57 protein-coding genes, 2 pseudogenes and 1 riboswitch (2 of these 60 running past the window's edge) are annotated in these 57,051 nt (G+C 69.7%); of the genes and pseudogenes, 50 read left to right on the plus strand and 9 right to left on the minus strand.

From position 1 onward, the window contains the following. The 8 genes from ADL12_RS33505 to mutM all read left to right on the plus strand — a co-directional run. Positions 1-2,362 carry the 3' portion of a helicase-related protein gene (locus tag ADL12_RS33505; RefSeq protein WP_062709110.1) on the plus strand. Its footprint begins 860 nt before the window's first position, so 2,362 of the gene's 3,222 nt are visible here — the last part of the coding sequence; its start codon lies beyond the left edge, outside the window; it ends in the stop codon at positions 2,360-2,362. A gap of 106 nt (positions 2,363-2,468) precedes the next feature. After that, positions 2,469-3,056, plus strand: a complete 588-nt coding sequence (gene rsmD / locus ADL12_RS33510) for a 16S rRNA (guanine(966)-N(2))-methyltransferase RsmD (RefSeq protein ID WP_062709113.1) — start codon at positions 2,469-2,471, stop codon at positions 3,054-3,056. A gap of 26 nt (positions 3,057-3,082) precedes the next feature. Continuing rightward, on the plus strand, positions 3,083-3,562 hold the full coding sequence (gene coaD, locus ADL12_RS33515) for a pantetheine-phosphate adenylyltransferase (RefSeq protein WP_062709116.1): 480 nt from the start codon (positions 3,083-3,085) through the stop codon (positions 3,560-3,562). 58 nt (positions 3,563-3,620) lie between these two features. Further along, a complete protein-coding gene (locus ADL12_RS33520) occupies positions 3,621-4,700 on the plus strand; it encodes an ATP synthase F0 subunit B (protein ID WP_062709117.1) in 1,080 nt (359 codons plus the stop codon). A gap of 138 nt (positions 4,701-4,838) precedes the next feature. Further along, positions 4,839-5,483 carry a YceD family protein gene (locus ADL12_RS33525; RefSeq protein WP_062709120.1) on the plus strand — a complete coding sequence of 215 codons (645 nt, stop codon included), beginning with the start codon at positions 4,839-4,841 and terminating at the stop codon, positions 5,481-5,483. Between the two features lie 2 nt (positions 5,484-5,485). Continuing rightward, positions 5,486-5,659, plus strand: a complete 174-nt coding sequence (gene rpmF / locus ADL12_RS33530; protein ID WP_003951102.1) for a 50S ribosomal protein L32 — start codon at positions 5,486-5,488, stop codon at positions 5,657-5,659. 19 nt (positions 5,660-5,678) lie between these two features. Beyond that, on the plus strand, positions 5,679-6,485 hold the full coding sequence (rnc, locus tag ADL12_RS33535) for a ribonuclease III (protein WP_062709122.1): 807 nt from the start codon (positions 5,679-5,681) through the stop codon (positions 6,483-6,485). A gap of 94 nt (positions 6,486-6,579) precedes the next feature. Next, positions 6,580-7,440, plus strand: coding sequence for a bifunctional DNA-formamidopyrimidine glycosylase/DNA-(apurinic or apyrimidinic site) lyase (gene mutM, locus ADL12_RS33540; RefSeq protein ID WP_062709125.1), 861 nt, complete (start codon positions 6,580-6,582; stop codon positions 7,438-7,440). Here mutM and ADL12_RS33545 read toward each other — a convergent pair. Next, positions 7,413-7,814: a winged helix-turn-helix transcriptional regulator gene (locus ADL12_RS33545; RefSeq protein ID WP_062709128.1), complete on the minus strand. Its 402-nt coding sequence runs from the start codon at positions 7,812-7,814 to the stop codon at positions 7,413-7,415. The two genes, mutM and ADL12_RS33545, sit on opposite strands and share 28 nt — an antisense overlap. A 107-nt stretch (positions 7,815-7,921) precedes the next feature. Between ADL12_RS33545 and ADL12_RS33550 the strand changes: the two genes are divergently transcribed. Then, the gene (locus ADL12_RS33550; RefSeq protein WP_062709131.1) at positions 7,922-8,509 is read left to right on the plus strand and encodes a flavodoxin family protein; all 588 of its coding nucleotides are present in this window, start codon (positions 7,922-7,924) and stop codon (positions 8,507-8,509) included. Between the two features lie 11 nt (positions 8,510-8,520). Next, positions 8,521-8,850 carry a hypothetical protein gene (locus ADL12_RS33555; protein ID WP_062709134.1) on the plus strand — a complete coding sequence of 110 codons (330 nt, stop codon included), beginning with the start codon at positions 8,521-8,523 and terminating at the stop codon, positions 8,848-8,850. A 7-nt stretch (positions 8,851-8,857) separates the two neighbouring features. On the opposite strand, the gene ADL12_RS33560 is transcribed toward ADL12_RS33555, so the two are convergent. Next, positions 8,858-10,018, minus strand: coding sequence for a CAP domain-containing protein (locus ADL12_RS33560; protein ID WP_062709139.1), 1,161 nt, complete (start codon positions 10,016-10,018; stop codon positions 8,858-8,860). A gap of 152 nt (positions 10,019-10,170) precedes the next feature. Here ADL12_RS33560 and ADL12_RS33565 point away from each other — a divergent pair, with 152 nt between their 5' ends. From ADL12_RS33565 to ADL12_RS33580, 4 genes are all read left to right on the plus strand, one after another. Then, positions 10,171-10,452, plus strand: a complete 282-nt coding sequence (locus tag ADL12_RS33565; RefSeq protein ID WP_062709142.1) for an acylphosphatase — start codon at positions 10,171-10,173, stop codon at positions 10,450-10,452. A 382-nt stretch (positions 10,453-10,834) separates the two neighbouring features. Then, positions 10,835-11,038: a hypothetical protein gene (locus ADL12_RS33570; protein ID WP_007493378.1), complete on the plus strand. Its 204-nt coding sequence runs from the start codon at positions 10,835-10,837 to the stop codon at positions 11,036-11,038. A gap of 253 nt (positions 11,039-11,291) precedes the next feature. Further along, positions 11,292-14,915, plus strand: a complete 3,624-nt coding sequence (smc, locus tag ADL12_RS33575) for a chromosome segregation protein SMC (RefSeq protein ID WP_062709145.1) — start codon at positions 11,292-11,294, stop codon at positions 14,913-14,915. Positions 14,916-15,075: 160 nt separating this feature from the next. Continuing rightward, positions 15,076-16,491: a sugar porter family MFS transporter gene (locus tag ADL12_RS33580; RefSeq protein WP_062709148.1), complete on the plus strand. Its 1,416-nt coding sequence runs from the start codon at positions 15,076-15,078 to the stop codon at positions 16,489-16,491. Positions 16,492-16,601: 110 nt separating this feature from the next. Here ADL12_RS33580 and ADL12_RS33585 read toward each other — a convergent pair whose 3' ends face one another. Continuing rightward, positions 16,602-16,835 carry a hypothetical protein gene (locus ADL12_RS33585; RefSeq protein WP_244188143.1) on the minus strand — a complete coding sequence of 78 codons (234 nt, stop codon included), beginning with the start codon at positions 16,833-16,835 and terminating at the stop codon, positions 16,602-16,604. Between the two features lie 53 nt (positions 16,836-16,888). Next, positions 16,889-17,860: an LLM class flavin-dependent oxidoreductase gene (locus ADL12_RS33590; protein ID WP_062709151.1), complete on the minus strand. Its 972-nt coding sequence runs from the start codon at positions 17,858-17,860 to the stop codon at positions 16,889-16,891. Between the two features lie 140 nt (positions 17,861-18,000). Here ADL12_RS33590 and ftsY point away from each other — a divergent pair, with 140 nt between their 5' ends. Further along, positions 18,001-19,212, plus strand: a complete 1,212-nt coding sequence (gene ftsY, locus ADL12_RS33595; RefSeq protein WP_062709154.1) for a signal recognition particle-docking protein FtsY — start codon at positions 18,001-18,003, stop codon at positions 19,210-19,212. A gap of 117 nt (positions 19,213-19,329) precedes the next feature. On the opposite strand, the gene ADL12_RS33600 is transcribed toward ftsY, so the two are convergent. Then, positions 19,330-19,986, minus strand: coding sequence for a bifunctional DNA primase/polymerase (locus tag ADL12_RS33600; RefSeq protein WP_062709156.1), 657 nt, complete (start codon positions 19,984-19,986; stop codon positions 19,330-19,332). A gap of 458 nt (positions 19,987-20,444) precedes the next feature. On the opposite strand from ADL12_RS33600, the gene nsdA reads away from it, so the two are divergent. From nsdA to ftsH, 6 genes are all read left to right on the plus strand, one after another. Beyond that, on the plus strand, positions 20,445-21,938 hold the full coding sequence (gene nsdA / locus ADL12_RS33605) for a transcriptional repressor NsdA (RefSeq protein WP_062709159.1): 1,494 nt from the start codon (positions 20,445-20,447) through the stop codon (positions 21,936-21,938). Between the two features lie 335 nt (positions 21,939-22,273). Continuing rightward, positions 22,274-23,617, plus strand: coding sequence for an ammonium transporter (locus tag ADL12_RS33610; RefSeq protein WP_062709162.1), 1,344 nt, complete (start codon positions 22,274-22,276; stop codon positions 23,615-23,617). Continuing rightward, on the plus strand, positions 23,614-23,952 hold the full coding sequence (locus ADL12_RS33615) for a P-II family nitrogen regulator (protein WP_003997576.1): 339 nt from the start codon (positions 23,614-23,616) through the stop codon (positions 23,950-23,952). Before ADL12_RS33610 ends, ADL12_RS33615 begins: the two co-directional genes overlap by 4 nt. Positions 23,953-24,021: 69 nt before the next feature. Beyond that, positions 24,022-26,469: a [protein-PII] uridylyltransferase gene (locus ADL12_RS33620; protein WP_062709165.1), complete on the plus strand. Its 2,448-nt coding sequence runs from the start codon at positions 24,022-24,024 to the stop codon at positions 26,467-26,469. 106 nt (positions 26,470-26,575) lie between these two features. Beyond that, positions 26,576-28,126, plus strand: coding sequence for a signal recognition particle protein (gene ffh, locus ADL12_RS33625; protein ID WP_062709168.1), 1,551 nt, complete (start codon positions 26,576-26,578; stop codon positions 28,124-28,126). 141 nt (positions 28,127-28,267) lie between these two features. Next, positions 28,268-30,205, plus strand: coding sequence for an ATP-dependent zinc metalloprotease FtsH (gene ftsH, locus ADL12_RS33630; RefSeq protein ID WP_079052416.1), 1,938 nt, complete (start codon positions 28,268-28,270; stop codon positions 30,203-30,205). Between the two features lie 9 nt (positions 30,206-30,214). Here the strand turns inward: ftsH and ADL12_RS33635 are convergent, their stop codons facing one another. After that, the gene (locus ADL12_RS33635) at positions 30,215-31,093 is read right to left on the minus strand and encodes a class I SAM-dependent methyltransferase (protein ID WP_062709174.1); all 879 of its coding nucleotides are present in this window, start codon (positions 31,091-31,093) and stop codon (positions 30,215-30,217) included. A gap of 198 nt (positions 31,094-31,291) precedes the next feature. Between ADL12_RS33635 and proS the strand changes: the two are divergent. From proS to ADL12_RS33735, 20 genes and pseudogenes are all read left to right on the plus strand, one after another. Next, a pseudogene (gene proS, locus ADL12_RS33640) lies at positions 31,292-32,708 on the plus strand (proline--tRNA ligase). Between the two features lie 261 nt (positions 32,709-32,969). Continuing rightward, the gene (locus tag ADL12_RS33645; RefSeq protein WP_062709177.1) at positions 32,970-33,566 is read left to right on the plus strand and encodes a hypothetical protein; all 597 of its coding nucleotides are present in this window, start codon (positions 32,970-32,972) and stop codon (positions 33,564-33,566) included. 459 nt (positions 33,567-34,025) lie between these two features. After that, positions 34,026-34,445, plus strand: coding sequence for a 30S ribosomal protein S16 (gene rpsP, locus ADL12_RS33650; RefSeq protein ID WP_062709179.1), 420 nt, complete (start codon positions 34,026-34,028; stop codon positions 34,443-34,445). A 2-nt stretch (positions 34,446-34,447) separates the two neighbouring features. Further along, a complete protein-coding gene (locus ADL12_RS33655) occupies positions 34,448-34,687 on the plus strand; it encodes an RNA-binding protein (protein WP_003973401.1) in 240 nt (79 codons plus the stop codon). An 85-nt stretch (positions 34,688-34,772) separates the two neighbouring features. Further along, positions 34,773-35,318 carry a ribosome maturation factor RimM gene (gene rimM, locus ADL12_RS33660; protein WP_062709182.1) on the plus strand — a complete coding sequence of 182 codons (546 nt, stop codon included), beginning with the start codon at positions 34,773-34,775 and terminating at the stop codon, positions 35,316-35,318. Further along, positions 35,315-36,148, plus strand: coding sequence for a tRNA (guanosine(37)-N1)-methyltransferase TrmD (gene trmD / locus ADL12_RS33665; protein WP_062709185.1), 834 nt, complete (start codon positions 35,315-35,317; stop codon positions 36,146-36,148). The genes rimM and trmD overlap by 4 nt, the downstream gene beginning before the upstream one ends. 132 nt (positions 36,149-36,280) lie before the next feature. Further along, positions 36,281-36,631, plus strand: coding sequence for a 50S ribosomal protein L19 (gene rplS / locus ADL12_RS33670; protein WP_062709187.1), 351 nt, complete (start codon positions 36,281-36,283; stop codon positions 36,629-36,631). Positions 36,632-36,691: 60 nt separating this feature from the next. Beyond that, positions 36,692-37,408, plus strand: coding sequence for a signal peptidase I (lepB, locus tag ADL12_RS33675; RefSeq protein ID WP_062709189.1), 717 nt, complete (start codon positions 36,692-36,694; stop codon positions 37,406-37,408). Beyond that, a complete protein-coding gene (gene lepB, locus ADL12_RS33680) occupies positions 37,401-38,492 on the plus strand; it encodes a signal peptidase I (RefSeq protein WP_062709263.1) in 1,092 nt (363 codons plus the stop codon). Before lepB (ADL12_RS33675) ends, lepB (ADL12_RS33680) begins: the two co-directional genes overlap by 8 nt. Then, the gene (lepB, locus tag ADL12_RS33685; RefSeq protein WP_062709191.1) at positions 38,380-39,375 is read left to right on the plus strand and encodes a signal peptidase I; all 996 of its coding nucleotides are present in this window, start codon (positions 38,380-38,382) and stop codon (positions 39,373-39,375) included. The genes lepB (ADL12_RS33680) and lepB (ADL12_RS33685) overlap by 113 nt, the downstream gene beginning before the upstream one ends. Before the next feature lie 208 nt (positions 39,376-39,583). Next, complete coding sequence (locus ADL12_RS33690) at positions 39,584-39,991, plus strand: hypothetical protein (RefSeq protein ID WP_062709193.1); 408 nt, start codon at positions 39,584-39,586, stop codon at positions 39,989-39,991. A 108-nt stretch (positions 39,992-40,099) separates the two neighbouring features. Then, positions 40,100-40,507, plus strand: coding sequence for a hypothetical protein (locus tag ADL12_RS33695; RefSeq protein WP_062709195.1), 408 nt, complete (start codon positions 40,100-40,102; stop codon positions 40,505-40,507). Between the two features lie 125 nt (positions 40,508-40,632). Further along, on the plus strand, positions 40,633-41,379 hold the full coding sequence (gene lepB / locus ADL12_RS33700; protein WP_244188144.1) for a signal peptidase I: 747 nt from the start codon (positions 40,633-40,635) through the stop codon (positions 41,377-41,379). Further along, positions 41,369-41,905, plus strand: a complete 537-nt coding sequence (locus ADL12_RS33705) for an NUDIX hydrolase (protein WP_062709201.1) — start codon at positions 41,369-41,371, stop codon at positions 41,903-41,905. The genes lepB (ADL12_RS33700) and ADL12_RS33705 overlap by 11 nt, the downstream gene beginning before the upstream one ends. A gap of 56 nt (positions 41,906-41,961) precedes the next feature. Further along, a complete protein-coding gene (locus tag ADL12_RS33710) occupies positions 41,962-42,270 on the plus strand; it encodes a DUF2469 domain-containing protein (protein ID WP_003965949.1) in 309 nt (102 codons plus the stop codon). A gap of 127 nt (positions 42,271-42,397) precedes the next feature. Continuing rightward, entirely contained in the window at positions 42,398-42,760 is a 363-nt protein-coding gene (locus ADL12_RS33715; protein WP_062709205.1) for a YraN family protein, read from the plus strand. A gap of 1 nt (position 42,761) precedes the next feature. Then, positions 42,762-44,387, plus strand: coding sequence for a YifB family Mg chelatase-like AAA ATPase (locus tag ADL12_RS33720; protein ID WP_062709207.1), 1,626 nt, complete (start codon positions 42,762-42,764; stop codon positions 44,385-44,387). Continuing rightward, positions 44,384-45,544: a DNA-processing protein DprA gene (dprA, locus tag ADL12_RS33725; protein WP_062709209.1), complete on the plus strand. Its 1,161-nt coding sequence runs from the start codon at positions 44,384-44,386 to the stop codon at positions 45,542-45,544. The genes ADL12_RS33720 and dprA overlap by 4 nt, the downstream gene beginning before the upstream one ends. Positions 45,545-45,851: 307 nt before the next feature. Next, entirely contained in the window at positions 45,852-46,694 is an 843-nt protein-coding gene (gene whiG / locus ADL12_RS33730) for an RNA polymerase sigma factor WhiG (RefSeq protein ID WP_062709211.1), read from the plus strand. A gap of 95 nt (positions 46,695-46,789) precedes the next feature. Beyond that, positions 46,790-47,347 (plus strand): TetR/AcrR family transcriptional regulator, encoded by a 558-nt coding sequence (locus tag ADL12_RS33735; protein ID WP_062709212.1) that lies wholly within the window; start codon positions 46,790-46,792, stop codon positions 47,345-47,347. A 411-nt stretch (positions 47,348-47,758) separates the two neighbouring features. On the opposite strand, the gene ADL12_RS33740 is transcribed toward ADL12_RS33735, so the two are convergent. Further along, positions 47,759-48,370 carry a murein hydrolase activator EnvC family protein gene (locus tag ADL12_RS33740; RefSeq protein WP_244188145.1) on the minus strand — a complete coding sequence of 204 codons (612 nt, stop codon included), beginning with the start codon at positions 48,368-48,370 and terminating at the stop codon, positions 47,759-47,761. Positions 48,371-48,641: 271 nt separating this feature from the next. Between ADL12_RS33740 and rpsB the strand changes: the two genes are divergently transcribed. The 6 genes from rpsB to ADL12_RS33770 all read left to right on the plus strand — a co-directional run bounded on the left by rpsB (position 48,642) and on the right by ADL12_RS33770 (position 54,002). After that, positions 48,642-49,550 carry a 30S ribosomal protein S2 gene (gene rpsB / locus ADL12_RS33745; protein ID WP_062709215.1) on the plus strand — a complete coding sequence of 303 codons (909 nt, stop codon included), beginning with the start codon at positions 48,642-48,644 and terminating at the stop codon, positions 49,548-49,550. A 177-nt stretch (positions 49,551-49,727) separates the two neighbouring features. Next, positions 49,728-50,564 carry a translation elongation factor Ts gene (gene tsf / locus ADL12_RS33750; protein ID WP_062709219.1) on the plus strand — a complete coding sequence of 279 codons (837 nt, stop codon included), beginning with the start codon at positions 49,728-49,730 and terminating at the stop codon, positions 50,562-50,564. A 195-nt stretch (positions 50,565-50,759) separates the two neighbouring features. Beyond that, positions 50,760-51,518: a UMP kinase gene (gene pyrH / locus ADL12_RS33755; protein WP_062709223.1), complete on the plus strand. Its 759-nt coding sequence runs from the start codon at positions 50,760-50,762 to the stop codon at positions 51,516-51,518. A gap of 167 nt (positions 51,519-51,685) precedes the next feature. Beyond that, positions 51,686-52,243 carry a ribosome recycling factor gene (gene frr / locus ADL12_RS33760; RefSeq protein WP_062709224.1) on the plus strand — a complete coding sequence of 186 codons (558 nt, stop codon included), beginning with the start codon at positions 51,686-51,688 and terminating at the stop codon, positions 52,241-52,243. Next, entirely contained in the window at positions 52,243-53,400 is a 1,158-nt protein-coding gene (locus ADL12_RS33765; protein WP_062709227.1) for a phosphatidate cytidylyltransferase, read from the plus strand. Before frr ends, ADL12_RS33765 begins: the two co-directional genes overlap by 1 nt. Positions 53,401-53,552: 152 nt before the next feature. Next, entirely contained in the window at positions 53,553-54,002 is a 450-nt protein-coding gene (locus ADL12_RS33770; RefSeq protein ID WP_062709230.1) for an SRPBCC family protein, read from the plus strand. Positions 54,003-54,029: 27 nt separating this feature from the next. Here ADL12_RS33770 and ADL12_RS33775 read toward each other — a convergent pair whose 3' ends face one another. Together ADL12_RS33775 and ADL12_RS54380 are read right to left on the minus strand one after the other, a co-directional pair. Next, the gene (locus ADL12_RS33775) at positions 54,030-54,230 is read right to left on the minus strand and encodes a hypothetical protein (RefSeq protein ID WP_062709233.1); all 201 of its coding nucleotides are present in this window, start codon (positions 54,228-54,230) and stop codon (positions 54,030-54,032) included. A gap of 127 nt (positions 54,231-54,357) precedes the next feature. Continuing rightward, the gene (locus tag ADL12_RS54380) at positions 54,358-54,504 is read right to left on the minus strand and encodes a hypothetical protein (protein ID WP_159053366.1); all 147 of its coding nucleotides are present in this window, start codon (positions 54,502-54,504) and stop codon (positions 54,358-54,360) included. Between the two features lie 55 nt (positions 54,505-54,559). Between ADL12_RS54380 and ADL12_RS33780 the strand changes: the two are divergent. The 3 genes and pseudogenes from ADL12_RS33780 to ADL12_RS33790 all read left to right on the plus strand — a co-directional run. Then, positions 54,560-54,874, plus strand: a pseudogene (locus tag ADL12_RS33780) (response regulator); the annotation flags it as partial. 273 nt (positions 54,875-55,147) lie between these two features. Then, a complete protein-coding gene (gene rlmN, locus ADL12_RS33785) occupies positions 55,148-56,254 on the plus strand; it encodes a dual-specificity RNA methyltransferase RlmN (RefSeq protein WP_062709236.1) in 1,107 nt (368 codons plus the stop codon). Between the two features lie 24 nt (positions 56,255-56,278). After that, positions 56,279-56,384: riboswitch (TPP riboswitch) on the plus strand. Positions 56,385-56,462: 78 nt separating this feature from the next. Next, on the plus strand, positions 56,463-57,051 hold the 5' portion of the coding sequence (locus ADL12_RS33790; protein WP_062709239.1) for a thiamine ABC transporter substrate-binding protein. 509 nt of this gene lie beyond the right edge of the window; 589 of the gene's 1,098 nt are visible here — the first part of the coding sequence; the start codon lies at positions 56,463-56,465; its stop codon lies beyond the right edge, outside the window.

Genomic DNA, 57,051 nt, shown 5'->3' on the forward strand with positions numbered 1-57,051 from the left:
CGACATCGCCACCGAACACCCGATGCACCGGCTGCTCCAGGGAGAGGTCGGATCGGGCAAGGCGCAACCCCTCGACTCACTCGTGCTCACACCCTCCGGTTTCCGTCGGATGGGCGACATGAGTGTGGGGGACGAAGTCGTCGTGCCGAATGGGGAGCTCGCGCTGATCGACGGCGTCTTCCCGCAAGGAGAACGCGATGTGTGGCGCTTGGTCCTCTCCGACGGAAGTTCCGTGGAATGCGACGACGAGCACCTCTGGATCGTCGGCACGAGTGGTGGGTGGGACCGGGGCCAGGCTCCAAAGATCATGACGACGCGGGAGATCCGTCTCGACACGTTGAAGGCAGACGGGTCCTCGAAGTGGCACATCCCATCGGCAGCACCGGTCGATCTCGGAGGCGACTCGGCGCTGCCACTGGACCCGTACCTGTTCGGCCTTCTCCTCGGGGACGGCTCATTCCCGCACGACCTCCGTCTGTCCACGATCGACGACGAGACTCGCGATGCCGTGGCGGCCGCCGTGGCGCCGGAATGCCGTCTGGTGCCTGTTGAGGGTTCCCGCTGCGACTACACGATCCAGCTTTCCCAGCGTTCCGACGGCGTCCGCACCCCAGTGATCCAGACCCTGCGGGATCTGAACCTCTGGGGCGAGACGTCGCATGGCACCTTCGTTCCCGACGCTTTCAAGAACACGTCGGTCAAGAACCGTCTCGCTCTGCTGCAAGGGCTCCTGGACACCGACGGCACGGTCCATGCGGACGGTATGGGCCTTTCGCTCCGCACGGCCTCGCGCAGGCTTGCGGACGATGTCGCCTGGCTCGTGCGCTCACTGGGCGGCCGTGCGCGCGTCCTGCCGAAACGAGCTGAATTCGACGTCTCGGTTGCCCTGCCCGACGACTACGCGCCGTTCCGACTGACCCGCAAGACCGAACGTGTCCGGCGCCGGCCGAAGAACCACACCTTCCTGCGGGGAATCCGCGCGGTCGAGTACGTGGGGCGAAAGCCGGCCCAGTGCATCAGCGTGGCTCACCCGAGCCACGCATACATCACCGACAACTTCACGGTCACCCACAACACGATGGTGGCCCTCCGCGCCATGCTCGCCGTCGTCGACGCGGGCGGCCAGGCCGCGATGCTCGCGCCCACCGAAGTGCTGGCCCAGCAGCACCACCGCTCGATCGTCGAGATGATGGGCGAGCTGGCCGAGGGCGGAATGCTGGGCGGCGCCGAGCAGGCCACCAAAGTGGTCCTGCTCACCGGCTCCATGGGCGCGGCCGCCCGCCGCCAGGCGCTGCTCGACCTGGTCACGGCAGAGGCCGGGATCGTGATCGGCACGCACGCGCTGATCGAGGACAAGGTGCAGTTCCATGACCTCGGCCTGGTCGTGGTCGACGAGCAGCACCGCTTCGGCGTCGAGCAGCGCGACGCCCTGCGCGGCAAGGGAAAGCAGCCACCGCACCTGCTCGTGATGACCGCCACACCCATCCCGCGCACGGTCGCGATGACGGTGTTCGGCGACCTGGAGACCTCGGTCCTCGACCAGCTCCCGGCCGGCCGCTCACCGATCGCCACCCATGTCGTCCCGGCCGCCGACAAGCCCCACTTCCTGGCCCGCGCCTGGGAGCGGGTGCGCGAAGAAGTGGCGAACGGCCATCAGGCGTATGTCGTCTGCCCGCGCATCGGCGACGAGGAGGACGACCCGAAGAAGAGCGGCAAGAAGAAGTCCCCGGAGGACGAGGCGGAGAAGCGCCCGCCCCTCGCCGTCCTGGAGGTGGCCGACCAACTCGCCAAGGGCCCCCTGCAGGGCCTCTCGGTCGAGATCCTGCACGGTCGGATGCACCCCGACGACAAGGACGCCGTGATGCGCCGCTTCGCCGCCGGCGACACGGACGTCCTGGTCGCCACGACGGTCATCGAGGTCGGCGTGAACGTCCCCAACGCCACGGCGATGGTGATCATGGACGCCGACCGATTCGGCGTCTCCCAGCTCCACCAGCTGCGCGGCCGTGTGGGCCGAGGCTCCGCCCCCGGCCTCTGCCTCCTGGTCACCGAGATGCCGGAGGCGAGCGCGGCTCGCCAGCGCCTCAACGCCGTCGCGTCCACCCTCGACGGCTTCGAACTCTCCCGCATCGACCTGGAACAGCGCCGCGAGGGCGACGTCCTGGGCCAGGCCCAGTCCGGAGCCCGTACCTCCCTGCGGGTCCTCGCCGTCATCGAGGACGAGGAGATCATCGCCGAGGCGCGGGACGAGGCGGCGGCGCTGGTGGCGGCGGACCCTGAGCTGACGCAGCTCCCCGGCCTACGGACGGCCCTGGACGCCCTCTTGGACGAGGAAAGGGAGCAGTACTTGGAAAAGGGGTGAGGGAGACTCCTCAGGGGCGCGGGGCTGTAATCCATATGCGGCTACCGCCGCGCGGGCGCGACCAGCCACACTGAGACCTAAAGCCGCCCACAACCAAGGACCAAAGATGACCCGCGTGATCGCCGGCGCAGCCGGCGGACGTCGCCTCGCCGTCCCCCCAGGCACCGGCACCCGCCCCACCTCCGACCGCGCACGCGAAGGTCTCTTCTCGACCTGGCAGTCCCTGCTCGGCGGCCCCCTGGAGGGGGAGAGGGTCCTCGACCTGTACGCCGGTTCAGGCGCAGTCGGCCTGGAAGCACTGTCGCGCGGCGCCGGCCACACCCTCCTCGTCGAGGCCGATGCCCGAGCCGCCCGCGTGATCCGCGAGAACGTAAAGAATCTCGGCCTCCCCGGCGCCGAGGTGAGGGCGGGCAAAGCCGAGCAGATCATCCAGACCCCGGCGCCGGCCGAGCCGTACGACATCGTCTTCCTGGACCCGCCGTACAGAGTCACAGATCACGATCTTCGCGAGATTCTCCTCACACTCCGCTCGGGGGGCTGGCTCGCGCCGGAGGCACTCGTCACCGTGGAGCGCAGCACCAGAGGCGGCGAATTCAGGTGGCCGGACGGCTTCGAAGCGCTCCGGGCCCGTCGCTACGGCGAGGGAACGTTTTGGTACGGTCGCGCCGCCTCTACGTGCGAAGACGCACGATGACCGGACCGGAGAGCGAGGGATCACAAGTGCGCCGCGCCGTCTGTCCCGGGTCGTTCGACCCGATCACCAACGGACATCTCGACATCATTTCCCGCGCCTCCAGGCTGTACGACGAGGTCTACGTCGCAGTCATGATCAACAAGTCCAAGAAGGGCCTGTTCGAGGTCGAGGAACGGCTCGACCTGATCCGCCAGGTCACGGCCGAGTACGGGAACGTGCGGGTCGAGGCCTTCCACGGCCTCCTCGTCGACTTCTGCAAGCAGCGCGACATTCCCGCCATCGTCAAGGGCCTGCGCGCGGTCAGCGACTTCGACTACGAGCTGCAGATGGCCCAGATGAACAACGGCCTGTCCGGCGTCGAGACGCTGTTCGTGCCGACCAACCCGACCTACAGCTTCCTCTCCTCCTCGCTCGTCAAGGAAGTCGCCACCTGGGGCGGAGACGTCTCCCACCTGGTGCCCCCGGTGGTCCTCGAAGCCCTGAACAAGCGCCTCCGCAGGGACTGATGGGGCTACAGTCGTCCCGTCCGTCTCCTTCACAGCTGTAGAGAGTGGCGAGCACACGGTGGACGTACAGAAGAAGCTCGACGAGATCGTCGCGGCCGTCTCGGGTGCCCGGTCGATGCCCATGTCGGCCTCGTGCGTGGTCAACCGAGCCGACCTGCTCTCGATGCTCGAAGAGGTCCGCGAGGCCCTGCCCGGCTCCCTCGCCCAGGCCCAGGAGCTGATCGGCGACCGCGAGCAGATGGTCGAGCAGGCCCGTCAGGAGGCCGAGCGGATCATCCACTCCGCGCACGCCGAGCGCGGCTCCCTGATCTCCGACACGGAGGTCGCCCGCCGCTCCCAGGCCGAGGCCGACCGCATCCTCGCCGAGGCCCGCAAGGAGGCCGAGGAGATCGTCGCGGAGGCCGACGACTACGTCGACTCCAAGCTCGCCAACTTCGAGGTCGTCCTCACCAAGACCCTCGGTTCCGTCGGCCGCGGCCGCGAGAAGCTCCTCGGCACCGGCCCCGGCACCGACGAGCAGGGCTACGAGGACGAGGACGCCCCCGAGCGCAGCCACGACCCCGAGACCCTGCGCCGCACCGCCGACGAGTACGTCGACGTCAAGCTCGGCGCCTTCGAGGCGGTCCTGGCCAAGACCCTGGAGGCCGTCGGCCGCGGCCGCCAGAAGCTGCACGGCCGTATCGCCACGGACGACCTCGGCGCCCTCGCCGACGACATGAGCACGGTCCAGCACTCCAGCGACGCCGACTACCTGGCCGACCTCGCCGCCCTCGCCGAGCGGGACGCCCCGTCAGCCCCCGCCGAGCAGCCCGCCCAGCAACAGCAGCAGTACGACCAGCAGGCGGCCGTGCAGCCGGCGTACGGCTACCAGCAGCAGAACGCGGATCCGTACGGCGGCTACCAGCAGGGCTACGGCGGTCAGCAGGACCCGTACGGCTACCAGCAGGCCGACCCCTACGCCTACCAGGGCTACGCCCCCCAGCAGGCCGCCTACGACCCGAACCAGGCCCAGCAGCAGGCCGCGCAGCAGACCTCGCAGGGCGACCAGGGCTACGCCCTCGACGAGACCAGCCTCTTCGACACCAGCATGATCAGCGCGGAGCAGTTGCGGGCCTACGAGCAGGGGCGAGGCCAGTAAGGGGCCACCGGATTGGGCCGTGAGCGAAAGGTCCAGTATCCTGGCTCTTCGGTCGCGTGTACGTCCGCGATCAACGCTGCCCGGGAACACCGCAGGGCAGCAACCCTCTGAGCTCAGTAGATCGAAAGCAGGAATGGCGTGACAGCCCGCCTCGACCACCGCAACCCTCTCGTGTTCGACACACACGAGCTGGGCCGGCGGCCCGGTGCGCTGCAGCGCCTGACCCGCACGGTCGACGCTCCCAAGGACTTCGGTATCCAGGGAGTCATCGGAGTGCCGGAAGGCGCCCCGGTGGAGCTCGAGCTCCGACTCGAGTCGGTCATGGAAGGTGTGCTTGTCACAGGCACCGGCCGTGCACAGGCCGAGGGGGAGTGCGTAAGGTGTCTGGAGCCGCTTCAGCTCGACGTCGAAGCGGACTTCCAGGAGATGTTCTCGTACCCTGACGCCGATGATCGGGGCCGTCACCACCACGGTGCGGAACCCGGCGACGACGCCGAGGACGACGAGGACAGGCTCTTTCTCGAGGACGGCCTGTTCGACCTCGAATCCGTGCTGCGCGATGCGGTGGTGCTCGCACTGCCGATGCAGCCGGTGTGCCAGGAAGACTGCCCGGGACTGTGCGCCGAGTGCGGCGCACGCCTCGCGGACGACCCGGACCACCACCATGACGCCGTCGACATCCGTTGGGCGGCACTGCAGGGACTCGCCGGTTCACTCGAAGACGGCGAGAAGGACGAGATGAGCGGCGCCGAACCGGGCGTCGACGAGAAGCAGGAGAAGTAGCCGTGGCTGTTCCGAAGCGGAAGATGTCGCGCAGCAACACGCGCCACCGCCGGTCGCAGTGGAAGGCTGCGGTCCCCACTCTGGTTGCGTGCGAGCGCTGCCACGAGCCCAAGCAGCAGCACATCGCGTGCCCGTCGTGCGGCACCTACAACAAGCGCCAGGTCCTCGAGGTCTGAGCGGCTGGTGAGAGGCACTGTGTCCACGCCGAAGAAGAACGCAGCGGACAACACAGCCTCGTCCCACACGCTGTTGGAAGGGCGGCTCGGGTACAAGCTCGAGTCCGCCCTTCTGGTGCGTGCGCTGACCCACCGTTCCTACGCATACGAGAACGGCGGTCTGCCCACCAACGAGCGCCTGGAGTTCCTCGGGGACTCCGTCCTCGGCCTCGTGGTCACGGACACGCTGTACCGCACCCACCCCGACCTGCCCGAAGGCCAGCTGGCCAAGCTGCGGGCCGCGGTGGTCAACTCGCGTGCGCTGGCGGAGGTCGGTCGCGGCCTTGACCTTGGCTCCTTCATCCGGCTCGGCCGCGGTGAAGAGGGCACGGGCGGCCGGGACAAGGCGTCCATCCTCGCCGACACCCTGGAAGCGGTGATCGGCGCGGTCTATCTCGACCAGGGCCTGGACTCGGCGGCGGAGCTGGTACACCGCCTGTTCGACCCCCTGATCGAGAAGTCCTCGAACCTCGGAGCCGGCCTGGACTGGAAGACCAGTCTCCAGGAGCTCACCGCGACCGAAGGCCTCGGAGTCCCCGAGTACCTGGTCACGGAGACCGGCCCCGACCACGAGAAGACCTTCACTGCTGCCGCCCGCGTCGGAGGCGTCTCGTACGGCACCGGCACCGGCCGCAGCAAGAAGGAGGCGGAGCAGCAGGCCGCGGAATCCGCGTGGCGGTCCATCAAGGCCGCAGCGGAGGAGCGCGCCAAGAAGGCGAAGGCGGCAGCCGAAGCCGCCGAGCCCGACGCTGACGCTGACGCCGACGCGTCATCGGCCTCCGCCTGACCGGAACAGCGCGATCCGAGCGCCCGTGCCTGCCCTGGGCCGGGCGCTCGGCTCATATCCTGAGTCGTAGGAACACGGGGAGTACGGGGGAGCCATGCCCGAGTTGCCCGAGGTCGAGGTCGTCCGACGCGGTCTGGAGCGGTGGGTCGCCCATCGCACTGTCGCCGACGCCGAGGTGCTGCACCCGCGTGCCGTACGCCGCCATGTCGCGGGCGCGGACGACTTCGCGCACCGCCTCAAGGGCCACCGCATCGGCACGCCGAGCCGTCGCGGCAAGTACCTGTGGCTGCCCCTGGAGGACACGGAGCAGTCGATCCTGGCCCACCTCGGGATGAGCGGCCAGCTGCTGATGCAGCCGCAGAGCGTGCCCGACGAGAAGCACCTCAGGATCCGCGTGCGCTTCGCGGACGTGCTCGGCACCGAACTGCGCTTCGTGGACCAACGCACCTTCGGCGGCCTGTCGTTGCACGACAACACCCACGGCGGCCTGCCCGACGTCATCGCGCACATCGCCCGCGATCCCCTCGACCCGCTCTTCGACGACGAGGCCTTCCACCAGGCTCTGCGCCGCAAGCGCACGACGATCAAACGGGCCTTGCTCGACCAGTCGTTGATCAGCGGTGTCGGCAACATCTACGCGGACGAGGCCCTGTGGCGCACCCGCCTCCACTACGACCGCCCGACGGCGACCTTCACCCGCCCGCGCACCCTCGAACTCCTGGGCCACGTAAGGGACGTGATGAACGCCGCCCTCGCGGTGGGCGGCACCAGCTTCGACAGCCTGTACGTCAACGTCAACGGCGAGTCGGGCTACTTCGACCGATCGCTGGACGCGTACGGCCGTGAAGGGCTGCCGTGCAAGCGGTGCGGTACGCCGATGCGCCGGCGGCCCTGGATGAACCGGTCCAGCTACTTCTGCCCGAAGTGTCAGCGGGCGCCGCGCGTCTCGTCGTAGTGCTGACGTGCCGCGAGCACGTCGTCCATCCGGCCCTCCACGAAGTGGATGAGGCTCAGCAGCCGCTCGGCGACGTCACGGCCCAGCGGCGTCAGCTCGTAGTCCACGCGGGGCGGATTGGTCGGCTGGGCCTCGCGGTGCACCAGGCCGTCGCGCTCCAGGGCGTGCAGTGTCTGGGACAGCATCTTCTCGCTGACGCCGTCGACACGGCGGCGCAGCTCGTTGAAGCGCAGCGAGCCCTCGTACAGGGCGCCCAGCGTGAGTCCGCCCCAGCGGCCCGTGACGTGCTCCAGTGTGCCGCGCGAGGGACAGGCCTTGGCGAACACGTCGTACGGGAGGTTCTGCGCCTCCGTGCGCTCCTGCGTGGTGTCCATATCTCAAGCGTACGCGAATGCAGCGCTAACCGGCAGATTGCACTACCTAAAAGTTAGTGCTTTCCTTTCGTTATCACCAGTGAGCTGCCTATCTCAGGAGTACGTACGTGACCACCCCTGTTGTCTCCATCGCCTACCACTCCGGCTACGGCCACACCGCCGTCATCGCCGAGGCCGTCCGATCGGGTGCCGTCGAGGCCGGTGCCGAGGTGCACCTGATCAAGGTGGACGAGATCACCGAGGAGCAGTGGGCGACCCTCGACGGCTCGGATGCCATCGTGTTCGGTTCGCCGACCTACATGGGCACCGCGTCCGGCGCCTTCCACGTCTTCGCGGAGGCCACCTCGAAGCGCTGGGCCGAGCAGGCCTGGACCGACAAGCTGGCCGCCGGCTTCACCAACTCCGCCTCCAAGAGCGGCGACAAGCTGCACACCCTGCAGTTCTTCCAGATCCTGGCCGCCCAGCTCGGCATGCACTGGATCAACCTCGGCCTGCTCCCCGGCTGGAACAACAGCGCTGGCTCCGAGAACGACCTCAACCGCCTCGGCGTCTTCGCCGGCGCCGCCGCCCAGACCAACGCCGACCAGGGCCCGGAGGCCGTCCACAAGGCCGACGTCGCGACGGCCGAGCACCTCGGGCGCCGGGTGGCCGAGACGGCGAAGGTGTTCGCGCGGGGGCGCGTCGCGGCCGCCTGAGTCGCGCCGTAATGAACTGGGTGCGCAGGGACGGGTACGAGATCTGCTTCGTCGCGGGCGCGGGGGAGGACCTCGACGAGGTCGGCGATGTCGACATGTGGGTGACGTTCGCCGACGGACAGCGCTGGTCCGGGACCGTCTTCACCCTCGACGAGGCGCGCCGCCTGATGGACCGCTGGAAGGACGCCGGGGAATGTCTCGGCGGCCGGTACTTCTACGGCTGGGACAACCTGATGGTCCGGGACCCGGGCATCCCCGCCATGGTCCAGGTCATCGACGACCTCGTCGCCACCGGCGACTACCGGTCGGCCCTGCGCCCTGTGGGCCTCGCCGAGGACTGACAGCCGGTCAGTAGCCGAAGTCCTGCGTCCACCAGGGCCCGCCGGAGCCGAAGTGCACACCGACCCCCAGCGTCTTGAAGTCGCAGTTCAGGATGTTGGCCTTGTGGCCCGGGCTGTTCATCCAGGCGTCCATCACCGCGGCCGCGTCGGCCTGGCCGCGGGCTATGTTCTCGCCGCCGAGGTCGGTTATGCCCGCCTTCGCGGCCCGGTCCCACGGGGAGGCCCCGGTGGGGTCGGTGTGGTCGAAGAAGCCGCGCTCGGCCATGTCCTCGCTGAAGTCCTGGGCCAGATCGGCCAGTGAGCTGTTGGCGGCGACCGCGCTGCAGCCCACCTGGGCGCGCTCGTCGTTGACGAGGCTCAGCACCTCGGCCGCGGCGGCGGTCTCCGCGGACACCGTCACGGGGGCGCGGGTCTTCTCCTTCTCGGGCGCCTTCGTCGCCGTACGCGAAGGGGTTTCCTTCGGCTTCTGGCTGGGCGTGGCCGACGGCTTCTTCGACGGGGTCTTCGTCGGCGCGGCCGACGAGGTCGACGGGGACGGCGAGGCGGGCCGCTGGACGTCGCGGCTCGTCGAGCCGCCGTCGGCGTGGCTGTCGGCGCTGCCGGACGTGCCGCCCTGCTCGCTCGGGGCGTTGGTCGGGGTGTCGGCGGCCTGCACCTTGTCCGCGGCGCCCGAACCGCCGAGCTGGTAGTTTTCGATGCCGGGTATCGCGCCGGTGGTGACCGCGACCGTGCCCAGGGCGACCGCCGCGGAGACGCCGAGCAGCCCGGTCTTCACCGGAGCCACGGCCTTCTTCTTGCGGCGGCGGTGCGAGCCGCCCGCGGGCTGCCGGGAGCCGCCGGAGGGCGTGAAGCCGTCACTGCGGAGGACTGCGGTGGCCGCACCCGCGGCGGAGCCACTGCCGGATGCGGCGTCGCTCGGGAAGGTCGTGGGGCCGGTGATCCGGTCGTAGCCGTCGTCCGAGGCGAAGAGGTAGGCGTCGCTCTTCGCGTAGGCCTCGGCGTACGCCTCCGGATTCAGATACGGCGCGATGCCCATCTGTGTGGGGTGGTCGCCCGTGTGCGAGTCCCGCGGGGCGTGGCCCTCTGTATAGGAGCCGTCCGTATGTGTGACCCCCGTGGCGCGGCCCGTGGCGGCGCGGCCGGCGGCGGAGCGTCGGTGGCGTCCCATGTTCTGGCCTTCCTCGTCCGTGCGGTCTCAACGTCCTCACAGAACTCACTCGATCGTGTGAGTTTCATATGGGATTCATTGGGTGGGGACGGTACCGCATGGCGCCGGAGGAGGAAGTGCCCGAAGAGACATTGGCCCGTTAGGTTGCACTCATGAGCGAGGATGTACGGCTGGTCGCCTGGGTGCGTGGACGCGTACAAGGCGTGGGTTTTCGCTGGTTCACGCGGGCCAAGGCGCTCGAGATCGGCGGCCTGAGTGGTTTTGCTCTCAATTTGGACGACGGACGGGTCCAGGTCGTCGCGGAGGGGGCCCGGGACGGCTGCGAGGGGCTGCTGGACTGGCTCCAGGGTGACGACACGCCCGGGCATGTGGACGGTGTCACCGAGATCTGGGACACACCTCGCGGGGGTTACGACGGCTTCGCCATCCGCTGAGCCGGATCTGTAAAGCGGCCCCGGCACAAGCGGAGGGACCTGCCACCGGCAACTGCCCCGAGCAGAAAGGAGCAGGTGGTTGCCAAGAACCCGGTTGCAGTGGCAGGCTCCGGCGGTAAGGATGATCGCCACGCCCTGAGGCCCCGCAGGAGTCGCCGCGCCGCCGCTTTCCGGCCGCGCGCCCCCGGGTTGCCCGCCAATACGGGGCGTGATCGTGTTGACCGTCAAACTTTTTGGTGAGACGCTGAAAGCCCCGCGCACCTTAGCTGTTTGGCATGGCTGAACGGCAGCACAACTCCAGGCCTGCCAAGCAACCGCGGGTGCGAATCCCTCACGACCCACACCGCATCGGTCGGTCACTCAGTGTGGAGGACCATCCATCATGGCAAAGGCGCTTCTCGGTTACGTCGGCGGCTCCGACCCTCGACTCCTCGCCGAGATGCGACGGCTCCAGCAGCGTGTCCAGGACCTGGAATCCGAGCTCGGACGGATCCAGGCGGAGAACGACGCTCTGCAGGCTGCCGCTTCTCACGACAGGATCATGGAGAGCATCGACGCACACCAGGCGGAGCCTGCGCTCACCTGATCACTGCATCGCTCCACAACAGCACAAGCAGTGGTTGGGCGGCCCGTATCCAACCGCTAAGTAGTTGTCAGGCGACTGGTCCGCCAGCCGTCAGAAGTTGCAAGGGACGCTTCGGCGTCCCTTCTTTCTTGCTCCCGGCTTACTGCCCCGCGCATCCTTTCACCCTCTTTAACGTCTGGTGTGCCCTGCACGTTCATCGGTGAAACCGCGGGTTCATGGAGTGGGATACCAGCGGAAGGTAGAGTCCAGCGGCGTGCACCTCAAGGCCCTGACCCTCCGCGGGTTCAAGTCGTTCGCCTCGGCGACCACGCTCCGGTTCGAGCCGGGGATCACGTGCGTCGTCGGTCCGAACGGCTCGGGCAAGTCCAACGTCGTGGACGCGCTCAGCTGGGTCATGGGCGAGCAGGGTGCCAAGTCGCTGCGCGGCGGCAAGATGGAGGACGTCATCTTCGCCGGCACGACCGGCCGTCCGCCACTTGGCCGTGCCGAGGTTTCGCTGACCATCGACAACTCCGATGGCGCACTGCCCATCGAGTACTCCGAGGTCACCATCACTCGGATCATGTTCCGCAACGGCGGCAGCGAGTACCAGATCAACGGCGACACCTGCCGCCTCCTCGACATCCAGGAGCTCCTCTCCGACTCCGGCATCGGCCGCGAGATGCACGTCATCGTCGGCCAGGGCCAGCTCGACTCCGTCCTGCACGCCGACCCCATGGGCCGCCGCGCCTTCATCGAGGAGGCCGCAGGCGTCCTCAAGCACCGCAAGCGCAAGGAGAAGGCCCTTCGGAAACTGGACGCGATGCAGGCCAACCTCGCGCGCGTGCAGGACCTGACGGACGAGCTGCGCCGGCAGTTGAAGCCGTTGGGCCGCCAGGCGGCGGTGGCGAGAAGGGCCGCCGTCATCCAGGCGGATCTGCGCGACGCCCGGCTCCGCCTCCTCGCCGACGATCTCGTACGGCTCCAGGAGGCGCTCCAGGCCGAGGTCGCCGACGAGGCCGCCCTGAAGGAGCGCAAGGAGTCCGCCGAGCAGGAGCTGAAGAAGGCGCTCCAGCGCGAGGCCCTCCTGGAGGACGAGGTACGGCAGCTCACGCCGCGGCTGCAGCGGGCCCAGCAGACCTGGTACGAGCTGTCCCAGCTCGCGGAGCGGGTGCGCGGCACGATCTCGCTGGCCGACGCGCGCGTGAAGAGCGCCACGTCCGCACCGCTGGAGGAACGCCGGGGCCGCGACCCCGAGGACATGGAGCGCGAGGCCGCCCGGATCCGCGAGCAGGAGGCCGAGCTCGAAGCGGCCCTGGAGGCGGCCGAGCGGGCCCTTGAGGACACGGTCGCCCACCGTGCCGAACTGGAACGTGAGCTCACGCAGGAAGAACGGCGCCTGAAGGACGTCGCCCGCGCCATCGCGGACCGCCGCGAGGGCCTCGCCCGGCTGAACGGCCAGGTCAACGCGGCCCGTTCGCGTGCCGCCTCCGCCCAGGCCGAGATCGACCGCCTGGCCGCTGCCCGCGACGAGGCCCAGGAGCGGGCCTTCGCCGCGCAGGAGGAGTACGAGGCCCTGAAAGCCGAGGTCGACGGCCTGGACGCCGGCGACGCGGAACTCGCCGAGCAGCACGAGGCGGCGAAGCAGCAGCTCACGGAGGCGGAGGCCGCCCTGTCCGCGGCCCGCGAGGCGGCCACCGCGGCGGAACGGGGGCGCGCCGCGACCCAGGCCCGCCACGAGGCGCTGGCGCTGGGGCTGCGGCGCAAGGACGGCACGGGCGCGCTGCTGGGTGCGAAGGACCGTCTCACGGGGCTGCTGGGCCCGGCCGCGGAACTGCTGACGGTGACGCCCGGGTACGAGGTGCCACTGGCGGCCGCCTTCGGCGCAGCGGCGGATGCCCTGGCGGTCACCTCACCGTCGGCCGCGGCAGACGCGATCAGACTCCTGCGCAAGCAGGACGGTGGACGGGCGTCGCTGCTGCTGGCGGGAGCACCGCAGGACACCGGTGCGGCAGCCGACCCCAGGGGCGCGGGGCTGTATCAATATGCGGCTCCGCCGCGGGGCGCGACAAGCCACGATGAACCCGCAGACGCCCGGCATCCTCACGCGGCACATTTCGTCCGCGGCCCCTCCGAGCTCATGCCGTCCGTACGCCGTCTCCTGCGCGGCATCGTCGTCGTCGGCACCCTCGAAGACGCCGAAGACCTCGTCTATACCCACCCCGACCTCATCGCCGTCACCGCCGAAGGCGACCTGCTGGGCGCGCACTTCGCGCACGGGGGGTCCGCCGGGGCGCCCAGTCTGCTCGAAGTGCAGGCCTCCGTGGACGAGGCCGCTGCCGAGCTGGAAGAGCTGGCCGTCCGGTGTGAGGAGCTGGCCGGGGCACAGCATGCGGCGGGTGAGCGGCGCAAGGAGTGTGCCGGGCTCGTGGAGGCACTGGGGGAGCGGCGCCGGGCGGCCGACCGGGAGAAGTCGGCGGTCGCCCAGCAGCTCGGCCGGCTCGCAGGCCAGGCAAGGGGCGCCGCGGGCGAAGCGGAGCGCTCCGTCGCCGCCGCAGCGCGGGCCCAGGACGCCCTCGACAAGGCCCTCCAGGAGGTCGAGGAGCTGGCCGAACGGCTGGCCGTCGCCGAGGAGATGCCGGTCGAGGAGGAACCCGACACGTCGGTACGGGACCGTCTCGCCGCCGACGGCGCCAACGCGCGCCAGACCGAGATGGAGGCGCGCCTCCAGGTCCGTACGCACGAAGAACGTGTCAAGGGACTCGCCGGCCGCGCCGACTCCCTCGACCGCGCCGCCCGAGCGGAGCGAGAGGCACGCGCGCGTGCCGAGCAGCGGCGGGCGAGGCTGCGCCACGAGGCGGCCGTCGCCGAAGCCGTCGCCTCCGGCGCGCGCCAACTCCTCGCGCACGTCGAGGTCTCCCTCGCCCGCGCCGACGAGGAGCGCACCGCCGCCGAAGCCGCGAAGGCGCGGCGTGAGCAGGAGCTGGCCGCCGCCCGCACCGCAGGCCGCGACCTCAAGGGCGAACTCGACAAGCTGACCGACTCCGTCCACCGTGGCGAAGTCCTCGGCGCCGAGAAGCGGATGCGGATCGAGCAGCTGGAGACCAAGGCGCTGGAGGAACTGGGCGTCGAGCCGGCCGGGCTCGTCTCCGAGTATGGCCCCCACCAGCTCGTACCGCCCTCCCTGGCCGCCGAGGGCGAGCAGCTCCCCGAGGACCCCGAGCACCCCCGCAACCAGCCCAAGCCCTTCGTCCGGGGCGAACAGGAGAAGCGGCTCAAGTCCGCCGAGCGCGCCTACCAGCAGCTCGGCAAGGTCAACCCGCTCGCGCTGGAGGAGTTCGCGGCGCTGGAGGAACGGCACAAGTTCCTCAGCGAGCAGCTCGAGGACCTGAAGAAGACCCGAGCCGACCTGCTCCAGGTCGTCAAGGAGGTCGACGAGCGCGTCGAGCAGGTCTTCACCGAGGCCTACCGGGACACGGCCCGGGAGTTCGAGGGCGTCTTCAGCCGGCTCTTCCCCGGTGGCGAGGGGCGGCTGATCCTGACCGATCCCGACAACATGCTCACCACGGGTGTCGACGTCGAGGCACGTCCCCCCGGCAAGAAGGTCAAGCGGCTGTCGCTGCTCTCGGGTGGTGAGCGCTCACTCACCGCCGTTGCCCTGCTGGTGTCGATCTTCAAGGCCCGGCCGAGCCCGTTCTACGTCATGGACGAGGTCGAGGCCGCCCTCGACGACACCAACCTGCAGCGGCTGATCCGCATCATGCAGGAGCTGCAGGAAGCCTCGCAGCTGATCGTGATCACCCACCAGAAGCGCACGATGGAGGTCGCCGACGCGCTGTACGGCGTCTCCATGCAGGGCGACGGGGTGTCCAAGGTCATCAGCCAGCGACTGCGCTGACGCACACTCCCTGTTTCATTCAAGAATTGAACACATTCCCATCACCTCTGGTCTCCAAGGTCACACATACCTCCTCTTGACTTCGAAACTTGAAGACATAGGTTGGGCGACGTTGCTTTTGCCTTCACCCGGCAGCGTTGCCGGTGCCCGAGGAGTACACGTGACCAGCACAGCGCAGGCACCCACGTCAGGAGCCAGGACGGCGCACCCCGAGCATCTCGGGCACGTCGTCTTCATCACCGCGGCGGCCGCCATGGGCGGCTTCCTCTTCGGCTACGACAGCTCCGTCATCAACGGAGCCAACGGCGGCATCCAGGCCCGGTTCGACCTCAGCTCCGGCGTCACCGGGACCGTCGCCGCCAGCGCCCTGCTCGGTAGTGCCGTGGGCGCCGCGATCGCCGGCCGCATAGCCGACCGCATCGGCCGCATCCGCGTCATGCAGATCGCGGCGGTGCTGTTCGCCGTGAGTGCCGTCGGTTCCGGCCTCCCGTTCGCCGCGTGGGACCTCGCCGCCTGGCGTGTCCTCGGCGGCATCGCCATCGGCATGGCCTCGGTCATCGGCCCGGCCTACATCGCCGAGGTCGCCCCGCCCGCCTACCGCGGCCGGCTCGCCTCGTTCCAGCAGGCCGCCATCGTCATCGGCATCGCCGTCTCCCAGCTCGTCAACTGGGCCATCCTCAACATGGCCGACGGCGAGGAGCGCGGGACGGTCGCGGGCCTGGAGGCCTGGCAGTGGATGCTCGGCGTGATGCTCGTACCCGCCGTGATCTACGGCCTGCTGTCCTTCGCCATCCCCGAGTCCCCGCGCTATCTGATCAGCGTCGGCCGCATCGACGACGCCAAGAAGGTGCTCGCCGACGTCGAGGGCGGCACCGACCTGGACGGCCGGGTCGCCGAGATCGACCAGGCCATGCGCAGCGACCACAAGTCCACGTTCCGGGACCTGCTGGGCGGCCGGTTCGGTCTGCTGCCGATCGTGTGGATCGGTATCGGCCTGTCCGTCTTCCAGCAGCTGGTCGGCATCAACGTCATCTTCTACTACTCGAACCTGCTGTGGCAGTCCGTGGGCGTCGACCCGTCGAGCTCGTTCTTCTACTCGTTCGAGACCTCGATCATCAACATCATCGGCACCGTGATCGCGATGATCTTCGTCGACCGCATCGGCCGCAAGCCGCTCGCCCTCATCGGCTCCGTCGGCATGGGCATCGCGCTCGCGGCGGCCGCCTGGGCCTTCTCCTTCCAGAACGGCAACGACCCGCTGCCGACCGCGCAGGGCTACGTGGCGCTGATCGCCGCCAACGCGTTCGTTCTCTTCTTCGCCCTGTCCTGGGGCGTGGTCGTCTGGGTCATGCTCGGTGAGGTCTTCCCGAACAAGATCCGCGCCGCCGCCCTGGGTGTGGCCGCCTCGGCCCAGTGGATCGCCAACTGGGTGATCACGATCACCTTCCCGGACCTGTCGGACTGGAACCTGTCGCTCACCTACGTCATGTACGCGGTGTTCGCCTTCCTCTCCATCCCCTTCATCCTCAAGTTCGTGCCCGAGACCAAGGGCAAGAAGCTGGAGGACATGGGCTGACCGGCCCCCGAACTCGGGGAGAAGGGCCAAGTCCCCGCTGCCCCTCTCCCCGTAACCCGCCGCCGCCCCGGCTCGGCCACTGCCCGAGCCGGGGCGGCGGTTCTCGTACGTCACCAGATATCGACCGTCCGCGGGTGCTTGGCGCCCTGCGCGATCGCGTCGAGATGGGCGCGCAGCAGGGCGACCTCGCGCAGGAACTCCGGCACCTCCCCGGCCTCCACCGCCAGGTCCCGCTCGGCCAGTACGGGCAGGAAGCGCGCACCCAGCGCGCGCACGAACTGCGATCCCCACACGGTCCTACGCCAGGACTCGAAGCCGCCGGACTGATAGACGTCGTCCGGCACGTTCCCAGTGGATAAGCCGCCGCCCGGCCAGGGCCATCGAATATCCGCGCGCGTCAGTCGCCCAGCGCCGGAAGCACCTCCTCCGCGAACAGCCGCAGGCCCCGCCACCCCTCCTCCACCGGCATCCCGCCCGACAGCGGATGCAAGACGTAGTTGTCGAAGCCCAGGCTTACGCACTCCTGCGGCGTCACGATCCGGTACACGCCCTCGGCACGCAGCTCCTCCACCGTCGTGGCCGCCGACTTCACCGCCGACCGCACGTCCCCGGACTGCCAGGAGGCGTACGTCCGCGCCTCGTGCAGGAAATGCCCGCCGTAGCGCGCCCACGCCCGGTCGGGGTCCTCGGCCACGTGCAGCAGCGGCGTCTCGGCGGCCGGCATCATGGTCCAGCCCTCGGTGCCGTACTCGACGAGCCGCTCCTTGTAGTACGCCTCCAGCTCCGGCAGATGCGCGCTGGGGAAGAACGGCAGACCGAGCCGGGCGGCCCGGCGGGCGGCGGCCTTCGAGGAGCCGCCGACCAGCAGCAGCGGGTGCGGATCGGTGTACGGGCGCGGAGTGACCCGGACCGTACGGCCCCGGTACTCGAACGGCTCGCCGGTCCACGCCTTGAGCAGGGTGTCGAGGAGCTCGTCCTGGATCTTGCCGCGCCGCTTCCAGTCCACGTCGAACAGGGCGTACTCCTCGGGCCGGTACCCGATCCCGGCGACCGTCACCAGCCGCCCGCCGCTCAGCAGATCCAGTACGGCGATCTCCTCGGCCAGCCGCAGCGGGTCGTGCAGCGGGCCGATGATCGCCGAAACGGTGACCGCGATGCGCCGGGTCGCGCCGAAGACCGCGGCCGCGAAGGCGAAGGGCGACGGCAGCCAGTTGTTGTCGGCGCCGTGGTGCTCCTCCGTCTGCACGGTGGTGATGCCGTGCTCGTCGGCGTACGCGGCCATCTCCAGGGCCGCCCGATAGCGGGCGGTGAGCGAGGCGGGGGTCGCGTCGGGCTCGACGAGGTTGAAGCGTACGACCGTGACGGGCATGGGGGTCCCCCTTCACCGGGCGGGTGTGCGGGGACCATAGCTGACGGGTCGTCAGACTGCCAGAGGCCCGCCTTCCGAGCTTGTGGCCCCTGCGCGTACGACGAACGGCCGAGCGGGAGGTCACGCATACTGGCTGTGTTATGGACATCCTCATCCTTGCTGTAGTCATCGCCGTGGTCGTGCTCGGCGCGCTCGGTGGGCTCATCGTCGGCAGCCGTCGCAAGAAGCAGCTGCCTCCGCCGCCCCCCGCCGCCCCCGACATCACCGCCCCTCCGGCCGAGCCGCACGTCGGCGACGAGGCCGAAACGCCGCGCGACGAACCGCGCCGGACCATAGAGGAGGTGGACCTTCCGGGCGGCGGAGCACCGACCGCCGTCGAGGAACCTCCCGTCGTCGAAGAGCTCCCGCCCGTCGAGATCGAGGTCCCGGAGCCCACCGCCGGCCGCCTGATCCGCCTGCGCGCCCGGCTCTCCCGCTCCCAGAACGCCCTCGGCAAGGGGCTGCTCACGCTCCTGTCGCGCGAGCACCTCGATGAGGACACCTGGGAGGAGATCGAGGACACGCTGCTCACCGCCGATGTCGGCGTACTGCCCACCCAGGAACTGGTCGACGGGCTGCGCGCGCGCGTGAAGGTCCTCGGCACCCGCACGCCCGAGGAGCTGCGCGGCCTGCTGCGCGAGGAGCTGCTCAAGCTGGTCGGCACCGACTTCGACCGCACGGTGAAGACCGAGCCGGAGACCAGCAAGCCCGGCATCGTGATGGTCGTCGGTGTCAACGGCACCGGCAAGACCACCACCACCGGCAAGCTCGCCCGCGTCCTCGTGGCTGACGGCCGCAGCGTCGTCCTGGGCGCCGCCGACACCTTCCGTGCCGCCGCCGCCGACCAGCTCCAGACCTGGGGCGAGCGCGTCGGCGCCTACACCGTGCGCGGTCCGGAGGGCGGCGACCCCGCCTCCGTGGCCTTCGACGCGGTGAAGGAGGGCAAGGAGATGGGCTCCGACGTCGTCCTCATCGACACCGCCGGCCGCCTGCACACCAAGACCGGCCTCATGGACGAGCTCGGCAAGGTCAAGCGGGTCGTCGAGAAGCACGCGCCGCTGGACGAGATCCTCCTCGTGCTGGACGCGACGACCGGGCAGAACGGTCTGGTCCAGGCCCGCGTCTTCGCCGAGGTCGTCGACATCACCGGCATCGTGCTCACCAAGCTGGACGGCACGGCCAAGGGCGGCATCGTCGTCGCGGTCCAGCGCGAGCTGGGCGTGCCGGTGAAGCTGGTCGGGCTGGGCGAGGGGGCCGACGATCTGGCGCCGTTCGAGCCGGAGGCGTTCGTTGACGCCCTTATCGGGGAGTGAGCGGCGACCCCTCTTACGAACTTTCGTATGTAGGCGCTCGGAGAAGCGCCCGCCTCCCAAGGTGCAGTTGGGGGACGGGCGCTTCGCTGTGTACGACTGTGACGGTCGCGACCTCTGTTACGCCCGCGACCGATGCGCCACGTAAGCCAACGTCCCCAGCAGCAGCCGCGCCGTCGGCGGCCTCGTCGCCGAGTCCAGCTCGGGTGGCCGTAGCCATCGCACCGGCCCCAGCCCGCCCCGGTCGGACGGCGGTGCCGTGATGTGCGTGCCGGGGCCGAGGCCGCGCAGGTCGAGGTGGGTCGGGTCGTCCCAGCCCAGGCGGTAGAGGAGCTCGGGGAGTTCCGCGGCGGCGCCGGGGGCGACGAAGAAGTGGGCGCGGCCCTCGGGGGTGGCGGTGACCGGGCCGAGGGGGAGTCCCATGCGTTCGAGCCGGGTCAGCGCCCGGCGTCCGGCGGGCTCGGCCACCTCGATCACGTCGAACGCGCGCCCGACCGGCAGCATCACCGCGGCGCCCGGCACCTCCGCCCATGCCTTGCCGACCTCGTCGAGCGTGGCCCCGGCCGGGACCTCGGGTGCGAAGTCGAGGGGGTGTGCGCCTGGGGCGTGGCAGTCGGAGTGGCCGCACGAGCAGGCGCCCGCCGCTGCTCGCGCGCCGGGCACCACGTCCCAGCCCCACAGTCCGGTGAACTCGGCGACGGCGGTGCACTCCGAGGAGCGGCCGCGTCGTCGCGAGCCGGACCGGATCTCCCGGATGCCGCCGATCGTGAAGCCCATGCCCCCTCCAACGGGTCCAGCGCGCCGGTGGTTACGACACGGAATCGAGACGTGACCCTCTGTGTTCCTGGATCGCCGGTTACCCATTGACTCCGCTCGATCCACGCGGCGCCTGGAAGTACTCCGGGTTGTGGACTTGGCGACACGCGCCCCTGAGTGCTTCGCTCCGCCCACTTCGGGCCGTCCTATGTCAAGTGAATCGCGTGGAGGCCACCGTTAGTTCATTCGAAGGGGTGGCGAATGGTGGCGTTTCCGGGATCGCCATGGCTGAGGGCGTGATCGTAGGATTACCGTGAGTGCACAAGCCCTCGGGGCACATGCACTCGTGGGTATGCCGGGGGCAAGTCGGCTTTCCGTTCGAAGGGTGGCAAGTGCCGGACGGGCGACCCGATTTACCGGCATTCTGATAAGGCTTGGCGCACTCGGTGAAAAGTGGTCCAAGGGATGGGGGCGTTCCAGTGAGCGGCAACAGCGGAAGCGGTACGAGTGCTGGTGGCGCATCGCACGCTGACAAGCGCCCGAACGAGCTGCTCACGTCCTGGTTCGTGCGCAGCGGCTGGTCGAAGGGCGAGCTCGCCCGCCAAGTGAACCGCCGCGCACGCCAGTTGGGTGCCAACCACATCTCCACGGACACCTCGCGCGTCCGCCGCTGGCTGGACGGCGAGAACCCCCGCGAGCCGATCCCGCGGATCCTGTCCGAGCTGTTCTCCGAGCGGTTCGGCTGTGTCGTCTCCGTCGAGGACCTCGGCCTGCGCGCGGCCCGCCAGTCACCCTCCGTGTCCGGCGTCGACCTGCCCTGGACGGGCCCGCAGACGGTGGCCCTGCTCAGCGAGTTCTCGCGCAGCGACCTGATGCTGGCGCGGCGCGGCTTCCTCGGGAGCTCGCTGGCCCTGTCCGCGGGCCCCGCCCTCATCGAACCCATGCAGCGCTGGCTGGTCCCCGCGCCGCCGGCCCCGTACCAGGAATCCCGGCCCATCCCGTCCTCACGCGCGCGTGGCCGTCTGTCCAGGCCCGAGCTGGACCTGCTGGAGTCCACCACCGTGATGTTCCGGCAGTGGGACGCCCAGTGCGGCGGCGGCCTGCGCCGCAAGGCGGTCGTGGGCCAGCTGCACGAGGTGACCGACCTGCTCCAGGAGCCCCAGCCGGAGGCCACCACCAGGAAGCTGTTCAAGGTCGCCGCCGAGCTGGCGGAGCTGGCCGGCTGGATGTCGTACGACGTGGGGCTCCAGCCCACCGCGCAGAAGTACTTCGTCCTCGCGCTGCACGCCGCCAAGGAGGCGGGCGACCGGCCGCTCGGCTCGTACGTCCTCTCCAGCATGAGCCGCCAGATGATCCACCTCGGCCGGCCCGACGACGCGCTGGAGTTGATCCACCTCGCGCAGTACGGCAGCCGGGACTGCGCGAGCCCGCGCACCCAGTCCATGCTGTATGCGATGGAGGCCCGCGCGTACGCCAACATGGGCCAGCCCGGCAAGTGCAAGCGGGCGGTCCGGATGGCCGAGGACACGTTCTCCGAGGCCGACGACTGGGACGAGCCGGACCCCGACTGGATCCGTTTCTTCTCCGAGGCCGAGCTGTACGGCGAGAACTCCCACTCCTACCGCGACCTGGCCTATGTCGCCGGCCGCAGCCCGACGTACGCCTCGCTGGCCGAGCCCGTGATGCAGCAGGCCGTGAACCTGTTCGCGAAGGACGGCGAGCACCAGCGGTCGTACGCACTGAACCTCATCGGCATGGCCACAGTGCATCTGCTGCGGCGCGAGCCCGAGCAGAGCGCGGTCTATGCGGAGCAGGCCATGCAGGTCGCCAAGAAGGTGCGCTCCGAGCGCGTCAACACTCGTATTCGAAAGACGGTCGACACGGCTGTACGCGATTTCGGGGATCTCGCCGAGGTCGTGGACCTCACCGACAAGCTCGCCGTGGAGCTGCCGGAGACCGCGGAGGCGGTCTGAGCTTCGCGTGCAATCCCAGGGCAACCCCTGAACCCCGGCCGCGGCCGGCCCTCCCGAACTGCCCGACTCGGCTCCCCCATGCCAGGTCATCGGAAGGCCGACCGCGGCCGGTTTTTCTTCCCTCAGTGAAGGTTGCGCCACGATAACGATCGTGCAGCCGAACATCTCGGAGTTCATCAACGCGTAACACGCAGGGCGCCTTCGTCACGGCGGCGAAACAACGAGGGGCTTCCATCGAAACGGCGCTGCGTCAATCTCTTGGCGCATAACCGGCCCACCCCTCAATCCGCTCAGGCTTCGCCCGCACGGGGCCGTACCAACACGAGGAGACGCCGATGGCACCAGCCATCATGATGGCGGCAGACAAGGTAGAGCTGTCGCCCGCCAACACAGGTTTCATGCTCATCTGTTCCGCCCTGGTGATGCTCATGACCCCGGGCCTGGCCTTCTTCTACGGAGGCATGGTCCGCGTCAAGAGCACCTTGAACATGCTGATGATGAGTTTCATCAGCCTGGGGATCGTCACCATCCTGTGGGTGTTGTACGGCTTCTCCATGGCGTTCGGCACCGACTCCGGCAGCCTCATCGGCTGGAACTCGGACTGGGTGGGCCTCAGCGGGGTCGACAAGAACGAGCTCTGGGGCACGTACAACATCCCGCTCCTGGCCTTCATGGTCTTCCAGCTGATGTTCGCGATCATCACGCCCGCGCTGATCAGCGGTGCTCTCGCGGACCGCGTGAAGTTCTCCGCCTGGGCGCTGTTCATCGCGCTGTGGGCCACGATCGTCTACTTCCCCGTCGCCCACTGGGTCTGGGGTGAGGGCGGCTGGGCCTTCGACTTGGGCGTGATCGACTTCGCCGGTGGTACGGCGGTCCACATCAACGCCGGTGCCGCGGCGCTCGGCGTGATCCTGGTCATCGGCAAGCGGGTCGGCTTCAAGAAGGACCCGATGCGCCCGCACAGCCTCCCGCTGGTCATGCTCGGCGCCGGTCTGCTGTGGTTCGGCTGGTTCGGTTTCAACGCCGGCTCGTGGCTCGGCAACGACGACGGCGTCGGCACGCTGATGTTCGTCAACACCCAGGTCGCCACCGCCGCCGCCATGCTGGCCTGGCTGATCTACGAGAAGATCCGCCACGGTGCGTTCACCACGCTGGGCGCCGCCTCCGGTGCGGTCGCCGGTCTGGTCGCCATCACCCCGTCCGGTGGTGCGGTCACCCCGATCGGCGCGATCGCCGTCGGTGCCATCGCCGGTGTCCTGTGCGCCATGGCTGTGGGCCTGAAGTACAAGTTCGGCTACGACGACTCGCTCGACGTCGTCGGTGTCCACCTCGTCGGCGGTGTCGTCGGCTCGGTCCTGATCGGCTTCTTCGCCAGCGGTAAGGGCCAGTCCGATGCGGCGGGCGTCTTCTACGGCGACCACAAGTTCGACCAGCTGTGGAAGCAGCTCGCCGGTGTCGGCGGTGTCCTCGCCTACTCCCTGATCGTCTCCGCGCTCCTCGCCTTCATCCTCCACAAGACCATCGGTATGCGGGTCTCCGAGGACGAAGAGGTCGCCGGTATCGACCAGGCCGAGCACGCCGAGACCGCATACGACTTCAGTGGCGCCGGTGGCGGTGCGGCCAAGGCCGCGGTCACGGCCCCGGTCGCCGCAGCTTCGAGCAAGAAGGTGGACGCATGAAGCTCATCACCGCCGTCGTCAAGCCCCACCGGCTCGACGAGATCAAGGAGGCCCTCCAGGCCTTCGGAGTGCACGGCCTGACGGTCACCGAGGCGAGCGGCTACGGTCGTCAGCGGGGCCACACCGAGGTCTACCGCGGTGCCGAGTACACCGTCGACCTGGTCCCTAAGATCCGTATCGAGGTGCTGGCCGAGGACGACGACGCCGAGCAGCTGATCGACGTCATCGTCAAGGCCGCCCGCACCGGCAAGATCGGTGACGGCAAGGTCTGGTCCCTGCCGGTCGAGACGGCCGTACGGGTTCGGACCGGCGAGCGCGGACCGGACGCGCTCTGAGGAACGCGCTCTGGAGAAGCACTCCAAGAGAACGCGCTCTGAGAGAAGAAGAAGGACAGGAGTTGCTGGGTGTCGAGTACGGACGTTCGTAAGGATGCAGAGGACTCGGGACCCAGCGGCTACGCGGCGGCCCGGCTGCGTCTCCTCACCGAGGGGGCGCAGTCCGGGCCGCCGCGCCGTGCGGCCCTCGCGAACCTGACCGACGACTGGCTGACCGGCCTGTTCGCCGCCGGGGCCGAGAGACTGCGCGGCGTCTCCCTGGTCGCCGTCGGCGGCTACGGCCGCGGCGAGCTGTCCCCGCGCAGCGACCTGGACCTGCTCCTGCTGCACGACGGTAACGACTCCGACGCGGTGGCCGCCCTGGCCGACCGCATCTGGTACCCCGTCTGGGACCTCGGTCTGGCCCTGGACCACTCCGTGCGCACGCCGGCCGAGGCCCGCAAGACGGCCGGGGAGGATCTGAAGGTCCAGCTCGGCCTGCTGGACGCCCGCCACATCGCGGGCGACCTCGGCCTCACGGCCGGCCTGCGGACGGCGGTCCTGGCCGACTGGCGCAACCAGGCGCCCAAGCGCCTGCCCGAACTCCAGGAGCTGTCCGCCGAGCGCGCCGAGCGCCAGGGCGAGCTGCAGTACCTGCTGGAACCCGACCTGAAGGAAGCGCGCGGCGGTCTGCGGGACGCCACCATCCTGCGCGCCGTCGCCGCCTCCTGGCTGGCCGACGCCCCGCGCGAGGGCCTCGCCGACGCCCGGCGCCGACTGCTCGACGTGCGCGACGCCCTGCACCTGACGACGGGGCGCGCGACGGACCGGCTCGCGCTCCAGGAGCAGGACCAGGTCGCGGCCGAGCTGGGCCTGCTCGACGCGGACACGCTGCTGCGGCAGGTGTACGAGGCGGCGCGGGTCATCTCGTACGCGAGCGATGTCACCTGGCGCGAAGTGGGGCGCGTGCTGCGCTCGCGCGCTGTGCGGCCGCGTCTGCGCGCCATGCTGGGCGGCGGGAAGCCGACCGCCGAGCGCTCACCGCTGGCCGAGGGTGTGGTGGAGCAGGACGGCGAGGTGGTGCTCGCCCGCGCCGCACGCCCCGAACGCGACCCTGTCCTTCCCCTGCGCGCCGCGGCCGCCGCCGCACAGGCCGGACTCCCGCTCTCCCTGCACGCCGTACGGCGCATGGCGGCCGCCATGCGCCCCTTGCCCACGCCCTGGCCCGCCGAGGCACGCGAACAGCTCGTGACCCTGCTGGGCTCCGGGCGGCCGACGGTCGAGGTGTGGGAGGCCCTGGAGGCCGAAGGGCTGATCACTCGCTTCCTTCCCGACTGGGAGCGGGTGCGCTGCCGCCCGCAGCGCAACGCCGTGCACATCTGGACCGTCGACCGGCACCTCATCGAGACGGCCGTCCGGGCCTCCGAGTTCACCCGCCGCGTCCACCGCCCCGACCTCCTCCTGGTCGCCGCGCTGCTGCACGACATCGGCAAGGGCTGGCCCGGCGACCACTCGGTGGCCGGCGAGATCATCGCCAAGGACGTGGCCGCGCGCATCGGCTTCGACCGCGACGACGTGGCCGTGCTCTCCACCCTCGTACGTCATCACCTGCTGCTCGTCGACACGGCCACCCGGCGTGACCTGGAGGACCCGGCCACCGTGCGCTCGGTCGCCGAGGCGATCGGCTCGCAGGGCACCCTGGAGCTGCTGCACGCCCTGACCGAGGCGGACGCGCTGGCCACCGGCCCGGCGGCCTGGTCGTCGTGGCGGGGCTCGCTCGTCGCCGACCTGGTGAAACGGGTCGCGGCCGTACTCGCCGGGGACGACCTGGACGAACCCGAGGCCGCCGCGCCCACCGCCGAGCAGGAGCGGCTGTCCATCGAGGCGATCGCGACCGGCAGCCCCGTGCTGGCGCTGCGCGCGCAGACCGAGCCGCCGGCCGAGGACCAGCCCCCGGGCGACCCGGAGCCGCTCGGCGTGGAGCTCCTCATCGCCGTACCGGACCAGCCGGGCGTGCTGCCCGCGGTGGCCGGCGTCCTGGCGATGCACCGCCTGACCGTCCGCACCGCCGAGCTGCGCGCCCTGGACCTGCCGGACGGCGTCGAGGGCTCCGTCCTGCTGCTGGACTGGCGGGTCGCCGCCGAGTACGGCTCCCTGCCGCAGGCCGCCCGGCTCCGCGCCGACCTGGTACGGGCCCTGGACGGCTCCCTGGACATCGCGGGCCGCCTCGCCGAGCGGGACGCGGCCTATCCGCGCCGCCGGGGCGTCGTGGCGCCGCCGGCGAGGGTGTCGGTCCACCCGGCCGCCTCCCGGCTGGCCACGGTGATCGAGGTGCGCGCTCAGGACGCGCCGGGGCTGCTGTTCCGGATCGGCCGGGCGCTGGAGGACGCGAGCGTGCGGGTGCGCAGTGCGCACGTGAGCACCCTGGGTGCCAACGCCGTGGACGCGTTCTATGTCACAGGCCCCGAGGGCGCGCCGCTGCCCAGCGAGGAAGCGGCCTCCGTGGCGCGCAAGCTGGAGGAGACGTTGCGGGGCTGAGAGCCTGTTCACAGCCTCTGAACCCAGGGATCCCGGCAACCTGCGTCGCCGGGATACCCTGGAGGGCGATTCCCAGCTGCCACCGACCCCGAGGACCGCGAGCGCCGTGTTCGATACTCTCTCCGATCGCCTCTCAGCGACTTTCAAGAACCTGCGCGGCAAGGGACGGCTCTCCGAGGCGGACATCGACGCCACCGCGCGCGAGATCCGCATCGCACTCCTCGAAGCGGACGTGGCGCTGCCTGTCGTCCGGACGTTCATCAAGAACGTCAAGGAGCGTTCCCTCGGTGCCGACGTCTCCAAGGCACTGAACCCGGCCCAGCAGGTCCTGAAGATCGTCAACGACGAGCTCGTGACGATCCTGGGCGGCGAGACCCGGCGCCTGCGGTTCGCCAAGCAGCCGCCGACCGTGATCATGCTGGCGGGTCTGCAGGGTGCCGGTAAGACCACCCTCGCGGGCAAGCTCGGCCGCTGGCTGAAGGAGCAGGGCCACTCGCCCCTCCTGGTCGCCGCCGACCTCCAGCGCCCCAACGCCGTCAACCAGCTCAGCGTCGTCGCCGACCGGGCCGGTGTCGCGGTCTTCGCGCCGGAGCCGGGCAACGGCGTCGGTGACCCGGTCAAGGTCGCCAAGGACTCCGTCGAGCACGCCAAGGCCAAGGTCCACGACATCGTGATCGTGGACACCGCCGGCCGGCTCGGCATCGACCAGGAGATGATGCAGCAGGCCGCGGACATCCGCGACGCGGTCTCCCCGGACGAGATCCTGTTCGTCGTCGACGCGATGATCGGTCAGGACGCGGTCAACACCGCGGAGGCCTTCCGCGACGGCGTCGGCTTCGACGGCGTGGTGCTCTCCAAGCTCGACGGTGACGCCCGCGGTGGTGCCGCCCTGTCGATCCGCCAGATCACCGGCAAGCCGATCATGTTCGCGTCGAACGGCGAGAAGCTCGACGACTTCGACGCCTTCCACCCGGACCGGATGGCCTCCCGCATCCTCGACATGGGTGACCTGCTCACCCTGATCGAGCAGGCGGAGAAGACCTTCGACCAGGCCGAAGCCCAGAAGATGGCCGAGAAGCTGGCCTCCAAGAAGGGCCAGGACTTCACCCTCGACGACTTCCTGGCCCAGATGGAGCAGGTCCGGAAGATGGGCAGCATCAGCAAGCTGCTCGGCATGCTCCCGGGCATGGGCCAGATCAAGGACCAGATCAACAACCTCGACGAGCGCGACATCGACCGCACGGCCGCGATCATCAAGTCGATGACCCCGGCCGAGCGCCAGGAGCCGACGATCATCAACGGCTCGCGGCGCGCCCGTATCGCCCGCGGTTCCGGTGTCGAGGTCAGCGCGGTCAAGAACCTGGTCGAGCGGTTCTTCGAGGCCCGCAAGATGATGTCCCGCATGGCCCAGGGCGGCGGCATGCCCGGCATGCCGGGGATCCCGGGCATGGGTGGCGGCCCCGGCCGGGCCAAGAAGCAGCCGAAGAAGGCCAAGGGCAAGCAGCGCTCCGGCAACCCGATGAAGCGCAAGCAGCAGGAGCAGGAGGAGGCCGCTCGCAGGGCCGCCGCCGCTCAGGGCGGCGCCTTCGGCGTGCCGGGCCAGCAGGCTCCGCAGGACTTCGAGCTGCCGGACGAGTTCAAGAAGTTCATGGGCTGACGGTTCATCTCGTACGGTCTTCTCGTCTCGTACGACCTTCCGTACGACCGTCTCGTCGCGTACGTCACTGGGGGCGCCCCTCTCCATGGGGGGGCGCCCCCAGCGCATGCCATGGACGGGTATCTGCCGTAACGTCCAGATATGAGCAATGCCGCGCCGCCACGCAAGGCCCCTGACCAGCCGTGGCGCACCGAGGGCACGCCGGACGAGCCGCCGGGGCGGCCCGGTGGGCGATGGATGCGCGGCCGCTGGTGGAGCCTGCTCCTCACCGCGGTGATCGTGTTCCTGCTCGCCTATGTGGGGCTGACGTACCTCGACCGGGGCAACGAGCCGACGATCTCCTACACGGAGTTCAGCAGGCAGGTCGATGCCGGCAATGTCGACAAGATCTACTCCAAGGGCGACGCGATCCAGGGAGAGCTCAAGAACGCCCGGGACAACCCCGAGGGCGACGGCGACTACACCAGGTTCAAGACCCAGCGCCCGGCCTTCGCGGACGACGACCTCTGGCGGGACCTGAGCAGCCACGAGGTGACGGTGACCGCCCAGCCGGTCGTGCGGGAGCGCGGCGTCGTGTCCAACCTGCTGATCTCGCTGGCGCCGATCGTGATCATCGTCGCGGTGTGGATCTTCGTCGCCCGGCGGCTCGGCGGGGGCCGGGGCGGCGCGGGCGGCATGTTCGGGCGCAAGGCGCCGCCCAAGCCGGTCGAGCTGCGGCCGGGGACCCAGCGCACGACATTCGCGGACGTGGCCGGCATCGACGAGGTCAAGGGCGAGCTGGACGACGTCGTCGACTTCCTGGAGCATCCCGACGCCTACCGCAGGATGGGCGCGAAGATGCCGCGCGGCGTGCTGCTCGCCGGCTCGCCCGGCACCGGCAAGACCCTGCTGGCGCGTGCGGTGGCGGGCGAGGCGGGCGTGCCGTTCTTCTCCGCCTCCGCGTCCGAGTTCATCGAGATGATCGTCGGCGTCGGCGCGTCCCGCGTCCGGGAGCTGTTCGCCGAGGCCCGCAAGGTCGCGCCGTCGATCATCTTCATCGACGAGATCGACACCATCGGACGGGTGCGGGGCGGCGGCGCGTCGGTGAGCGGGCACGACGAGCGCGAGCAGACGCTGAACCAGATCCTCACCGAGATGGACGGCTTCTCCGGCTCGGAGGGCGTGATCGTCATCGCCGCCACGAACCGCGCCGACATCCTCGACCCGGCGCTGACCCGCCCCGGCCGCTTCGACCGGGTGGTCAACGTCTCCCCGCCGGACCGCGGCGGACGCGAGGCGATCCTGCGGATCCACACCCGCGAGATCCCGCTCGCCGAGGACGTGGACCTGACCCAGCTCGCCCGCACCACCCCCGGCATGACCGGCGCGGATCTGGCCAATCTCGCCAACGAGGCGGCCCTGCTCGCGGTCAAGCGGCAGCAGCAGCAGGTGACCGCCGCGGACCTGTCCGAGGCCCTGGAGAAGGTGCAACTGGGCGCCGAGCGCACCCTCGTCATGCCCGAGGAGGATCGCCGCCGTACGGCCTACCACGAGAGCGGACACGCCCTCCTCGGCATGCTGCAGCCGGGCGCCGACCCCGTCCGCAAGATCACCATCGTGCCGCGCGGCCGGGCGCTCGGGGTGACGATGTCGACGCCCGAGGTGGAGCGGTACGCGCACTCGGAGCAGTACCTGCGCGGCCGCATCATCGGCGCACTGGGCGGCATGGCGGCCGAACAGGTGGTCTACGGGGTCGTCACCACGGGTGCGGAGAACGACCTGGAACAGGTCACCAACATCGCGCGCGCGATGGTGGCCCGCTGGGGCATGAGCGAGCGCGTCGGCCGGCTGTCCGCCCTGCCCAGCGACGCCCAGCAGGCGTACGGGCTCTCGGCCGCCCCGCAGACCCTCGACGTGATCGACGCGGAGATGCGCCGGATCGTCGACGAGTGTTACGAGGAGGCCTGCCGCAAACTCCGCGACCACTACAAGCAGTTGGAGGCGCTGGCGGAGGCCCTGCTGGAGAGCGAGACGCTGGAGGAGGCGGACGCCTACCGGATCGCGGGCGTCACCCGGCTGACCAAGGCCGCAGACGCGTAGCGAACCCGCTCAGGGCACGCGCGCGATCAGGTACCGGAAGACATTCGGCATCCACACCGTCCCGTCCGGACGCAGATGCGGATGCAGCGCCTCCGTCAACTCCTTGTCCACCTGCACCTGATCGGTCGCCGCGATCGCCGAGTCGAACAACCCTGTCGACAGCAGCCCCCGTACGGCACTGTCCACGTCCGCGTACCCGAACGGGCAGGCCACCCGCCCGGAACCGTCGGGCCTCAGGCCGGCCCGCTGGGCGACCTCCTCCAGGTCGTCGCGCAGGGCGGGGCGCCAACTGCCCGCGCTGCGCAAGGGATCGGCCAACTTGGTGGCGACGCGCAACACGGACGACGTGGCGCAGCGCTCCGGCGGGCCCCAGCCGGCGAGCACCACGGGCGCCCCCCGGTCGGCGAGCGGCGTCGCGGCCGCGAGCACCTCACCGAGCCCCTCGGAGTCGCCCGCGAGGCACCCGATGGGCTCGAAGGCGGTCACCAGCGTGTACGCGGGCGTCTGCGCGCGCGTCTCGGCGCCGGTCGCAGCAGCCAGGTCGCCGGGCGAGCCGTCAACGAGGCGGGCGTCCGCACGCGCGCGCGTGCCCCACGCCTCGGGCAGCAACCGCTGCCGCCCGAGAGCCAGTCGCTCGGGGGAGGAAGGCTCGACCCCGGTGACGGTCGCGCCTCTGGACGCCGCCATCACCAGGGCGAGCCCGCTGCCACAGCCGAGGCCCAGCAGCCGGGTCCCGGGGCCCACTTCCAGTCGCTCGTAGACGGCTTCGTAGAGCGGAACCAGCATCCGCTCCTGGATCTCGGACCAGTCACGCGCGCGTGCACACAGGTTCACGCGAGGTGCCGCCCCCACGTGAGGCAGGTGCTGCCGCACGAGCGTAGGTGTCATCTAAAGCGCCCCAATCCGCCGAGAGTTACCGCTGCGTCCGATTCCGTCGCCCCCGTGGCATGCGCTCACGCTTCCCCCGTATGCCAGGTAACTCCGCGCCCGACGCCGCGTCCAGGGGTCGCGGGGCCCTCCTTGTGGCTTCCCTGCCTCCGTGGCGAGAATTCACATTCCGGCAACGTGGGCCCGTACGATCTCGCCATGGCAAAGGCACCCGTTCTCACGCCTCAGACGGAGGACTTTCCGCGCTGGTACCAGGACCTGATCAACAAGGCCGAGCTGGCCGACAACGGTCCGGTGCGCGGCACGATGGTCATCCGGCCGTACGGGTACGGGCTGTGGGAGCGGATGCAGGCCGAGATGGACGCCCGCATCAAGCGCGCCGGAGCCTCCAACGCCTACTTCCCGCTGTTCATCCCGCAGTCGTACCTGACGAGGGAGGCCGAGCATGTCGAGGGCTTCGCACCCGAGCTGGCCGTCGTCACGCACGGCGGCGGCAAGGAGCTGGAGGAGCCCGTCGTCGTCCGGCCCACCTCCGAGACGATCATCAACGAGTACTTCGCCAAGTGGGTGCAGAGCTACCGCGACCTGCCGCTGCTGATCAACCAGTGGGCGAACGTGGTGCGTTGGGAGATGCGCCCGCGCGTGTTCCTCCGGACGACGGAATTCCTCTGGCAGGAGGGCCACACCGCACACGCCACCTACGAGGACGCCCGGGACTACGCCGCGCACATCCACCAGGACGTGTACGCCGACTTCATGGTCAACGTCCTCGGGATCGACGTCGTGCTGGGCCGCAAGACCGCGAGCGAGCGCTTCGCCGGTGCCGTCAACACCCTCACCCTCGAAGGGATGATGGGTGACGGCAAGGCCCTCCAGATGGGCACCAGCCATGAGCTCGGCCAGAACTTCGCCAAGGCCTTCCACACCCGGTACCTGTCCAAGGAGGGCCACCAGGAGTACGTCTGGCAGACCTCCTGGGGCTGCTCCACCCGCATGGTCGGTGGTCTGATCATGGCGCACGGCGACGACCGCGGTCTGCGGGTGCCGCCGCGGCTCGCTCCGGTCCAGGCAGTCGTGCTGGCGATCACAGGGGGACGAGCCGGTTCTGGCCAAGGTCCGCGAGATCGGCGATCGGCTGAGCGCGGCGGGCGTCCGCGTCCAGGTCGACGACCGCACCGACACCCCGTTCGGCCGCCGCGCCGTCGACTGGGAGCTCAAGGGCGTGCCGGTCCGCATCGAGGTCGGCCCCCGTGACCTGGAGAGCGGCACGGCGATGCTGGCCCGCCGCATCCCGGGCGGCAAGGAGCCGGTCTCCCTGGACGCTCTGGTGGCGCAGCTGCCCGCGATCCTCGAAGAGGACCAGGCCCTGCTGCTGCGGCAGTCCCGCGAACGCCGCGAGTCCCGTACCTCCGGCGTGTCGACGATCGAGCAGGCCGTCGAGGCCGCCACCGCCGGCGGCTGGGCACGCATCCCCTGGGCGACGCTCGGCGAAGAAGGCGAGGCCAGGCTGGCCGAGCACGCGGTGACCGTACGGTGTCTGGTCGCCGCGGACGGGTCGGTACCGGACGCCGACGACGCGCCGGGTAACGTCGCCGTCGTGGCGCGCGCTTACTGAGATGAAGGCCGTGTGGAACCAGGGCGGCCGAAACGCCTCTTGCGCATCCGCGGACCACAGCCGCACCGGCGTGTGGACAGGGCGTACGCGCCGGGGCGTACGTCAGGCTACGCACCGGTTGGGCATGAGCTGTGAGGCTTCTCCGCAGATCGGCGCACCCGCCCTCGTCAGGGCGCATCATTCGCAACTGACGGGTACGTGCAAATTATTTGGGATGGCCCGGAATCGGAACACAGCGGCACTCCGGCTCGTTGTCATTACGTGAGCACGACACAGACACCACCAGTTCTCGCCGCAGAGCTGGCACAGGCGTGGGCCGACATTCAGCGGTACCACCCCGAGTTGCCGGATCTCGCCGCGCCAGAGTCCCTGATCGGGGAGTCGTCGTCCGCGTGCGGTCACGAGCTCTCCTTCGAGCGACTGCTTCATGAGGCAGTCCATGGCATCGCCGCCGCGCGCGGCGTCCGCGACACCTCCCGGGCCGGCCGTTACCACAACCGCAGATTCCTCTCCATCGCCGAGGAGCTGGGCCTGGACCACCCCGAGGAACCGCACCCGAGCAGCGGCTTCTCCCTGGTCACGCTCAACCCCGAGGCCAAGCGCCGCTACCGCCCGACCATCGAACGCCTCCAGCGCGCCCTGAAGGCCCACACCGCGGCGACCTCCGCCGACACCAGCCGGACTTTCCGCGGCCCGGCGGCCCGTCACGGCTCCTCCGGAGGCGGCGTCCGCGTCAAGGCGGTCTGCGACTGCGGCCGCAACGTCCGGGTTGTTCCGTCGGTGCTGGCGCAGGCGCCGATCGTGTGCGGGGGGTGCGGAAAGCCGTTCCGGATCCCGGAGGTCGTCGGCGCGGCGTAACCCGCATGGCGCATGGCGTCCAGCACCGGCATCTCGTGGCTGCCGGTCGGGACGTAGGGCGCGTCGGTACGCCGTCACGCATCGGTATGCGTGGCGCCGGGGTGCCGCTGTGACCCGCGCAGCCTGCGGGCAGTCGTGCCGCTGGGGCGGCACGGGTGGGCGATGGGGGTCCCCCGCTCGAGCGAAGTCGAGAGTGGGGGAGGCACCCCGCAGCGCCGGGCTGCGTGCCCCCAGGGCACCCGAAACGCCGGGTGCCCCTCCGTCATGCCCAGACCCCGTCACCCGCCCCCTCGGCGCAAAGCGACCCGCAGGGTGTGGCACAATGGCTAGCTGTACTCGACAGTCGAACAGGACCCCTCTCTCCTCCGGCTGACGCGTCCATCGGGCACTCGGGTACCGCAACCCCACGCGGCCATCTCGCCGTGCCCAACCACGTCAAATCCAGGAGAACCCACTCCCGTGGCAGTCAAGATCAAGCTGAAGCGTCTGGGCAAGATCCGTTCGCCTCACTACCGCATCGTCGTCGCCGACTCCCGTACCCGTCGTGACGGTCGTGCGATCGAGGAGATCGGCAAGTACCACCCGACGTACAACCCGTCGGTCATCGAGGTCGACGCGGACCGTGTCGCGTACTGGCTGGGTGTCGGCGCGCAGCCGACCGAGCCCGTGCTCGCCATCCTGAAGAAGACCGGCGACTGGCAGAAGTTCAAGGGCGAGCCCGCCCCGGCTCCGCTGCTCGTTGCCGAGCCGAAGAAGGCGCGCCCGTCGTTCGAGGCCCTGGGCGGCGACGACGAGGGCAAGGGTGAGGCGATCACCCAGAAGAAGAAGGCTGACAAGAAGGACGAGGCCGCGGCCGAGTCCGAGTCGACCGAGGCCTGAGCATGCTCGAGGAGGCTCTCGAGCACCTCGTGAAGGGCATCGTCGACAACCCTGACGATGTGCAGGTGGCCTCGCGCAACCTGCGCCGCGGACGCGTGCTCGAGGTTCGGGTCCACCCCGACGACCTCGGCAAGGTGATCGGCCGCAACGGTCGCACCGCACGCGCTCTGCGCACCGTCGTGGGCGCCATCGGCGGCCGTGGTGTCCGCGTCGACCTCGTCGACGTCGACCACGTTCGCTGACGCCGAACGCAGCACCGGCTCGGGCCGGGGAGGGCCACTGGGCCGTCCCCGGCCCGTCGTCGTTACGACAGGAGATCTTCGAAAAGTGCAGCTCGTAGTCGCACGGATCGGCCGCGCTCACGGCATCAAGGGCGAGGTCACCGTGGAGGTCCGCACCGACGAGCCGGAACTGCGGCTCGCGCCCGGCGCGGTCCTCCTCACCGATCCCGCCTCGGTAGGCCCGCTCACCATCGAGACCGGCAGGGTGCACAGCAGCCGACTGCTGCTGCGCTTCGAAGGGGTCAAGGACCGCACCGCCGCCGAGGCGCTGCGCAACACCCTTCTGATCGCCGAGGTGGATCCGGAGGAGCTGCCCGAGGAGGAGGACGAGTTCTACGACCACCAGCTGATGGACCTGGACGTGGTCACCGCTGAGGGCGTGGAAGTCGGCCGTATCACCGAGATCTCGCACCTGCCCTCCCAGGACCTCTTCATCGTGGAGCGTCCCGACGGCACGGAGGTGATGATCCCCTTCGTCGAGGAGATCGTCGCCGAGATCGACCTGGAGGAGCAGAAGGCCGTCATCACGCCACCGCCGGGCCTGATCGACGACAAGGCGGAGATCGACTCCACCAGGGACGACAGCGCATGAGGCTCGACGTCGTCACGATCTTCCCCGAGTACCTGGAGCCGCTGAACGTCTCCCTCGTCGGCAAGGCACGCGCGCGTGGACAGCTGAACGTCCATGTGCACGACCTGCGTACCTGGACGTACGACCGCCACAACACGGTCGACGACACGCCGTACGGCGGCGGCCCCGGGATGGTCATGAAGACCGAGCCCTGGGGAGACGCGCTGGACTCCGTGCTGGCGGACGGCTACGAGACGGACTCCCGCGCGCCCACCCTGATCGTCCCCACCCCCAGCGGCCGCCCCTTCACGCAGGAACTCGCCGTCGAGCTCTCCGAGCGGCCCTGGCTGATCTTCACGCCGGCCCGCTATGAGGGCATCGACCGCCGCGTCATCGACGAGTACGCGACCCGTATGCCCGTCCACGAGGTGTCCATCGGCGACTACGTCCTCGCCGGCGGCGAGGCGGCCGTACTGGTCATCACGGAGGCCGTGGCCCGTCTGCTGCCCGGCGTCCTGGGGAACGCAGAGTCCCACCGGGACGACTCCTTCGCACCCGGCGCGATGGCCAACCTCCTCGAAGGCCCCGTCTACACCAAGCCGCCCGAGTGGCGCGGCCGGGACATCCCCGACGTGCTGCTCAGCGGCCACCACGGCAAGATCGCCCGCTGGCGCCGGGACGAGGCGCTCAGGCGTACGACGGTCAATCGGCCGGACCTCATAGAGCGCTGCGACCCCAAGGCCTTCGACAAGAAGGACCGCGAGATGCTCTCCATCCTGGGCTGGATGCCTGATCCGGAGGGGGAGCGGTTCGGCCGATTTTGGCGCAGGACAGAGGGCGTGGAAGAATAAACCGCTGTTGTGCGTCGTCCGGCGTGCGCCCCTGCCACAGGGGGACACGACGCCCGCCCCGACACGGACAGCCTCCTCGAAACACCTAGCTCCCGCCTATGACCTGTGGCATGGGCGAAGAAAGCAGACGAAATGTCTCACCTGCTCGACACCGTCGACTCCGCGTCGCTGCGCAGCGACATCCCGGCCTTCCGCCCGGGCGACACCGTCAACGTCCACGTCCGCGTCATCGAGGGCAACCGCTCCCGTGTGCAGCAGTTCAAGGGCGTTGTGATCCGTCGCCAGGGTGCCGGCGTGCGCGAGACCTTCACGGTCCGCAAGGTCTCCTTCTCCGTCGGCGTCGAGCGCACCTTCCCGGTGCACACCCCGATCGTCGAGAAGATCGAGCTCGTCACTCGCGGTGACGTGCGTCGCGCCAAGCTGTACTACCTGCGCGACCTGCGCGGCAAGGCGGCGAAGATCAAGGAGAAGCGCGAGAACTGAGCGCTTCGGGGGGCTCGCCCCCACAGGGTCCAAAGCGGGGCCGGATAACATCTGGCCCCGATGGACACCGAAGCACAGCCGACGGAGCGCGACCGCTCCTCCCGCCCTTCCGATTCCGAGGAGATCTCGGACACAGAGGGTCAGGAGGGGCGGTCGCGCTTCGCGTTGGTGTCCCGGATCACCCAGTGGCTCCCGGGCGGGCGGATCAGCCTGGCCCTGCTGGTCTTCCTGGTGTCTCTGCTGCTGCTCAACACGTTCGTACTGCGGCCGTTCGAGATTCCCAGCGGATCCATGGAGTCCGGATTGAGGATCGGCGACCGCGTTCTCGTAAATAAGTTGGCGTACCGTTTCGGTGCCGAGCCGCGGCGCGGTGATGTTGTCGTGTTCGACGGAACTGGGTATTTCGGGGATGCCGACTACATCAAACGCGTTGTGGGTGTGGGGGGAGACCACGTGGTCTGCTGCGACAAGGAGGGGAGGATCAGGGTGAACGGCCGGTCGGTCGACGAGTCGACGTTCCTGTACCGCGGCGACAGCCCGTCCACGGTGCCGTTCGACGTCGTCGTGCCCGACGGCAGCCTGTTCGTCCTCGGCGACCACCGCAGCGAATCCAGCGACTCCCGCGACCATCTGGGCTCGCCCGGCGGCGGCATGATTCCCGTCGACGATGTGATCGGCCGTGCCGACTGGATCGTATGGCCGACCGCGCACTGGACCCGCCTGGACCGTCCCGACGCCTACGCGCGCGTGCCCGCAGCGGAGGGTGCTCATGGGTAACCGTGGCAAGCCCCGCGGCGCGCCCAGCAGTCCCGCCGACAATCTGCTGCCCACCGGCGCTCGGCGCGCCGCCAGCCCGGCCGGCGGTCGTACGCGCGCGGAGCGGCGCAAGCTCCAGCGCAAGGTCAAACGGCGCCGCAGGCGCTCCGCGATGAAGGAGATACCCCTCCTCGTCGGCGTCGCGGTCCTCATCGCGCTCGTCCTGAAGACCTTCCTCGTCCAGGCTTTCGTGATCCCGTCCGGCTCCATGGAACAGACGATCCAGATCGGCGACCGTGTCCTGGTCGACAAGCTCACGCCCTGGTTCGGCTCCAAGCCGCAGCGCGGTGACGTCGTCGTCTTCAAGGACCCCGGCGGCTGGCTCCGGGGCGAGCAGACGACGGTGAAGAAGGAGGATCCCGTCGTCATCAAGCAGGTCAAGCAGGCACTCACCTTCATCGGCCTGCTGCCGTCCGACGACGAGAAGGACCTCATCAAGCGGGTCGTCGGAGTCGGAGGTGACCGCGTCAAGTGCTGCGACACGCAGGGACGGGTCACGGTCAACGGCGTTCCCCTGAATGAGGACTATCTGTATCCCGGCAACGCCCCCTCCGACACGCAGTTCGACATCACCGTTCCGCAGGGACGGCTGTGGGTGATGGGCGACCACCGGGCCAACTCTGCCGACTCCCGCGCGCACCAGAGCCAGGGCTACGGCGGCACGGTCTCCGAGGACGAGGTCGTCGGACGTGCCATGTGGATCGCCTGGCCCTTCGGCCACTGGACCTCTCTGGACGAACCGAACACCTACGCCTCCATCTCCGACTCGGCGACGGGGTCGACCGCCTCCGCCGAGCTGTCGCATAGGGTGGCGTCACACGATTCGAACGGAACGATCCAGCTCCCGAGCCCTGCGGAACTCCCGCTCGTTATGGGAGTAGTGGGCCTGCGCCGCGCATGGGGCAGGCAGCGGCACAGAGTAAGGAGTTGGCGTGGGGGATGTGGCGGTTGGCGCACGGTCCGGGCACGACGGCGAGGAGCACCGCGGACACCCCGTGGAAGCAGCCGACCCGGCCGCGGACGGCGCCATGACCTCCGGGAGTGATTCCGGAGTGACCGAGGACGGTATGAGGACGGGCGAGCAGACCAGGTCCGACGGGCCCGACGACCAGGGTCCCGGCGACAGCACCCCCCAGGCGAAGAAGCCGCGCTCCTTCTGGAAGGAGCTGCCCATCCTGATCGGCATCGCGCTCGTCCTCGCGCTGCTGATCAAGACCTTCCTGGTACAGGCGTTCTCGATCCCCTCCGACTCGATGCAGAACACCCTCCAGCGAGGGGACCGTGTCCTGGTCGACAAGCTGACCCCGTGGTTCGGCTCCGAGCCCGAGCGCGGCGAGGTGGTTGTCTTCCACGACCCCGGCAAGTGGCTCTGGGGCGAGCCGGCGCCGGACCCGAACGCGTTGCAGACGTTCCTCAGCTGGATCGGCCTGATGCCGTCGGCCGAGGAGAAGGACCTCATCAAGCGCGTCATCGGCGTCGGCGGTGACACGGTCGAGTGCAAGGGCACCGGCCCCGTCACGGTCAACGGCAAGGTGCTGAACGAGCCGTACGTCTACCCGGGCAACACCCCGTGCAGTCAGGACGACACGGGTGGCCAGTTCAAGGTGAAGGTCCCCGAGGGTTTCATCTGGGTCATGGGAGACCACCGGCAGAACTCGCGCGACTCGCGCTACAACCAGTCCGACAAGTACCACGGCATGGTCCCGGTCAAGAAGGTCGTCGGGCGCGCCATCGTGAAGGCCTGGCCGATCAACCGCTGGGGCACACTGCCGGTTCCCGACACCTTCGACCAGCCCGGGCTCGACGAGCAGGCCTCCGCCGCAGCAGCACTGCCCTACGCGCCGCAGACGGTCGCCTTCGCGGGCGTCGTACCGGTGGTGGTCTGGCGCCGCAGGCTGGCCCGGGCTTCGGCCCGCACTGCTGAGTAGCCGGCCAAACGCGGCCCGGTACCACAACGCCGACTCCCGGGGCCCCAGAGGAGACCGCAAGGTCTCGCCTCTGGGGCCCCGTTGTCTTCCCCCGAGCAAGCCGTCACAACTTGATCACATTCGGATCTTTGTTCGTTCATCGAGGCCGCCGCTGTTAATCTTCGATCTTGTTCGAGCGGTAAAGATCAGTTGAAGTTTGGGGGGTTTTGTGAAGAAATTTCAGCTCGCGGGCGCACTGGTCGGTGCGGTCGCGTTGGTCGGGCTCGCCAGCTCGCCGGCCCTGGCGGGGACGGACGTAACCGTGTACGGACCGAGCCTCAAGCAGGGGTGTTCGTACGCTTCCGCAGCGCACTTCGCGTCCTACGGTGAGGTGTTCACCGTGTACGACAAGTGCGCGGATGGCTGGGCCGCGGTCGTGAAGGTGGATGTCGCGCCCTACCAGTCGGGCGGCGGCTATGACTTCTACATCTGGAACCCGAACAGTGCCGACGGCTCTCCGGTGACGGTCAACAAGAGCTATGCCGAAGGCACCGGGGTCTGCATGCAGGCCGGCTCGGGTGAGTACTCCAGCGGTGAGTGGGGCGCATGGGGCTACTGGAGCTGCGGTACGGCCTGATCTTCCCAGCGGGAATATGGCCCCAGGGGGGCGGGCGGCGGTGAGGTCTCGCCCCTCCTGGGGCCTGCTGTATTCGGGTGTTGAAATCAGTTGGACTTTGGGGGTTGCGTGAGAAAGTTTCAGCTCGCGGGCGCACTGGTCGGTGCGGTCGCGTTGGTCGGGCTCGCCAACTCGCCGGCCCTGGCGGGGACGGACGTGACCGTGTACGGAGCAAGCCTCAAGACGGGGTGCTCGTACTCTTCCGCAGCGCACTTCTCGTCCTACGGTGAGGTGTTCACCGTGTACGACAAGTGCGCGGAAGGCATGTCCGCGGTCGTGAAGGTGGATGTCGCGCCCTACCAGTCGGGCGGCGGCTATGACTTCGCCATCTGGAACCCGAATGGTGCCGACGGCTCTCCGGTGACGGTCAACAAGAGCTATGCCGAAGGCACCGGGGTCTGCATGCAGGCCGGCTCGGGTGAGTACCGCAGCGGTGAGTGGGGCGGCTGGGGCTACTGGAGCTGCGGAGCGGCCTGATCTTCTTCTTTGACGCGTACCGTGACCGCGGTGGTCTCTCCCGGATTGGAAGATCTCGGGGAGACCACCGCGGTTTTTCGTCGCGCGATAGGGTGCCCGGCGCGGACTGCGGAATGGGAGTGGACGTGGGAGCTGCTGGATACGACAAGGGGAAGTCGAAGGCCGATCCGGGCGGAATACTGTCCGGACTGGCCGTGGCCCTCGGCTGTGTGCTGTTCCTCGGCGGGTTCGCCTGGGGAGCGGTCCTCTACCGGCCGTACACCGTGCCCACCAGTTCGATGGCGCCGACGATCGCCGCGGGCGACCGGGTGCTGGCCCAGCGGGTCGACGGCGGTGAGGTGCGCCGGGGTGACGTCGTCGTCTTCACCGACAAGACGTGGGTGTCGAATGCCGCCGTCGTCAAGCGTGTGGTCGCCGTCGGCGGGGACACCGTCGCCTGCTGCACCGAGGGCAAGCTGACCGTCAACGGCAAGCAGATCGACGAACCGTATCTGGCCAAGGGCAGCCTGGCCGAGATCCAGGACTTCGCGACCGTGACGGTGCCGAAGGGCAGGCTCTTCCTGCTCGGTGACGAGCGAAGCGGCTCCCTGGACTCCACCGCCCACCTCACGGACGCTGCCAGCGGCACCGTCGCGCGCAGTGCCGTGTCGGCCCGGGTGGACGCCGTCGTATGGCCCATGAACGGCATGCTGCAGCGCCCCACGGGCTTCGAACAACTCGGCGCGCTGTCGTCGCCGGGGCCGCTGCGGACGGTCGTCGCGCTGATCGCCGTGGGCGGTGTGCTGGTGCTGGGCGGCGGGGCTTGGGGGCCGATCGCGAACAGGTTGGGCAGGCGCGCCAAGCCCAGGACGGAGCCCGCGGGTGCCCGCTGAGGCGCCGGGCGTGGGAAACGGGCCGTACGGCGACTCGTACGACGGCGGGTTGCGCAAGGTGGCCAGGGTCGTCCTGCTCGACCCGCAGGACCGCATCCTGCTCCTGCACGGCCATGAGCCGGAGGACCCGGCCGACGACTGGTGGTTCACCCCGGGCGGCGGCGTCGAGGCGGACGAGAGCCGGGCGCAAGCCGCGCTGCGGGAACTCGCCGAGGAGACCGGCATCACGGAGGTCGAACTCGGCCCTGTGCTGTGGCGGCGGATGTGCTCCTTCCCGTTCGCGGGACGCCGCTGGGACCAGGACGAGTGGTACTACCTGGCCCGTACGACACAGACGGCGACCCGGCCCGTGGCGCTCACCGAGCTGGAGCGGCGCAGCGTCGCCGGAGCGCGCTGGTGGACGTGTCGGGAACTTGCCCGGGCACATGAGACGGTGTATCCGACCAGACTCGCCGAGCTGCTGTGCACACTGCTCGACGAAGGTCCCCCCGCCGGGCCCGTGACCCTTGACCCCGAAATTGTCTAGGTGCTGACGGGACTGGCGCACAATGGTGGGATCGCACGGCTGAAGGGGAACATGCCATGAGCGCCGAGGACCTCGAGAAGTACGAGACCGAGATGGAGCTCAAGCTCTATCGGGAGTACCGCGATGTCGTCGGTCTGTTCAAGTATGTGATCGAGACCGAGCGGCGCTTCTACCTGACCAACGATTACGAGATGCAGGTGCACTCGGTTCAGGGTGAGGTGTTCTTCGAGGTGTCCATGGCGGATGCCTGGGTGTGGGACATGTATCGGCCGGCGCGGTTCGTGAAGCAGGTTCGCGTACTCACGTTCAAGGACGTGAACATCGAGGAGCTGAACAAGAGCGATCTGGAGCTTCCGGGCGGGTGATGCGCGGTGACGTTCGGTGACTTTCACCCGCAGGGGTGAGGAAGTTATCCACAGTCGCGGACTTGTCCACCAAGATCCAATAGCTCGCTGAAGCGGTCTCATTGTTGGCGCCGGAGGTGGTGCCGACATGAACGCACGCAGTGCACTCGGCAGGTACGGCGAGGAACTGGCCGCCCGGCGGCTGGTCGAGGCCGGGATGACGGTTCTGGAGCGCAACTGGCGCTGTGGCAGGACCGGAGAGATCGACATTGTCGCCAGGGACGGCGACATGGTGGTCGTCTGTGAGGTAAAGACCCGCAGGACCGGTGGCTACGAGCATCCGATGGCCGCAGTCACGCCCGAGAAGGCACAGCGTCTGCGAGGCCTCGCGGAACGCTGGATCCACGCGCACGGAGGGGCTCCACCCGGAGGCGTCCGTATCGACCTGGTCGGCATCGTCCTGCCCGACCGTGGCGCGCCCGTGGTCGAGCACGCGCGGGGGGTGGCCTGACATGGGGTTCGCGCGTACATGCTCGGTGGCCCTGGTGGGCGTCGAGGGGGTCGTGGTCGAGGTCCAGGCGGACCTGGAGCCGGGGGTGGCGGCGTTCACCCTGGTGGGGCTGCCGGACAAGAGCCTGTCGGAGAGCCGGGACCGGGTTCGGGCGGCCGTCGTGAACTCCGGAGGGGAGTGGCCGCAGAAGAAGCTCACCGTCGGGCTCAGCCCGGCATCGGTGCCCAAGGCGGGCAGCGGTTTCGATCTGGCCGTCGCCTGCGCCGTCCTCGGTGCCGCCGAGCGGATCGACCCGCAGGTTCTCGCGGACATCGTGATGATCGGAGAACTCGGCCTGGACGGACGGGTGCGCCCCGTCCGGGGCATCCTGCCCGCCGTGCTGGCCGCGGCCGACGCCGGGTACGAGCAGGTGGTCGTCCCGGAATGCGCCGTGGCCGAGGCCTCGCTGGTGCCGGGTGTGTCCGTCCTGGGAGTGCGCAGCCTGCGCCAGCTGATCGCCGTCCTCACGGACGAACCCGTGCCCGACGAGGAACCCGATGACCTGAGCCGGCCGGATCCGCTGCTCGCGGGTCTGCGGGTGCCCGGGACGGGTGCGGCCACGGGCATCCACAGCATGGGAGCCGCCCAGCCCGACCATGGACACGACCTGGCCGATGTGGTGGGCCAGATGTCGGCGCGTACGGCCGTGGAGGTCGCCGCGGCAGGCGGGCATCACCTGTTCCTGGAGGGACCGCCCGGCGCCGGCAAGACGATGCTCGCGGAGCGGCTGCCGGCCATCCTGCCCCGGCTCGGCAGGGAGGAGTCGCTGGAGGTCACGGCGGTGCACTCGGTGGCGGGGCTGCTGCCGCCGGGCAAGCCCATGATCGACGTGGCCCCCTACTGCGCCCCGCACCACTCGGCGACGATGCAGGCACTTGTCGGCGGGGGACCCGGCATCGCGCGACCCGGCGCGGTGTCGCTCTCCCACCGGGGTGTCCTCTTCCTGGACGAGACGCCGGAGTTCAGCAGCCAGGCCCTCGACGCCCTGCGGCAGCCCCTGGAAGCCGGGCACGTCGTCATCGCGCGCAGCGCGGGCGTGGTGCGCTTCCCGGCGAAGTTCCTGATGGTGCTGGCGGCCAATCCCTGCCCCTGCGGCCGCTTCTCCCAGACGGACGACATGTGCGAGTGCCCGCCCTCCGTGATCCGCCGCTATCAGGCCCGACTGTCCGGGCCGCTGCTGGACCGGGTCGACCTCCGGGTGGAGGTGGACCGTGTCACGCGCGCCCAGCTGACCGAGCGTGGGGCACGGGGCGAGTCCACCGCGACGGTCGCAGATCGGGTGCGGGCAGCCCGGGAGCGGGCGTCGGCCCGGCTCTCCGGTACCCCGTGGCGGACCAACAGCGAGATCCCCGGACGTGAGCTGCGCAGCCGTTGGTACGCCTCGATCGGAGCCATGGACGAGGCGGAACGGAATCTGGAGCGCGGCGTACTGACCGCCCGCGGGCTCGACCGCGTCCTGCGCGTCGCCTGGACCGTCGCCGACCTCGTCGGCCACGACCGGCCCGACGCGACGGACGTCGCCCTGGCACTGCAACTGCGCACCGGTGTGCCGCGGGGCGTGCCCATGGCCATCGGGGCGCTGATGTGAACGGCAGCGAGGCGGCGGACGACGAGCTGCTCGGCCGGGTCTTTCTCGGTCGGGTCGTCGAGCCCGGTGACGAGGTGGCCGGGCGGTGGGTGCGGGAGTACGGGGTGGGGGAAGTGGTGCGGCGGTTGCGGGAGGGGGTGGAGCCCTTGCCGGGCGTGAGTTACAAGCGGTGGGACGGGTTACGGGCTCGGGCGGTGAGGACCGAGCCCGGACATGACCTTGCCCTCGCCCGGGAGGCCGGGGTGCGGTTTCTGCGTCCGGGGGACGCCGAGTGGCCGGGGCAGCTCGACGATCTGGGGGACGCCCGGCCCCTCGGGCTGTGGGTGCGGGGGCGGGCCAGCCTGCGGATGTGGGCGTTGCGGTCCGTGGCCGTCGTCGGTGCGCGGGCCTGTACCGAGTACGGGGCGTACATGGCGGCCACACTCGCCGGCGGGCTTGCCGAGCGGGGCTGGGTGGTCGTGTCCGGCGGCGCCTATGGGGTCGACGGTGCCGCTCATCGGGGTGCCCTGGGGGCCGGCGGGGCCACCGTCGCCGTGCTTGCCTGCGGAGTCGACCGTCCCTATCCGCGCGGGCACACCCAGCTGATCAACAGGATCGGGGAACAAGGGCTTGTGATCGGGGAGCTGCCGCCGGGGGACCATCCGACGCCCAGCAGGTTCATCGTGCGGAACCGGGTGATCGCGGCGCTGACCCGGGGCACGGTGGTCGTGGAGGCCGCCCACCGCAGCGGGTCGCTGGTCACCGCTCGGGCGGCACAGCGGTTGGGACGTCACACGATGGGGGTCCCCGGCCCGGCCACCAGTGGGCTCTCCGCAGGCGTGCACGAGCTCCTGCGCGGGGACGCCGTGCTGGTCACCGATGCCACCGAGGTCGTCGAGCTCGTGGGCGACATGGGGGAGCTGGCGCCCGAGCGGCGTGGGCCCGTCCTGCCGCGCGATCTGCTGGAGCCGGGGGCGCGCAGAGTCCTGGCCGCGCTGCCCGGCCGTCGCGCCGCGCCGGTGGACGAGGTCGCACGCGGCGCGCAGACCAGCGAGGACGACGCGATCGCGAGACTGTACGAACTCCGCTCACTTGGTTACGTCGAACGACACGGCGACGGCTGGAAGTTGACACGCCAGGCGATGATCTCTGTTCGCGCCGGTCGGAGCCGATGTTGACCGAGCGTGTTCGGCCGTACGGGGGAACACGGACGCCCTTGTGAATTCCCCCAGTTGGGGTGTTCGGGTGATCACGTAGAGCGATCGATATGACCTGGCGGGGCGTCCAGCGGAACGTATCTGCGTACGGCTTGCGCTCCGCCCTTCGCGCACCGCGACACTTCAGTCACGCTACGCTCACGAGGATTCCGGCGCAGACCGGCACCTCGACACCGGAAGGTCCCCAGAACGGCACCAGCGCGACAACAGACCGACAGCTCCCCCAAAAAGCACCCCCATTTCACGGCAGAACGGCACAAGGCAACGAATGCCCCAGCACACCTCCGGGTCCGACCGGGCGGCGATCCCCCCAGCCGCCCGTGACGGTGGCAGCGTGCGACCGCCCGCTCCCTCGACGCTCGACGAGCTGTGGCGGTCGTACAAGGCGACGGGGGACGAGCGGTTGCGCGAGCAGCTGATCCTGCACTATTCGCCGCTCGTCAAGTACGTGGCGGGCCGGGTGAGCGTCGGCCTGCCGCCCAATGTGGAGCAGGCGGACTTCGTGTCGTCGGGGGTGTTCGGGCTGATCGACGCGATCGAGAAGTTCGACATCGACCGGGAGATCAAGTTCGAGACGTACGCGATCACCCGGATCCGCGGCGCGATGATCGACGAGCTCAGGGCGCTGGACTGGATTCCGCGGTCGGTGCGGCAGAAGGCGCGGAACGTGGAGCGGGCGTACGCCACGCTGGAGGCGCGGCTGCGGCGGACGCCGACGGAGGCGGAGGTGGCCGCCGAGATGGGGATCGCGGTGGACGAACTCCACGCGGTCTTCAGCCAGTTGTCGCTGGCCAACGTGGTGGCACTGGAGGAGTTGCTGCACGGCGGCGGTGAGGGCGGCGACGGGCTGAGCGTCATGGACACGCTGGAGGACACGGCCGCGGACAATCCGGTGGAGGTGGCCGAGGACCGGGAACTGCGGCGGTTTCTGGCGCGGGCGATCAACACGTTGCCCGAGCGGGAGAAGACCGTGGTGACGCTGTACTACTACGAGGGGCTGACGCTGGCCGAGATCGGGAACGTGCTGGGGGTGACCGAGAGCCGGGTGAGTCAGATCCACACCAAGTCCGTGCTGCAGCTGCGGGCGAAACTGGCCGGCTTCGGGCGTTGACCTGGCGTGACGCGGGTGGGGTTCTGCGGAGACACTCCCGTCGGGGGTGGCGCGTCCGTAAAGTGGTTGACGTGCCAAGGATTCGAGCGGCCTCCGTGGCCGAGCACCGGTCGATGCAGCGAGCCGCCCTGCTGGACGCGGCTCGTTCCCTGTTGTCCGAGGGCGGGACGGAGGCGCTGACCTTCCCGGCTCTCGCCGAGCGGACAGGGCTCGCGCGCTCGTCCGTGTACGAGTACTTCCGGTCACGGGCTGCCGTGGTGGAGGAGCTGTGCGAGGTCGACTTTCCCGTGTGGGCCGCGGAGGTTTCGGCGGCCATGGAGCGGGAGTCGACGGCCGAGGGCAAGGTCGAGGCGTATGTGCGGCAGCAGCTCGCGCTGGTCGGGGACCGGCGGCATCGGGCCGTGGTGGCGATCTCCGCGAGTGAGCTGGACGCGGGGGCTCGGGAGAAGATCCGGGCGGCTCACGGCGGGCTGGTCGCGATGATCGTCGAGGCGCTGCGGGAGATGGGGCACGGGGAGCCTCGGCTGGCGGCGATGCTGTTGCAGGGCGTCGTGGATGCGGCTGTGCGGCGGATTGAGCTGGGGGCGGCGGAGGAGCCTGCGGCGATTACGGATGCGGCTGTAGCCATGGCGTTGAGGGGCGTTCAGGGCTGAGCCCGGTGAGGGCCGGGCGCAGGTGGGTTGCGCTGCCCGGTGCCGGTGGGCGCCCGGCGTTGGGGCTGGCGCTGGGGCCGGGGCGTGGCGCAGCCCGGCACTGACGGGGTGCCGCCCTTCTTTGGGTCGGGAGCCGCCCTAGGGCCTCTGGCAATTCCCGCCTGCCCCGTGGCGTCCGGCACGCACTCCCCCAGAGGGGGACCCCAGCCGCGTTGCCGAACCGCCCACGTGGCTCCCTCCATCAAGGGCGCTCCGGCGCCTTGCGATCGCAAGCTCCCCACGCTCGAACAACCTTGCGTGGGGGACCTCAATGACGCCGCGGGGCCCGCCCTGCGGGCGGACGACGGCAATTGTCAGGCAGGCCCTGGGCGGCACGACTGCCCGCGGACTGCGCGCCCGCAACTCGGGCGGCTACGACGGCAACGGCACCCCCAGTACCGGCAGCAGCCTCGACGGCCCCCTGTGCAGCAGCCACGGCGGCAGGAGTGACAGCGGATCCAGGTACGCCTCGCCTCTCCGTAGACCCCAGTGCACGCACGTCCCCGTGCAGTGCGAGCCACTCGCCTCCACCGTCCCCACGACCTCCCCCGCCTCCACCTCGTCACCCTTCTTCGCCGACGCCCGCACCGGCTCATACGTCGCCCGCAGCGGCGGATCCCCCGTCCCCGTCAGCTCCACCGACACGACCCCCTTGCCCGCCACCCGGCCCGCGAAGGACACCCGCCCCGCGGCCACAGCCCGTACCGGTGCTCCGGCCGGGGCGGCGAGGTCCACGCCCCGGTGGCCGCGGCCGTACGGTGTCGCCGGGGGTTCCCAGCCGCGGAGGATCGGGGGACGTACCCCCACGGGCCACGCTCGGCCGACCGTGGGCAACGCAGGGTCCGGGGCCGGTGGGGCGGGCGCGCTCGTGGCGGTCTTGGTCAGTCGTGGGGCCGGTGTCAGCAGGACGGTCGCCGTCAGGAGCAGCAGCAACACCAGCCGCCCGCATGTCCTTGCCGTCCTCGCGCATCGCATCTCTCGCATGCCGGAACCGTCGCGCATCCGCGAGGATCATGGCCGGGATCTGTGGATAACTCCCGGGTTGTGGACAGCGGCGTCACCCGGGGCCCCGCGGGTCCCGTACACTTCTTCTGGCGATCCGGGTCACCGGGTCGACTTCGCACGCCCCGATACGACAACCGGAAACGGTCCGTATCAGCGCCCCTCGGTCCTTCGTGGCACGGCGCATGTGGGCGTCAGGCGCGAGTGCCCACCGGCACCCGCGGTACAACCGAGAAACTCAAGGAGAACGGCCATGGCCGTCGTCACGATGCGGGAGCTGCTGGAAAGCGGCGTCCACTTCGGTCACCAGACCCGTCGCTGGAACCCGAAGATGAAGCGCTTCATCTTCACCGAGCGCAACGGCATCTACATCATCGACCTGCTCCAGTCGCTGTCGTACATCGACCGCGCCTACGAGTTCGTCAAGGAGACCGTCGCCCACGGCGGCACGGTCATGTTCGTCGGCACGAAGAAGCAGGCGCAGGAGGCCATCGCCGAGCAGGCCACCCGCGTCGGCATGCCTTACGTCAACCAGCGCTGGCTGGGCGGCATGCTCACCAACTTCTCGACCGTCTACAAGCGTCTGCAGCGCCTCAAGGAGCTCGAGCAGATCGACTTCGAGGACGTCGCCGCTTCGGGTCTGACCAAGAAGGAGCTTCTCGTGCTCTCGCGCGAGAAGGCCAAGCTGGAGAAGACCCTCGGTGGTATCCGCGAGATGCAGAAGGTGCCCAGCGCCGTCTGGATCGTGGACACCAAGAAGGAGCACATCGCGGTCGGTGAGGCCCGGAAGCTCAACATCCCGGTCGTCGCCATCCTCGACACCAACTGCGACCCCGACGAGGTCGACTACAAGATCCCGGGCAACGACGACGCGATCCGCTCCGTCACCCTGCTCACCCGTGTGATCGCCGACGCCGTCGCCGAGGGCCTCATCTCCCGCTCTCGCGTCGCCACCGGTGACAAGGGTGAGAAGGCTGCGGGCGAGCCGCTCGCCGAGTGGGAGCGCGACCTGCTCGAGGGTGAGAAGAAGGCCGACGAGGCCCCGGCCGCCGCCGAGGCCCCGGCTGCTGAGGCTCCGGCCGCCGAGGCCCCCGCCGCCGAGGCTCCCGCTGCTGAGGCTCCGGCCGCTGAGGCTCCGGCCGCCGAGGGCGAGCAGGCCTGACACCGTCAGCGTTGACGGCGGGAGCGGTACTGCAGCCAGCAGCGCCTCCGGCGCGGTGAAGTCCGCTCCCGTCGTTCACCCGTAGGTCGACGAAAGGTCAGCGGCTTCCGTCTTCATGGGGGCCGCAGACCCCGTAGATCTTCGATCTTCCAGACTTCGAGAAAGATTCACAGACTCATGGCGAACTACACCGCCGCTGACGTCAAGAAGCTCCGCGAGCTCACCGGCGCCGGCATGATGGACTGCAAGAAGGCGCTGGACGAGGCCGAGGGCAACGTGGAGAAGGCCGTCGAGGCGCTCCGCATCAAGGGCCAGAAGGGCGTCGCCAAGCGCGAGGGCCGCTCCGCCGAGAACGGCGCCGTGGTCTCGATCATCGCCGACGACAACTCCTCCGGTGTCCTCGTCGAGCTGAAGTGCGAGACGGACTTCGTCGCCAAGGGCGAGAAGTTCCAGGCCGTCGCGAACGCGATCGCCGAGCACGTCGCCAAGACCTCCCCGGCCGACATCGAGGCCCTGCTCGCCTCCGAGATCGAGGCCGGCAAGACCGTCCAGGCGTTCGTGGACGAGGCCAACGCCAACCTCGGCGAGAAGATCGTGCTGGACCGCTTCGCGCAGTTCGCCGACGGCTTCGTGATCGCGTACATGCACCGCACGATGCCCGACCTGCCCCCGCAGATCGGTGTCCTCGTCGAGCTGGACAAGCCGAACGCCGAGGTCGCCAAGGGCGTCGCCCAGCACATCGCCGCCTTCGCGCCGAAGTACCTCTCCAAGGACGACGTGCCGGCCGAGGTCGTCGAGTCCGAGCGCCGCGTCGCCGAGGAGACCACCCGCGCCGAGGGCAAGCCCGAGGCCGCCCTGCCGAAGATCGTCGAGGGTCGCCTCAACGGCTTCTTCAAGGACGCCACGCTGCTCGGTCAGCCGTACGCGCTCGACAACAAGAAGTCCGTCCAGAAGGTTCTGGACGAGGCCGGTGTCACCCTGAAGCGCTTCTCGCGCATCAAGGTCGGCATCTGAGTCCGTACCGCGATCGACGCCCGACCCCGATAGGGTCGGAGGCAGCCGTCCGCGGACGCCGTCACCACACACGCGCGCGTGACGGACGACAGCAGATCTGACGAGGAGGCCATTGCCGCGCATGGGATGCGAAACACGCCCCCATCGGCAATGGCCTTCTTCGTATGTGCACCACGTAACAAAGGCGGGATCTCGATGACCACCAAGGCCCAGAAGAGCGACGACGGCAAAGTACCCGGCCGGTTTCTGCTGAAGCTTTCCGGAGAGGCCTTCTCCGGCGGCGGGGGCCTCGGCGTCGACCCGGACGTGGTGCACAAGATCGCCCGCGAGATCGCCGCCGTCGTCCGCGACGGGGCGCAGATCGCGGTCGTCATCGGCGGCGGCAACTTCTTCCGCGGCGCCGAACTGCAGCAGCGCGGCATGGACCGGGCCCGCTCCGACTACATGGGCATGCTCGGCACCGTGATGAACTGCCTCGCCCTCCAGGACTTCCTGGAGAAGGAGGGCATCGACAGCCGGGTCCAGACCGCCATCACCATGGGCCAGGTCGCCGAGCCGTACATCCCGCTGCGCGCCGTACGGCACCTGGAGAAGGGCCGCGTGGTCATCTTCGGCGCCGGTATGGGCATGCCGTACTTCTCCACCGACACCACCGCCGCCCAGCGCGCCCTGGAGATCGACGCCGAGGCGCTGCTGATGGGCAAGAACGGGGTGGACGGGGTCTACGACTCCGACCCGAAGGCCAACCCGGACGCCGTCAAGTTCGACTCCCTCGGCTACGGCGAGGTCATCACCCGCGACCTCAAGGTCGCCGACGCCACGGCGATCACCCTGTGCCGCGACAACAAGCTCCCGATCCTCGTCTTCGAGCTTCTGGCGGAGGGCAATATCGCCCGCGCCGTCAAGGGTGAGAAGATCGGCACGCTTGTGGGTGAGCAGGGCAGCCAGGGCTGACGCCCGAGCAAGCCCGTCCGGGCGACGGACGGGACGGACCCTGGCCGGGGGATGGACAATGTCCTGCCGGTCGGGAACCGTGCAGGAAGAAGACGCGACGCAGCCGGCCGCCGCCCCCACGCAGGAACCGCAGCCGGGCCTTTACTCAAGACACGCAGGAGCAAGTGGTGATCGAAGAGACCCTCCTCGAGGCCGAGGAGAAGATGGAGAAGGCCGTCGTGGTCGCCAAGGAGGACTTCGCCGCGATTCGCACCGGTCGTGCGCACCCGGCGATGTTCAACAAGATCGTGGCCGACTACTACGGTGCGCCGACGCCGATCAACCAGCTGGCTTCGTTCTCCGTGCCGGAGCCGCGCATGGCGGTCGTGACCCCGTTCGACAAGACCGCGCTGCGCAACATCGAGCAGGCGATCCGGGACTCCGACCTGGGCGTCAACCCGAGCAACGACGGCAACATCATTCGAGTGGTGTTCCCCGAGCTCACCGAGGAGCGCCGCCGCGACTACATCAAGGTCGCCAAGGGCAAGGCCGAGGACGCGCGCGTGTCCATCCGCTCCGTGCGCCGCAAGGCGAAGGACGCCATCGACAAGCTGATCAAGGACGGCGAGATCGGCGAGGACGAGGGCCGCCGTGCGGAGAAGGAGCTCGACGACACCACGCACAAGTACGTCGCTCAGGTGGACGAGCTCCTCAAGCACAAGGAAGCGGAGCTGCTCGAGGTCTGATGAACGACTCTTCCTGGGGGGCACCGCCACAAGCCGGGCAAGCCGGGTACTGGGGGGCCGCCGAGCGTGGACCTGTCCAGGGGGCTGCCCCGGCGGGTCCCGCGTACGATGCGCCTCAGGCGCAGCAGACTCGCCCCATGCCCATCGTGCCCGACGGACCCGCGTATGGCGGAGACCAGGATGACGATCGGGGGGCCGCTCGGCTGAGTGGCCCCTTGTTCCGCGACCGGCCGCCGCAGACGCGGCCTTACGACACGCCGCAAGCGCGGCCCTCCGAGGCGGCGCAGCAGAATCCGGAGCCCATGCCCGACGCCCCGCAGCCGGCGCCCCAGCCGCAGAAGAAGAGCGCGGGGCGCGACCTGAGTGCGGCCATAGGGGTCGGTATCGGGCTCGGTGCGGTGATCATCGCGTCGCTGTTCGTCGTCAAGGCCGTGTTCGTCGGCGTCGTCGCGGTCGCTGTCGTCGTCGGCCTGTGGGAGCTGACCAAGCGGCTCGACGAGCGCAAGGGCATCAAGGCGCCGCTCGTGCCGCTCGCGCTCGGCGGTGCGGCCATGGTCGTCGCCGGGTACGTCCGGGGCGCCGAAGGTGCCTGGGTGTCGATGGCGCTGACCGCGCTGGCCGTGCTGGTCTGGCGGATGACGGAGCCACCGGAGGGCTATCTCAAGGACGTCACCGCGGGTGTCTTCGCGGCGCTCTACGTGCCGTTCCTGGCGACGTTCGTCGCGATGATGCTCACCGCCGAGGACGGGGCGTTCCGCGTTCTGACGTTCCTGCTCCTGACCGTCGTCAGCGACACCGGTGCGTACGCCGTCGGCTGGCGCTTCGGCAAGCACAAGCTCGCCCCGCGCATCAGTCCCGGCAAGACCCGCGAGGGCCTGCTCGGCGCGGTGAGCTTCGCGATGGTGGCGGGCGCGCTGTGCATGGAGTTCCTGATCGACGACGGCACCTGGTGGCAGGGCCTGCTGCTGGGCCTCGCGGTCGCGGCCAGCGCCACGCTCGGTGACCTCGGCGAGTCGATGATCAAGCGGGACCTGGGCATCAAGGACATGGGCACGCTACTGCCGGGGCACGGCGGGATCATGGACCGGCTGGACTCGTTGTTGCCTACGGCGCCCGTGGTGTGGCTGCTGATGGTGCTCTTCGTGGGGTCCGGCTGACCGATGGGCAGACCTGGGAGCCCCCGCTCTTGCCGAGCGGGGGCTCTTCGGCTTGTTGTGGGCTTGTTGTGCGATGCGCGCGATGGCGTCCCGGGTCCCCCGGTGGGACGATTCCCCTGTACGCCCGCAATGGCACCTCAAAGGGGGTCAGCATGACCGCCATCCGAGAAGTCATCGACATCGACCGGTCACCGGACGAGGTCTACGCGTATGTCACGGACCCCTCCCACCTGCCGGAATGGCAGTTGAGCGCCGTCTCCGCGGACCTGCTCGACGAGGGCCCCACGCACACCGGATCCCGGGTCCGGGTCACCCGGCGCATCGGCAACCGTGAGATGCCGATGACCGTGGAGTTCACCGAGCTCGACCCACCGCACAGCTGGGATCTGCACGGGATCGAGGGCCCTGTCAGGCCACGGGCCCACGGCGAGATCGAGCCCCTCGACGACGGGCGGCGCTCCCGCGTGACGATCGAGCTCGACTTCGAAGGGCACGGCCTCGGCAAGGTCCTGGTGCCCCTCGTCGTCCGCCCACAGATGCGCAAGGAACTGCCGCGCGACGAGCAACTCCTCAAGCACAGGCTGGAGCGCACGACCGACTAGTCCATCCCGGCCCCTTCGCACGCGGCCTCATGACGTACAGACGTCCCTCAGCTCCTCGGCGGCGGCGTCGATCCTGCGCGGGTCCGGGTCGGTGTCGCCGTTCAGGACGGCCTTGTTGTAGTCCTCGATCGCCTGGTTCAGGTCGTCGACCGCCTTGCCGACCTTGTCGTCGTCCGTCGTGAGGTCGATCTCGTCCACCCGCTCGCCTCTGAGGCTGCCGGCGATCACATCCGCCTGCTCAAGACAGTCCAGCGAGTTCTCGTTCCTTCCCGGAGGGCTGCGGTTGCCGCCAACGATCCCGTCGTACGACCGCCCGTCACGAGGGAGCGCTCCCCCGGGGTACTGGTGGAGCGGGCTACACCAGTGGATCTGACATACACGAGTGCTCGTCGACCCGTACGGTCACGGATCCGGTGGTCGTCGACCACAGAACCGTGGCCTGGCGCAGGGGCGGCAGCTTCCCGTAGCCGCGCTGGTCGCGCTGGTCGCGCCGGTCGCGCACCAGGCGACGTGAGCGCGACGTACGCCCCGGTACGACATCCGCATGGCACCGCGGTACCGCGGTCGGCGAGGCCACCCACGGCGCCGAAGCGGTCCGTATGACCGCCGAACTCCGCCCCGACGCCGTGCTGATGGACGTACGGATGCCTGGCATGGACGGCATCGGGGCCACCCGCCGCATCGTGGAGTCCGGCGGCCGCTTCCGCGCCCTGGTCCTGACCACCTTCGACCTCGACCGGTACGCCTACGCCGCCCTGCGCGCCGGAGCCGGCGGCTTCCTGCTCAAGGACGCGCTGCCCGACGAACTCGTCGTTGGTATCCGCGCGGTGGCCGCCGGGGACGCGGTCATCGCTCCCGGCCTGACCCGCAAGCCGCCCAGCTCTGAGGTCCGTCATCGGCGCGTCGCCCGCTGCTCGTCCCGGTACCCGCTCATGCCCTGATCGCGGGGGAACTCGGCCTGAAGGGCGAGCCGCTACGCCGTGAAGGCTCATCCAGCCGGTCGCAGTGATCACGACTCCCGAGCGCCTTGGGCCGTCCCTGGGCCGTGTGAGGCGACCAAAGGTGACAGAGGTCGCCCACGGGTGACCGCCCCCACCCCGCTGCGGCCTGGGGCGCACGAGTTGATCTGCGACACTGGAGGGGTTATGCCTGCACCCGGAGAACTCACTTTCGTCGCCCCGCGCGGAGCCAAGAAGCCGCCGCGGCATCTTGCCGACCTCACGCCCGGTGAGCGCAAGGACGCCGTCGCTGCGATCGGCGAGAAGCCGTTTCGTGCCAAGCAGCTCTCGCAGCACTACTTCGCGCGGTACGCGCACGACCCGGAGCAGTGGACCGACATCCCCGCCGGGTCGCGCGCCAAGCTGCGGGAGGAGCTGTTCCCCGAACTGATGACCGTCGTACGGCATCTGTCGACCGACCAGGGCGACACGCGCAAGACGCTGTGGCGGCTGTTCGACGGGACGCTCGTCGAGTCGGTGCTGATGCGGTACCCGGACCGGGTGACCATGTGCATCAGCTCGCAGGCCGGGTGTGGGATGAACTGTCCCTTCTGTGCCACCGGACAGGCGGGGTTGGACCGGAATCTGTCCACCGCCGAGATCGTCCATCAGATCGTGGACGGAATGCGGGCGCTGCGCGATGGGGAGGTGCCTGGGGGGCCGGCCCGGCTGTCCAACATCGTCTTCATGGGCATGGGCGAGCCGCTCGCCAACTACAACCGGGTCGTGGGGGCCATCCGGCGGCTCACCGATCCCGAGCCCGACGGGCTGGGGCTGTCCCAGCGGGGGATCACCGTGTCGACGGTCGGGCTCGTCCCGGCCATCCACCGGTTCGCCGACGAGGGCTTCAAGTGCCGGCTCGCGATCTCGCTGCACGCGCCCGACGACGAGCTGCGCGACACCCTCGTCCCCGTGAACACGCGGTGGAAGGTGCGCGAGGTGCTCGACGCCGGGTTCGAGTACGTCGAGAAGTCGGGCCGTCGGCTGTCCATCGAGTACGCCCTCATCCGGGACATCAACGACCAGGCCTGGCGTGGTGACCGGCTCGGGCGGCTGCTCAGGGGCAAGCCGGTGCATGTGAACCTGATTCCGCTGAACCCGACGCCCGGCTCGAAGTGGACCGCTTCCCGGCCCGAGGACGAGAAGGCGTTCGTCGAAGCCATCGCCGCCCATGGTGTGCCGGTGACGATCCGGGACACCCGTGGTCAGGAGATCGACGGGGCGTGTGGGCAGCTCGCGGCGACCGAGCGGTAGTCTGACCGCCGTACGTACATCTTCATATTCCGACAGGGGAGCGCCACAGCGCTGAGAGTGCGGCACCGGCCGCAGACCCTCCGAACCTGGCCCAGGTCATTCTGGGTAGGGAGATCGGTCACCACTCGAGCTGTTGCGCCCTGCCCGGAGCCTTTCGGAGGTTCCGGGCAGGGCCGCGTCTCTTCCTGGTCAACCCAGGAGGAATTCAGTGAGCATCACCAAGAAGGCCACGGTTGTCGCCGTCGGGTTCGGTCTCGTCGCGCTGCCTGCGTTGGCCGCGTGCGGGTCGTCCGACAGTGACGGCGGCAGCGGCAGCGGCGCCGGTTCCAAGACCGTCACGCTCGTCAGCCACGACTCGTGGGCCGTCTCCAAGAGCGTCCTCGCCGCCTTCGAGAAGCAGTCCGGCTACCAGGTCAAGGTCCTCGAGGACGGCGACGCCGGGCAGGCCGTCAACAAGGCGATCCTGACCAAGGACAACCCGCAGGGCGACGTCTTCTTCGGCGTCGACAACACCCTGCTGTCGCGGGCGCTCGACAACGAGCTGTTCCAGTCGTACGAGGCCAAGGGCTCTGACCTGATCCTGCCCGAGTACCGGGCCGACGAGGACAAGCACCGGGTCACGCCCATCGACACCGGCGACATCTGCGTCAACTACGACAAGGCGTACTTCAGCGAGCACAAGCTGACCCCGCCCGCCTCCTTCGACGACCTGATCAAGCCCCAGTACAAGAACCTCCTCGTCACCGAGAACGCATCGACGTCCTCGCCCGGCCTCGGCTTCCTGCTCGGCACCGCCG

It is taken from the genome of Streptomyces regalis (assembly GCF_001509475.1).
GTDB lineage: Bacteria > Actinomycetota > Actinomycetes > Streptomycetales > Streptomycetaceae > Streptomyces > Streptomyces regalis.

Excerpts from the sequence above, each read along its gene's own strand:
- rsmD (WP_062709113.1), top strand. The coding sequence starts at position 2,469 with ATGACCCGCGTGATCGCCGGCGCAGCCGGCGGACGTCGCCTCGCCGTC.
- mutM (WP_062709125.1), top strand. The coding sequence starts at position 6,580 with ATGCCCGAGTTGCCCGAGGTCGAGGTCGTCCGACGCGGTCTGGAGCGG.
- ADL12_RS33545 (WP_062709128.1), bottom strand. The coding sequence starts at position 7,814 with ATGGACACCACGCAGGAGCGCACGGAGGCGCAGAACCTCCCGTACGAC.
- ADL12_RS33555 (WP_062709134.1), top strand. The coding sequence starts at position 8,521 with ATGAACTGGGTGCGCAGGGACGGGTACGAGATCTGCTTCGTCGCGGGC.
- ADL12_RS33560 (WP_062709139.1), bottom strand. The coding sequence starts at position 10,018 with ATGGGACGCCACCGACGCTCCGCCGCCGGCCGCGCCGCCACGGGCCGC.
- ADL12_RS33565 (WP_062709142.1), top strand. The coding sequence starts at position 10,171 with ATGAGCGAGGATGTACGGCTGGTCGCCTGGGTGCGTGGACGCGTACAA.
- ADL12_RS33570 (WP_007493378.1), top strand. The coding sequence starts at position 10,835 with ATGGCAAAGGCGCTTCTCGGTTACGTCGGCGGCTCCGACCCTCGACTC.
- ADL12_RS33590 (WP_062709151.1), bottom strand. The coding sequence starts at position 17,860 with ATGCCCGTCACGGTCGTACGCTTCAACCTCGTCGAGCCCGACGCGACC.
- ftsY (WP_062709154.1), top strand. The coding sequence starts at position 18,001 with ATGGACATCCTCATCCTTGCTGTAGTCATCGCCGTGGTCGTGCTCGGC.
- ADL12_RS33600 (WP_062709156.1), bottom strand. The coding sequence starts at position 19,986 with ATGGGCTTCACGATCGGCGGCATCCGGGAGATCCGGTCCGGCTCGCGA.
- ADL12_RS33610 (WP_062709162.1), top strand. The coding sequence starts at position 22,274 with ATGGCACCAGCCATCATGATGGCGGCAGACAAGGTAGAGCTGTCGCCC.
- ADL12_RS33615 (WP_003997576.1), top strand. The coding sequence starts at position 23,614 with ATGAAGCTCATCACCGCCGTCGTCAAGCCCCACCGGCTCGACGAGATC.
- ftsH (WP_079052416.1), top strand. The coding sequence starts at position 28,268 with ATGAGCAATGCCGCGCCGCCACGCAAGGCCCCTGACCAGCCGTGGCGC.
- ADL12_RS33635 (WP_062709174.1), bottom strand. The coding sequence starts at position 31,093 with ATGACACCTACGCTCGTGCGGCAGCACCTGCCTCACGTGGGGGCGGCA.
- ADL12_RS33655 (WP_003973401.1), top strand. The coding sequence starts at position 34,448 with ATGCTCGAGGAGGCTCTCGAGCACCTCGTGAAGGGCATCGTCGACAAC.
- trmD (WP_062709185.1), top strand. The coding sequence starts at position 35,315 with ATGAGGCTCGACGTCGTCACGATCTTCCCCGAGTACCTGGAGCCGCTG.
- rplS (WP_062709187.1), top strand. The coding sequence starts at position 36,281 with ATGTCTCACCTGCTCGACACCGTCGACTCCGCGTCGCTGCGCAGCGAC.
- lepB (WP_062709189.1), top strand. The coding sequence starts at position 36,692 with ATGGACACCGAAGCACAGCCGACGGAGCGCGACCGCTCCTCCCGCCCT.
- lepB (WP_062709263.1), top strand. The coding sequence starts at position 37,401 with ATGGGTAACCGTGGCAAGCCCCGCGGCGCGCCCAGCAGTCCCGCCGAC.
- ADL12_RS33710 (WP_003965949.1), top strand. The coding sequence starts at position 41,962 with ATGAGCGCCGAGGACCTCGAGAAGTACGAGACCGAGATGGAGCTCAAG.
- ADL12_RS33715 (WP_062709205.1), top strand. The coding sequence starts at position 42,398 with ATGAACGCACGCAGTGCACTCGGCAGGTACGGCGAGGAACTGGCCGCC.
- ADL12_RS33720 (WP_062709207.1), top strand. The coding sequence starts at position 42,762 with ATGGGGTTCGCGCGTACATGCTCGGTGGCCCTGGTGGGCGTCGAGGGG.
- whiG (WP_062709211.1), top strand. The coding sequence starts at position 45,852 with ATGCCCCAGCACACCTCCGGGTCCGACCGGGCGGCGATCCCCCCAGCC.
- ADL12_RS33740 (WP_244188145.1), bottom strand. The coding sequence starts at position 48,370 with ATGCGAGAGATGCGATGCGCGAGGACGGCAAGGACATGCGGGCGGCTG.
- rpsB (WP_062709215.1), top strand. The coding sequence starts at position 48,642 with ATGGCCGTCGTCACGATGCGGGAGCTGCTGGAAAGCGGCGTCCACTTC.
- tsf (WP_062709219.1), top strand. The coding sequence starts at position 49,728 with ATGGCGAACTACACCGCCGCTGACGTCAAGAAGCTCCGCGAGCTCACC.
- pyrH (WP_062709223.1), top strand. The coding sequence starts at position 50,760 with ATGACCACCAAGGCCCAGAAGAGCGACGACGGCAAAGTACCCGGCCGG.
- ADL12_RS33765 (WP_062709227.1), top strand. The coding sequence starts at position 52,243 with ATGAACGACTCTTCCTGGGGGGCACCGCCACAAGCCGGGCAAGCCGGG.
- ADL12_RS33770 (WP_062709230.1), top strand. The coding sequence starts at position 53,553 with ATGACCGCCATCCGAGAAGTCATCGACATCGACCGGTCACCGGACGAG.
- rlmN (WP_062709236.1), top strand. The coding sequence starts at position 55,148 with ATGCCTGCACCCGGAGAACTCACTTTCGTCGCCCCGCGCGGAGCCAAG.